The organism is Microbacterium sp. USTB-Y (assembly GCF_023703415.1).
Classification (GTDB): domain Bacteria; phylum Actinomycetota; class Actinomycetes; order Actinomycetales; family Microbacteriaceae; genus Microbacterium.
In genome coordinates, this window is record NZ_JAGMTU010000002.1 from 563,596 (window position 1) to 619,233 (window position 55,638).

The following is a 55,638-nucleotide window of genomic DNA, read 5'->3' on the forward strand; positions in this document are numbered from 1 at the left end:
GCGAGCGCGGGATCCAGTCCCACCTCGCGCAGCAGGTCGATCGTGCGCACCGCCCGTTGCGCACGCGGAACGCCGCCGGCGGCGAGCGCCTCCCCCAGCGAACGACCGATCGTCCAGCGCGGATCGAACGCCCCCAGCGGGTTCTGGTGCACCAGCTGGATCCGCGGTCGCACACCGCCCGCCCACGTGACGGCCCCGGTGTCGGCGCGCTCGACGCCGAGCAGGATGCGGGCCAGGGTCGTCTTCCCGGATCCCGACTCCCCCACCACGCCGAGGGTGCGACCGCGGTGCAGTGCGAACGACACCCCGTGCAGCACCGGGCGGTCGAAGCTCTTGCCGATCCCGACCACCTCGGCCAGCACCGGCGCATCGCCCGGGGGTGGGATCCGCGGTGTTCGCGACGAGGCGAGCACCAGTTCCCGCGTGTACTCCTCGTGCGGCGCTGCGAGCACGTCCGCCGCGGGCCCGTGCTCGACCACGCGCCCGTCGCGCAGCACCACGACGCGGTCGGCGATCCGGCGCACGGCGGCCATGTCGTGGCTGACGAAGACGACCGCGGTGCCGTCGTCCGCGATCCGGCGCAGCAGCGCCAGGACTCTGGCCTGCACGGTCGCGTCGAGGGCGGTGGTCGGCTCGTCCGCGATGAGCACCGTGGGATCGGCCGCGAGCGCGCTGGCGATGAGAGCGCGCTGACGCAGTCCGCCGGACAGCTCGTGCGGGCGCTGCCGGGCGCGCCGCTCCGGCTCCGGCATCGCGACGTCGACGAGCAGCTTCCGCACGCGGGCTTCCCGCGCGGCGCGCGGAAGGGACCTGTGGATCTCCAGCGGCTCCGCGACCTCCGCGCCGATGCGGCGCAGCGGATCCAGGGAGACCAGGGCATCCTGCGAGACCAGGGCGATCCGCGCCCCGCGGAGCGCGCGCCAGCCGCGTTCGGACAGCGCCGTGGTGTCGACACCGCCGACCTCGAGCCTCGTCGCCGAGACCGCGGCCCGCTCCGGCAGCAGGCCGAGCAGCGCGCGTACGGTGAGGGACTTCCCCGCCCCCGATTCGCCGACGAGCGCGACGCACTCCCCGGGGGCGACCGCGAAGGAGACGCCGTCGACGAGCGTCCGTCCCTCGATGCCGATCCGCAGTCCCTGCACCTGGAGTGCGGGCGGGGCGCCGGACACGGAACCCGCGCCGCTCATGCGCGCCTCCCCTCGGCCCGGGCGCGCAGCGTGCGGCCGAGGAACGTCGCCGACAGCACGGTCAGCGTGATCGCGAGCCCGGGGAACACCGCGATCCACCACGCCTGCCCCAGCACATTGCGCCCGCCCGCGAGCATGAGCCCCCACTCGGGCGAGGGCTCGGCGGGGCCGAGGCCGAGGAAGCTGAGACCGGCGGCGGCAAGGATGCTGGATCCGAGACCGATCGTGGCGAGCACGCTGAGCGCCCCGAGGACGCCGGGGGCGACGTGCCGGCGGAACGCCGTGAACGGCCCGACCCCGAGGATCCGAGCCGCCTCCACGTGCTCGGCCCGGCGCAGCACCTGCGTCTGGGCTCGAGCGAGCCGCATGTACACCGGGATCGCGGCCAGGGTCACCCCGATCGCGACGTTCGCGGCACCGGGGCCGAGGATCGCGACGACGACCAGTGCCAGCAGGAATTCCGGGAACGCCATCAGCACGTCGTTGGTGCGCATGAGCACCGCATCGACCGGGCGCGGCGAGACGCCGGCGAGCGCGCCGACGATCAGGCCGGCCAGGAGCGCCAGGCCGGTCGCGAGGACGCCGATGCCGAGCGAGCGTCCTGCGCCGTGCACGACCCGGGCGTACACGTCGCGCCCGCTCTGGTCGGTGCCGAACGGGTGCCCGGGTCCGGGCGGCAGCAGCGCATCACGGACGTGGGTCTGCAGCGGATCGACGGGGGCCAGCAGTGCGGGCACGACGGCGGCGATCACGACCGTCGTCAGCACGAGCACGGCGAGCGCGAGCAGGATCCGGCGCAGCAGCATCATCGTCCGGCCTCCGAAGGCGCGGAGACGTCGCCGACGGCGGAAGAGACGCGCAGCCGGGGGTCCAGGACGGGCGCCACCAGCTCCACCACCGTGTTCACGACGACGAACACGAGGGCGCTGAAGAGGATGATCCCCGTGACCACCGGCAGATCCCGCCCCGTGATCGCCGCCAGCGTCACCCGTCCGAGCCCCGGGCGCGCGAAGACCGTCTCCACGAGCACCGCACCGCCCAGCAGCGAGCCCACGAGGTACGCGCTCAGCGTCACTGCCCCGAGGGAGCCGTGCCGGAGGGTGTGCCGCAGCGTGAGCCGCGCGTGGTCGGCACCGCGGGCGCGCACGGTCAGCGCCCAGGGCTGTCGCTCGGCCGCCTCCACGCCGTCGCGCAGCACCTGGCCCAGCAACGCCGCGACGGGCAGCGCCAGGGTGACCGCGGGCAGCACGAGGCTCGCCCCGGTCCTCGAGCCCGCCACGGGGAACCAGCCCAGGCCGAACGCGAACACCGTGAGCAGCAGCAGGCCGATCCAGAACACGGGCGAGGACAGGACGATCAGCTCTCCCGCCGCGAGGAGGCCGCGGGCGAACGGCCGACGCGCGATCAGCACTCCGGCGAGCGCGAGAAGCACGGCGATCGCGAGGGCGGCGGCCGTGAGCTGCAGCGTCGCGCCGAGCTGCCGTCCGATCACCTCGCTCACCGGCATGCGCAGCTGATAGGACGTTCCGAGATCCCCGCGCAGCAGATCACCCAGCATCGACAGGTACTGCTGCCAGAGCGGGCGGTCGAGCCCGAGCTCCGCCCGGATCCGGTCCTTGACCGCCTCGCTCACCTGGGCCTGAGGGCCGAGCATGACGCTCACCGGATCGCCGGGCAGCACGCGGAACGCGAGGAACGACAGCGTCGCCGCCCCCCAGAGGACGAGCACGACCGACAGCGCCGCCCCGCCGATCCGGCGCAGGAGCGCGCCGGCACGCGGCGGGACAGCCGCTCTCGGCCGGGCAGGACGATCGGTCACGAGCGGACGATACCGCGAACCGCGCTCACTTCACGCCGGTGCCGAAGAACAGCGGCCGCCCGTAGATGTCGAAGCCGAGGCCCGTCACCGTGTCGCCCACCGCCGTGATGGCCGAGGTCACGTAGAGCGGCACGATCGCGTCGTCCTTCGCGTTCCACTGCTGGATCTGCACGTAGACCTTCGCGCGCGCCGCGGCGTCGGTCGTCGCGATGCCGTCCTTCAGGAGCTGGTCGAGCTTCGGGTCGCTCACCGAGGAGGCGTTCTGGAAGCCGTCGGTCGCCAGGTGGCTGCGCAGCAGATCCGGATCGACGCCGGAGAAGTCCCAATCCGTGATGTCGAAGGTCTTCGGGCCGTACTTCTCGTTGTACGCGCCCGGCTCGAGCGTCTCGCGGGTGACCTCGAAGCCGACCGACTTGAGGTCGGACTGGATCGCGTTCGCGAGCGCGGCGTGGTCGTCGGACACCGGGGTCCAGGCGATCCAGTTCGCCGTCAGCCGCTGGCCGTTCTTGGTGCGGATGCCGTCGGCGCCGCGCTGGGTCCAGCTCGCCTCGTCGAGCAGGCTGTTCGCCAGGTCCTTGTCGAAGGGCCAGCTCTTCTCGAGGCTCTTGTCGTAACCCGGGGTGGTCGGTCCGAGGATGCTCCATGCGCGGGGGAACTGCCCGAAGAAGATCTTGTCCACCGCAGTGTCGACGTCGATCGCGCGGGTGAAGGCCTCGCGCACCTTCTGGTCGGCGAACACGCCGTTGCGCTCATTGAGGAACAGCGAGTACGGAAGCCCGGGCACCTGCACCGACTTCACGGACGCGGAGCCCTTGACCTGGGAGACCAGGTTCGGGGGCAGCTGCGAGGCGAGGTCGATCTCGCCCGACGACACGGAGCCGCTGCGCACCGAGGCCTCGGGAAGGATCTGCACGCGCAGGGTCTTGAAGGCCGGCGCCTTCTCGCCCTCGGGCGCCCACGCGTACTTCGTGTTGCGGGTGTAGACGATCTCCTGATCCGGCGTGTAGGAGGTGAGCTCGAACGGCCCGGTGCCGACCGTGATGCCCTTGCCGCCCGCGGCGAGGTCCGCGGAGTGCTCGGCGAGCACCTTCGGCGCGTAGAAGCCGAGCTGCGCGGTGCTCGCCGCCTGCAGGAACGGCGCGTAGGGCTGCGAGAACGTCACCTTCACGGTGGTGGGGTCGACCACCTCGGTGCCCTGATACAGGTCGCCGCCGAGCATGCTCGCGGCCTGGGCGGATTTGGTCGCGGGATCGGCGATCCGATCGAAGTTCGCCTTCACGGCGGCCGCGTCGAACTTCTCGCCGTCGGTGAAGGTGACATCGTCACGCAGGTGGAACGTGTAGGCGGTTCCGTCCGCGGAGACCTCCCACTTCTTCGCGAGCCACGGCACGAAGGTGCCGTCCGCCTTCTGGAAGACGAGCGAGTCGAGCACGGCGCGCTGCACCATGGCGGTCACGTCGAGCTGGCTGGTCTGCGGATCCATCTTCCCGCTCGAGAGCAGGCTGCCGTCGACGCCCCAGACGATCTCGCCGTTCGCGTCGGACGAACCGGAGCCGGACGACCCCGAGCAGGCGGTGAGGGCGAGGGCGGCGACCGCGGCGAGAGCGGCGAGCGGCAGAAGTCGGCGCCGGAGCGGAGCAGGCATGGGTGTTCCTCGGGAGTGCTGTGGGCGGGGATCGGGAGACTCCAGGCTAGCGGTTTGTGGACGGGGTGGATCTATCGCGCGCCTCCGGATCCCGGTGGATTGTGGTCTTCTTCTTTGTTTGTGTTGTTTTCTGTCGCTTTGTGTGGGAAAGTGGCTCAACGCCTCGATCGAGGCGGTCGGAAGACGGCGAGGGAGCCCGATGTACGCAGCGGAGCGGCAGCAGCGCATCCACGAGCGCGCGCAGCAGGACGGGCGCGTCGACGTCGCAGGCCTCGCCGAGTTCCTGGACGTCACGACAGAGACCGTCCGGAGGGATCTCGCCGTGCTGGAGCAGCAGGGCCTCATCCGCCGCGTCCACGGCGGCGCGCTCCCGGCACAGCCGTCCCTCCCCGAGCTCACCCTCGCCGCCCGCATCGGCCAGCATTCGGAGGCGAAGCTGCGCATCGCGACGCGCGCACTGCAGGAGCTGCCCGATGGCGGCACGATCCTCCTCGACTCCGGATCCACCACCCTCGCCATCGCCGAGCTCATCCCCGCCGACACGCAGCTGACGGTCGTGACCAACAACACCCTCATCGCCGGCGCCCTCGCCGGTCAGCGCAACATCACGCTCCTGCTGATCGGCGGCCGGGTGCGCACCGTGACCGGCGCGGCAGTCGGCCCCTGGGCGATCGGCGCGCTCTCCGAGCTCGCCGTGGACGTCGCCTTCCTGGGCACCAACGGCTTCGACGCCGACCACGGTCTCTCGACGCCGGATCAGGACGAGGCGGCCGTGAAGCGCGCGATGCTCGAGGCCGCGCGCACCCGCATCCTCGTCGCCGACTCCAGCAAGCTCGGCGCCGTCCACCTCCAGCGCTTCGCGCGCGTCGACGAGCTCCATGCGATCCTCACCGACACCGGGGCGGACTCCGACGCCGTCGAGGCGCTGCGCGCCGCAGGACCGAAGGTCGTGCTCGCGTGATCGTCACCCTCACCCCCAATCCGAGCATCGACCGCGCGATCACGATCGACGCGCTCACCCGCGGCGAGGTGCTCCGGGCGACGTCCAGCCGGGTCGACCCCGGCGGCAAGGGACTCAACGTCTCCCGCGCCGTCGCCGCGATGGGCGGTGCGACCCGCGCGGTGCTCCCCTCGGGCGGGCTCGAGGGCGGACTGCTCGAAGCGCTCTGCCGCGCGGCTTCCGTGCCCGTCGTCGCCGTGCCGATCCACGGCAGCGTGCGCATGAACATCAGCGTGCTCGAGCCGGACGGCACCACCACCAAACTCAACGAGCCCGGACCGCTGCTGGATCCGGCCGAGGTCGACGCGCTCATCGAGAACGCGCTCGCGGACGTTCCCTCCGGCGGCTGGCTGTCCGGCGGCGGCAGCCTCCCCCTCGGGGCTCCGGAGGACTTCTACGGCCGCCTGGTCCGCGGCGCGCACGAGCGGGGCATCCGCGTCGCGATCGACACCTCCGGGTCTCCGCTCGCCGCCGCCGTCGACGCGCAGCCGACGCTCATCAAGCCGAATCGGGATGAGCTCGGAGAGCTGGTCGGCCGAGATCTGCTCACGCTCGGCGCCGTGCTCGACGCGGCGCAGGCGCTGCAGCGCGGCGGCGTCGACCTGGTCGCCGTGAGCCTCGGCCGGGACGGCGCCCTGCTCGTCGCCGAGACCGGAACGTGGCACGCGACCGCCGCCGCGGCCGAGGTCGTGTCCACGGTCGCCGCCGGCGACTGCATGCTCGCGGGATTCCTGTTCGCGCTCGGCGCGGGCCGGGCTCCCCAGGACGCCCTCGCCGAGGGCGTCCGCTGGGGCACCGCCGCCGTGGCCCTGCCCGGCAGCCAGGTTCCGGCCCCCGCCGATGTCCGCGACGTCCGCGTCACGGTGTCCTCCTCCCCCGACCGCGAACTCCCCCTCGCGGACTGACCTCCTCCACGGAAGGAATCCCTCATGGCACTGATCAACGAAGAACAGGTCGTGCTCGATCTCACCGGCGCCGACCGGCACGAGGCGACCGCCGCCCTCGCGTCGCGGCTCGTCGCCACGGGCCGCTGCACGGACCTCGACCGGTTCCTGGCCGACGTCCGCGAGCGCGAGTCGAAGATGGCCACCGGGCTCCCCGGCGGCATCGGCATCCCGCACGCCCGCAGCGCCGCGATCACGGAGCCCTCGCTCGTCTTCGGCCGCACCCGGGACGGGATCGACTGGGGCGCCAAGGACGGCCCTGCGCGCCTCGTGTTCCTCATCGCCGCGCCCGAGGCCGGCGGCGACGCCCACATGCAGATGCTGCCGAAGCTCGCCAGGGCGCTGATGCGCTCGGAGTTCCGGGAGGCGCTGCTGTCGGCGACGACCCCCGCCGAGGTGGTCGCGATCGTCGGCGAGCATGTGCAGCTCGACGAGGCGCCGGCGACCCCGCCTGCCTCGGCCACGACCCCCGCGCCCGCCGACGCCCCCGCAGCGGCGCCCGCCGCAGAGCCGGGTCCGTCCTCGAACGCCCCCGGTCGCTCGCTCACCCTCGTCGGCGTGACCTCGTGCCCGACCGGCATCGCGCACACGTACATGGCCGCCGAAGCCCTGGAACGGGCTGCCAAGGCCGCGGGGCACACGATCACCGTGGAGACCCAGGGCTCGGCAGGATCCACACCGCTCACCGCCGCCCAGATCGCCGCAGCCGACGCCGTCGTGTTCGCGCACGACCTGGCGGTGAAGGACGCGGGACGCTTCGCGGGCAAGCCCACCGTCGACGTCCCCGTCAAGAAGGCGATCTCCGACGGCCCCGAGCTCATCGAGCGTGCTGCGGCCCTCGCCGAGGAGTGGGCGGCCGACCCGAGCAAGGCCGCTGCGGCGGCCGCCGCCGGTCCCGCGGCCGGAGGCCTCACCACGAAGGTGGAGGCCGACGCCAGGATCGGAACGAAGATCCGGCAGTGGCTGATGACCGGCGTGTCGTACATGATCCCGTTCGTCGCGGCCGGAGGCATCCTCATCGCGCTCTCGTTCATGATCGCGCAGATCGCGGTCGGCGAGTCCGGGGCGCTCGAGGTCGTGAAGTTCAACCTCACGGCGGCCGACGCGACGAACATCGCCCAGCACTTCGACCCTCTGAGCCTGATGTCCTGGGGCGGGCTGCTGTTCGTGATGGGAGCCGCGTCGTTCGGCTTCCTGGTCCCGATCCTCTCGGGGTTCATCGCCTTCGCGATCGCGGACCGCCCCGGACTCGTCCCCGGCATCGTCGGCGGCGCGATCGCGGCCACCATGAACGCCGGATTCCTCGGCGGCCTCGTCACCGGTTTCCTCGCCGGATTCATCGCGCGCTGGATCTCGCGCTGGCCCGTGCACAAGGGCGTCCGCGGTGTCATGCCGGTCGTCGTGATCCCGCTGCTCTCGACGCTGATCACCGCCGGTCTGTTCATCACGATCCTCGGCCGTCCGATCGTCTGGCTCATGACCCAGCTCAACGGATGGCTGAACGGGATGACCGGCGCAGGGGCGCTCGTGCTCGGCATCGTGCTCGGCGCGATGATGGGATTCGACCTCGGCGGTCCGGTCAACAAGACCGCGTACGCGTTCGCGACCACCGGTCTCGCCGCCGCCGGAGCGGCCACCGATGCCCCACAGCTGAAGATCATGGCCGCGGTCATGGCGGCCGGCATGGTGGCGCCGCTGGCGATGGCCCTCGCCACCGTCGTGCGTCCGAAGCTCTTCACCGAGCCGGAGCGCGAGAACGGCAAGGCGGCCTGGCTGCTCGGGCTGTCGTTCATCTCCGAGGGCGCGATCCCGTTCGCGGCCGCGGACCCCATCCGGGTGATCGTGTCGTCGGTCATCGGATCGGCGGTCACGGGCGGCCTGTGCATGGTGTTCGGCGTCACCCTCCGCGCGCCGCACGGTGGGATCTGGGTCCTCCCCCTGATCGGCGCTCCCCTGCTCTTCCTGCTCGCGCTGGTCATCGGCGTCGTCGTGATGGCGCTCATCATCACCCTGCTGAAGACCCTGTCGCTGAAGAGGCGCGTCGAGCAGTCCGAAGCCGCTCCCGCCCAACCCGTCGCCGTCTGAACACCCACCCCTTCGAAGGAGAACATCATGGCCACCCGTACCGTCACCATCGCCTCGTCCGTCGGCCTCCACGCCCGTCCCGCCTCGCTCTTCGTCGAAGCGGCGGCGGACTCGGGGCTCGACGTCGAGATCGGCCGCCCCGGGGAGGACGCCGTCGACGCGACCAGCATCCTCGGCGTCATCGCCCTGGGCGCCAAGCACGGCGAAGAGGTCGTCCTGACCGCCGAGGGCGCCGACGCGGACGCCGTGCTCGACCGTCTCGTGGCGCTGCTGTCCACCGACCTGGATGCGCAGTGAGATGACCACGCAGCACGCCGGCGAGGTCCGGCAGGGAATCGGCGTCAGCCCGGGAACGGCGTACGGTCCGGTGGTGCAGGTCTCACCGCCGGTCCAGCCGCCGCAGGACGAGCCGGCCCCCGCCGATGCCGAGCAGGCCGCGGCGGACGTCGCCCGGGCCTTCGCCGACGTCGCCGCCGCACTGGACGCCAAGGCGGAGCACGTCGTGGACACCGCGCAGGCGATCCTGAAGGCCACGGCGATGATGGCGCGCGACAAGTCGCTGCTCAAGGCGGCCCAGGCGGGCGTGCGGGCCGGCGTCGGCCCCGCGACCGCGGTCTCGGCCGCAGTCGAGGAGTTCGTCGTCAAGTTCGAGGCCCTCGGCGGCTACTTCGCCGAACGGGTCGCGGACCTCCGCGACGTGGGATCCCGGGCCGTCGCCGCGGTGCTCGGCGTGCCGGCCCCCGGCGTCCCGGATTTCACCGTGCCGAGCATCGTCGTCGCCGAGGACCTGGCGCCGGCGGAGACCGCCACCCTCGATCGCGCGCTCGTCGCGGGGATCGTCACGCGGGCGGGCGGACGGACGAGCCACACCGCGATCCTGGCCGCGCAGATGGGCATCCCGGCCGTCGTGCAGCTGCCCGGAGCGACGCAGCTCCCCCCGGGCACCTTCATCGCCGTGGACGGCGACACCGGTGAGGTCGTCGTCGCCCCGGATCCGGCCCTCGTCGCCGAGCAGCAGACCCGCCGCGAACGGCGGGCTGCGGCTCTGGCCGGATCCTCCGGGCCCGGCCGGACCAAGGACGGTCTCGAGATCGCCCTGCTCGCCAACATCGGCGGTGTCGAGGACGCGGTCCTCGCCGGCGCGCAGGATCTCGAGGGCGTGGGGCTGTTCCGCACCGAGTTCGTCTTCCTCTCCGCCGAGACCGCGCCCACCGTCGCCGAGCAGACCGAGGTGTACCGGCGCGTGTTCGAGCCGTTCGGCGGGCGCCGCGTCGTCGTGCGCACGCTCGACGCGGGCGCGGACAAGCCGCTGAAGTTCGCCGACCTCGGCCCCGAGGAGAACCCGGCGCTGGGAAGGCGGGGCCTGCGCCTGTCGGCGGAGCGACCGGAACTGCTCGACGCCCAGTTGGAGGCGCTCGCCGCCGCCGCGAGACAGACCGGCGCCGACGTGCGCGTGATGGCGCCGATGGTCGCGACCGTCGAGGAGGCCGCCTGGTTCGCGCGGCGCGTCTACGAGAACGGCCTGCCCCGGGCCGGCGTGATGATCGAGGTCCCCGCGGCGGCCCTGCGCGCGTCGCACGTGCTGGGCGCCGTCGACTTCGGCAGCCTCGGCACGAACGACCTCGCGCAGTACACCATGGCGGCCGACCGGATGCAGGGCGAGCTCTCGGATCTCCTCGACCCCTGGCAGCCCGCGGTGCTCGACATGATCGCGGCGGCGGCCGACGGCGCCCGGACCGCGGGCAAGCCGCTCGGCGTGTGCGGCGAGTCGGCGGGCGACCCGCTCCTCGCGCTCGTGCTCGTGGGGCTGGGCGTCAGCAGCCTGTCGATGGCACCGGGCAAGGTGCCCGCGGTGCGCGTGGCGCTCACCCACCACACGCAGCTCGACTGCCAGCGGCTCGCGGCCGCGGCACGGGACGCCGCGACGGCGGTCGAGGCGCGCGACGCGGTGCGCGCGAGCGCGGCCCCGGAGCTGCTCGCGATCCTCTGAGGGGCGGGCGGGGCCGCGGCCGGATCGAGGGCGGCGGAGCGACCGGTAGACTGTCGGCACACCCCACACTCAGGCACGCTCACACGGTGCCGCACACATCGCACGAGGAGACACCCATGTCGACGAACCCGATTCCGGACAAGCCCGCGCTGGAAGGCCTCGAAGCGAAGTGGGGTGAGCGGTGGAGCACGTCCGGCACGTTCCTGTTCGACCGGATCCGCGCCGCCCAGACCGGTCGCGAGGGCGTCTACTCGATCGACACTCCCCCGCCGACCGCGAGCGGCAGCCTGCACATCGGGCATGTGTTCAGCTACACGCACACCGACATCAAGGCGCGCTTCGAGCGCATGCGCGGCAAGAACGTGTTCTACCCGATGGGGTGGGACGACAACGGCCTGCCCACCGAACGCCGCGTGCAGAACTACTACGGCGTGCGCTGCGATCCGTCCCTCCCCTATGACGCCGACTTCACGCCGCCGTTCGAGGGCGGTGACAACAAGTCGTCCCGCGCCGCGGACCAGCTCCCGATCAGCCGTCGCAACTTCATCGAGCTCTGCGAGAAGCTCACCGTCGAGGACGAGAAGCAGTTCGAGGCGCTGTTCCGCCAGCTCGGCCTCAGCGTCGACTGGACGCAGACCTATCGCACGATCTCGGACGACTCGATCCGGCAGAGCCAGCTGGCCTTCCTGCGCAACATCGAGCGCGGCGAGGCCTACCAGTCCCTCGCGCCGACCCTGTGGGACGTGGACTTCCGCTCCGCGATCGCCCAGGCCGAGCTCGAGGATCGCGATCAGCAGGCCTCGTACCACACCATCGACTTCCCGTTCGCGGACGGATCCGGCCACATCACGATCGAGACGACCCGTCCCGAGCTGCTCCCCGCGTGCGTCGCGATCGTGACCCACCCGGAGGGCCCGCACAAGCACCTCATCGGGACGAAGGTCCGGACCCCCTTCTTCGACGCGGACATCGAGATCCACGGCCACCACCTCGCCCAGCCCGACAAGGGCACGGGAGCGGCGATGGTCTGCACCTTCGGCGACGTGACCGACATCGTGTGGTGGCGCGAGCTGCGCACCACGGACGGCCGCGACCTGCCGAACATGACCACGATCGGCCTCGACGGGCGCTTCCTGCCCGACGCCCCGGGCTCGGTGCGCGACGCCGACGCCGCCGCCTGGTACGGGGAGAACATGGCGGGCAAGACCGTCTTCTCCGCCCGCAAGGCGCTCGTGGAGAAGCTGCAGGAGACCGGCGCGATGACGGCGGTCGGCAAGCCGTTCAACCACGCGGTGAAGTTCTTCGAGAAGGGCGACCGCCCGCTCGAGATCGTATCGACCCGCCAGTGGTACATCCGCAACGGCGCCCGCGACACCGAGCTCCGCGACCAGCTGCTCGCGCACGGCGCGGCGCTGAACTGGCACCCGGAGTTCATGCGGGTGCGCTACGAGAACTGGGTGGGCGGCCTCACCGGCGACTGGCTGGTCTCCCGGCAGCGCTTCTTCGGCGTGCCGATCCCGCTCTGGTACGCGCTCGACGAGAACGGCGAGCGCGACTACGACCGCGTGCTCCAGCCCGATCTCGCCGCACTCCCGATCGACCCGACCACCGACGTGCCGGACGGCTACACCGCCGAGCAGCGCGGCGTCCCGGGCGGCTTCGACGCCGAGGCCGACATCCTCGACACCTGGGCGACCTCTTCGCTCACCCCGCAGCTCGCGGGCGGCTGGGAACGGGACGCCGAGCTCTGGGAGCTCGTGGCGCCGATGGATCTGCGCCCGCAGGGGCAGGACATCATCCGCACCTGGCTGTTCTCGACGATGCTGCGCTCGACGCTCGAGGACGGCCGCTCCCCCTGGCGCAACGCCGCGATCAGCGGCTTCATCGTCGACCCCGACCGCAAGAAGATGTCCAAGTCCAAGGGCAACGTGGTCACTCCGGCCGACATCCTCGATGCACACGGATCCGACGCGGTCCGCTACTGGTCGGCCTCCAGCCGCCTCGGCGCGGACGCCGCGTTCGACCCGCAGAACCCGACGCAGGTGAAGATCGGCCGCCGCCTCGCGATCAAGATCCTCAACGCGGCGAAGTTCGTGCTGTCCTTCCCCGTTCCGGAGGGTGCGGAGATCACGCACGCGCTGGACGCGTCCATGCTCGCCACCCTGGACGGTGTGGTGCGCGACGCGACCACGGCGTTCGAGAACTACGATCAGGCCCGCGCGCTGGAGATCACCGAGGCGTTCTTCTGGACGTTCTGCGACGACTACCTCGAGCTGGTCAAGGAGCGCGCCTACGACCGCACGAACGTGGGTCAGGCCTCGGCGGCCCTCGCCCTGCGCCTCGCGCTGTCGACGCTGCTGCGCCTGCTCGCCCCGATCGTCTCGTTCGCGACCGAGGAGGCCTGGAGCTGGTTCGAGGACGGCTCGGTGCACACCGCGGCCTGGCCGGAGCCGCGGGGCGACGCGGGCGATCCCGCCGTCCTCGCGACGGCGAGCAAGGCGCTGATCGGCATCCGCCGTGCGAAGACGGAGGCGAAGGCCTCGCAGAAGACCCCGGTGTCGTCCGCGACCATTGCCGCTCCGGCCGCGGAGATCGCGGCGCTCGAGGCGGCCGCCGACGATCTGCGCGCCGTGGGGCGCATCGCGGAGCTCGGTTTCGTGGAGGCCGAGGAGCTCCTCGTCACCGCGATCGAGCTGGACTCCGCTGACTCCGTGGCGCAGACCGAGGGGGCGTGATGCAGCTCGGGACGCGCTGGGCCGCCGGATCCGAGCCGCCGGCTTCGGTACCCGCGGCCCTGCGTCCGGCGATCGCCGACGCCGAGGCCCGGAGCGTGGCCGGCGGAACGCTGAGCCTGCAGACCGGAGCGCTGAACCTGCTCCGCGGCACGTGGACGCTCACCTGGCTGGAGGGCCGGCCGATCGCCGAGCTCGACACCGGCTGGGAGGTCTCGCGCACCGCGTCCGGCGAGGTCGTGGTCCGTCCGTTCGACGACTGATTCTCGAACGGACGCCGGCGCGAGGCGGCCGGCGGCGCTCTCAGCGCGAGCGGGATCCGAGCATCTGCAGCGCGTGCTCGAGGACGAACGGATCCACCGCCTTGCGCGCCTGCTGCTCGCGGAGCAGGTCCAGAGCGAGCGCACGACGCTCGGCGCGGCGCTCCATGCGCTCGCGCACACGCGCGGTGATCGCATCGGCGATGCGAAGCCCCGCGCGCTCGACGAAGGTCGGGGCGGCGATGTGCAGCGTTGCGGCGGTCATGACAGCTCCTCGGTCTCGGTGGTGCGGTGCTGCGCCGCAGCCCGGGGGCGGGCGTCGGGCAGGTCGAACAGGTCGGCGCGGATGGTGACGCGGCGCACGTCGGGCCCGGACTGGTCGCGGTAGAGCTGCACGGCCTCGTCGATGACCACATCGATGCGCTCCCCGAGCTCCTGCAGTTGCGCCGCGGTCATGTCGAGCATCGTCGTCACGTGATGCGCGGCGTCGCGCCACTCCTGCGGCACCTGCGACTGCGGCCGGTGCAGATGGTCCATGAGCCGCTGATGACGGTTGCGGAAGAACTCGTCCTCCACGATCTGCGCCGCCGCGCGCCCGGACGGCGTCATCTCATCGGTGGGTCCGGAGAACGACATGCGTCCGCGGGGGCGCTCCCACCAGCGCTCGCGCGCGGTGCCGAGGTCGGCGACCTCGTGGATGAGGTCGCGGGCGGCGAGCGCCCGCAGGTGATAGCTGGTGACGCCCGAGCTCTCCCCGATCAGCGTCGCGAGCGAGCTCGCCGTCTGCGGGCCGCGCTCCGCGAGCAGATCCAGGATCCGCACGCGCAGCGGGTGCGCCAGCGCCTTCAGGGCGCCCGCGTCGAGCGTGCGCTCCTCGGACGTCTCGTCCGTTCGGGATGCTTCGTTCTCCGTCATGCTTGCAAAGATACCTTTGCAAGACACTCTTTGCAAGCACTTCTTTGCAGAGAGTTCTCTGCGGATGCTCGGCCCGCGAGCGGACACCTTCTCGTCGACGCCCCCGCTGCGCGTCGACGCCCCCGCTGCGCGTCGACGCCCCCTCGCAGGAGCGGCACCCCGAGGGGGCACCGGTGCTGCGAGGGGGCGTCGAGGGATCTGTCAGGCGGCGGCGCGCGCGGCCACGAACGCGGCGACGCAGCGCTCGACCTGCTCCGGGGTGTGCGCGGCGGAGAGCTGCACTCGGATGCGCGCGAGGCCGCGCGGCACCACCGGGAAGCTGAACGCGGTCACGTACACGCCCTGCTTCTGCATCTCGGCGGCGATCCGCGCGGTGAGCGCGGCATCGCCGAACATCACGGGCACGATGGGGTGCTCCCCCGGAAGCAGCTCGAAGCCCTCCTCCGTCATGCGGCGGCGGAACAGCGCGGCGTTGGACTGCAGCTGCGCGCGCAGGGATCCGGATCCCTCCACGAGGTCGAGCGCGCGCAGGGTGCCCGCGACGATCGACGGGGCGAGCGTGTTGGAGAACAGGTACGGCCGGGCCCGCTGGCGCAACAGGGCGACGATGTCGCGATGCCCCGCGACGTAGCCGCCGCTCGCGCCGCCGAGAGCCTTGCCGAAGGTGCCCGTGTAGATGTCCACGCGGCCTTCGACTCCGCACAGCTCGGGCGTGCCGCGCCCGTGCTCGCCGATGAACCCGACGGCGTGAGAGTCGTCCACGAAGACCAGGGCGTCGTAGCGCTCCGCGAGGTCGCAGATGTCCGCGAGGGGGGCGATGTAGCCGTCCATCGAGAACACGCCGTCCGTGACGATCACCCGGAAGCGGGCATCGGCCGCGGCCTTCAGCTGCTCCTCGAGGTCCGCCATGTCGCGGTTCCGGTAGCGCAGGCGACGGGCCTTGGACAGGCGGATCCCGTCGATGATCGACGCGTGGTTGAGCTCGTCCGAGATGATCGCGTCCTCGGCCGAGAACAGGGTCTCGAAGACGCCGCCGTTCGCGTCGAAGCACGAGGAGAACAGGATCGCGTCGTCCGTGCCCAGGAACGCCGACAGCCGCCGCTCGAGCTCGAGGTGCTGCTCCTGCGTTCCGCAGATGAACCGCACGCTCGCGAGGCCGTAGCCCCACTCGTCGAGCGCGCCCTTCGCCGCGTCCACGAGGCGCTCGTCGTCGGCGAGGCCCAGGTAGTTGTTGGCGCAGAAGTTCAGCACCTCGGCGCCGTCGGCGACGATCTCGGCGCGCTGCGGTCCGCGGATCCCGCGCTCGTGCTTGGTGAGGCCCGCCTCGTCGATCCCGGCGAGCTCGCTCGCGAGGTGCTGCTGGAATGCTCCGTACATGGTCGTCTCCTACAGTTCGGTCCAGTCGAGGATGATCTTGCCCGTGCCCGCGGAGGCCGCGGCCGCGAAGCCCTTCTCCCAGTCGCGCGCCGGGAGGACCTCGGCGATGATGCGGGTGATGGACTCGCGCAGCACGGGACTGGTCTGCAGCATCGCCCCCATCGCGTTCCAGGTCTCGAACATCTCGCGTCCGTAGATCCCCTTCACCGTGAGCATGTGCGTGACGATCTTGCCCCAGTCCACGCCGAACGGGCCGGTCGGCAGGCCGAGCATCGCGATCCGTCCGCCGTGGTTCATGTTGTCGATCATCGCGGGCAGCGCGCTCGGCGCCCCGCTCATCTCGAAGCCGATGTCGAAGCCCTCGCGCATGCCCAGTGCACGCTGCGCGTCGGCGATGTCCTCGCGGGACACGTCGACGACCGCATCGGCGCCCATCCGACTCGCCAGTGCGAGCCGCGGCGCGCTCACGTCCGTCGCGGCGATGAAGCGCGCGCCCACATGGCGGGCGATCGCGATGGCCATGAGACCGATCGGGCCGCAGCCGGTGACGAGCACGTCCTCGCCGACCAGGGGGAAGGCGAGCGCGGTGTGCACGGCGTTGCCGAGCGGGTCGAAGATCGCGCCCAGTTCGGACGTCACGTCGGCGTGGTGGACCCAGACGTTCGTCGCCGGCAGCGTGAGGTACTCGGCATAGGCCCCGTCGCGCTGCACGCCGAGGCCGATCGTGCGGATGCACATCTGGCGGCGGCCGGCACGGCAGTTGCGGCACATCCCACAGACGATGTGCCCCTCTCCGGAGACCCGATCGCCGACCGAGATGTCGTGCACGAGCGGACCGACCTCGACGACCTCGCCGTAGAACTCGTGGCCCGGGATCAGCGGCGCCTTCACCGCGGAGGCGGCCCAGTCGTCCCAGCGCTGGATGTGCAGATCCGTGCCGCAGATGCCGGTGCGCAGCACGCGGATGACCACTTCGTCGGGTCCGGCCACGGGGTCCGGCCGGTCGACGAGCTCGAGGCCCGCGTGCGGGCCGTCCTTGTAGAGAGCCTTCATGCTTCGATCACACCGCGAACGACGATGTAGATCAATCCCTACCGTCTGGAGTAATCCTTAAGCATCGCTACATGCTTGACTGGACATGTGCAACTCCAGCAGCTTCAGATCCTGCGCGAGCTCGGCGCGCTCGGCAGCGTGACCGCCGTGGCCGACGCCCTGCGGGTGACGCCGTCCGCCGTCTCGCAGCAGCTCGCCGCCCTGCAGCGCGGGGTGCGCGCGCCGCTGACCCGCAAGCAGGGCCGCACGCTCGTGCTCACTCCCGCGGGTGAGGCCCTCGCCGAGGCCGGCGCGGCCGCGCTCGACGCGATGGCGGCCGCGCGGTCGGCCGTCGACGAGTTCGAGGCGGCAGAGAACGGCATCGTCACGATCAGCGGCTTCCTCAGCGCCGCTCAGGCGCTGTTCGGTCCGCTCATCCGGGAGGTGGGATCCGGTCCCGGCGTCCCCGCCATCCGGTTCACGGATGAGGACGTCGCGCAGAGCGACTTCCCCGCCCTGACCGCCCGTTATGATCTCGTGCTCGCACACCGCATGGAGCACAGTGCCCCCTGGCCCAAGACCGGGATCCGGGTGCTCACCCTCGCCACCGAGCCCCTCGACGTCGCTCTCGCACCGGAGCACCCGCTCGCGCAGCGGGCGTCCCTGCGGCCGGCCGACGTCGTGGGAGAGCGCTGGGTCACGAGCCGCGCCGGCTACTCCCCCGATGACGTCCTGCGCACGATCTCCGCCGTCACCAATCGTCCCGCCGAGATCGTGCACCGCATCAACGACTACGGAGTGGCCGCGTCGGTGATCGCGACGGGCGATGCGATCGGCGTGCTCCCGCGCTACACCGCTCCCGGTACGGGGGCCGTCGTGCGGCGACCGCTGCAGTACGTCAGCACGAACAGGATGATCGACGTCCTGGCTCGTCCGGAGAACCTCCGGCGACGATCCGTGCGCCTCGTCGCCGACGCGCTCAGCCGGGTGATGGCACAGCTCGCCCGATGAGACGCCGTCGCGGCGCCATCGGCGGGATCCGTATCGCCGTCACGCCGCCGCCGTCTCCTAGGCTCGGAGCATGACGGTCGAGACGAATCCCCTCCTCAGCCCATCGACGCTCCCGTATGCCCTGCCCGACTTCGGCCGCATCCGTGAGGAGCACTACCTGCCCGCGTTCCGGCAGGGTTTCGACGAGCAGCTGGCCGAGATCCGCCGGATCACGATGGTGCGCTCGATGCCGACGTTCGAGAACACCCTGGAGGCGCTGGAGCGCAGCGGCGAACTGCTCGACCGGGTGGCGCACGCCTTCTACACCGTGAGCTCTGCCGACGCGACCGCGGAGATCCAGGCGATCGACGAGGAGCTCGCGCCCCTGATGGCGGCCCATCAGGACGCCGTCCTCCTGGACGCCGCCCTGTACTGGCGCGTCACGCAGCTGCACGAGCAGCTCGACGCGCTGCCCCTGGAACCCGAGCAGCGTCGCCTCGTCGAGCGCCGTCATCGCGAGATGACCCTCGCGGGCGCCGCGCTCGACGAGGACGCGAAGCGCCGCCTCACCGAGGTGAATCAGCTGATCTCCTCCCTCAGCGCCACCTTCGAGAAGAACCTGCTCGCCGACACCAACGAGCTGGCCGTGATCTTCGACGACCCGGCGGAGCTCGACGGGCTGAGCTCGGGCGAGCTCTCGGCGGCGGCGCGCGCCGCCGCCGATCGCGGCCTCGACGGCAAGCACCTGCTCGCGCTCCCCCTCTTCACCGGGCATCCCGCGCTCGCCGTGCTCACGAACCGCGAGAGCCGACGTCGGCTCATGGAGGCGTCGCGATCGCGCGGATCCCGTGGCGGCGCCTACGACAACCGTGCGATCCTCGCCGAGATCGTGTCGCTCCGCGCCGAGCGCGCTGCGCTCCTCGGCTACCCGAACCATGCCGCCGCGGTGACCGCCGACGAGACCGCCGGCGCCCCCGAAGCCGTGGAGCGGATGCTCCGCGACCTCGCGGTCCCCGCCGCACGCAATGCCGTCGCCGAGCGCGTCGCCTTGCAGCAGCTCATCGACGAGACCGAGAGCGCGCCGTTCCCCCTCGAGGCGCACGACTGGGCGTTCTACACGGAGAAGCTGCGCGCCGCACGCTACGACATCGACACGGCGGTGCTGCGCGCCTGGTTCGACGCCGAGCGCGTGCTGCAGGAGGGCGTGTTCGCCGCCGCCGGGCGCCTGTACGGTCTCTCCTTCTCGGAGCGCCCCGACCTTCCCGTCTACCACCCCGGCGCCCGCACGTTCGAGGTCTTCGAGGAGGACGGGTCCCCGCTGGGTCTGTACGTGCTCGACCTCTACACGCGCGACAGCAAGCGCGGCGGAGCCTGGATGAACGAGATCGTCAGCCAGTCGTCGCTGCGCGGCACGCTGCCCGTCGTCGCGAACAACCTCAATGTCGCGCAGCCGGCGGACGGCGAGCCCACCCTGCTCACCTTCGACGAGGTGAACACGCTGTTCCACGAGTTCGGTCACGCGCTGCACGGCCTGTTCTCGGACGTGACCTATCCCCACTTCTCCGGAACCGAGGTCTTCCGCGACTTCGTGGAGTTCCCCAGTCAGGTGAACGAGATGTGGATGCTCTGGCCCGACGTGCTCCCCGGCTACGCCCGCCACCACGAGACCGGCGAGCCTCTCCCGAGCGAGCTGATCGCGCGCCTGCAGGCGACCGAGACGTTCAACCAGGGTTTCGAGACGAGCGAGTACCTCGCAGCCGCGTGGCTGGACCAGGCGCTGCATCGGGTGCCCGCGGGCGGGACGATCGACGACGTCGCCGCGTTCGAGGCCGCTGCGCTCGCCGATATCGGCCTGGCCGACCCGGCCGTGCCCACGCGCTACTCCTCCCCCTACTTCGCGCATGTCTTCTCCGGCGGCTACAGCGCGGGCTACTACTCCTACATCTGGAGCGAGGTGCTCGACGCCGACACGGTCGAGTGGTTCCGCGAGAACGGCGGGCTCACGCGCGCCAACGGTGAGCGTTTCCGGCGGCGACTGCTCGGCGTCGGCGGATCGAAGGATCCGCTCGAGGCGTATCGGGACTTCCGCGGCAGGGACGCCGACATCGCGCCGCTGCTCACGCGGCGCGGGCTGGACGGCTGATCGGTCGGATCGAACCGCCCTCGCCCTTGCGCGCGGGCCGCACGCACCGCGAAGCTGGGCGGAGCACGCCGTTCGCCTCTGCACCCGCACGAAGGAGATCCATGTCCGTGTTTCCCGCCGAGCCGTTCGACGGCATCGAGCAGATCACCGTCGAGCCCACCCCGATCGCGGTGGTGCGGCACGTCGGGCTGCGGCTGAGCGACCTCGCCCGCGTGTTCGATCCTGCCTACACCGCGCTGGCCCGGGCCTTCGCCGAGGGGGCGCTGGTTCCGGCGGGTCCGGCGCTCGCCGTCTACCACGGAGACGCGATGGCCGAGTTCGACCTGGAGATCGGCTTCCCCGTGGAGGCTGCACCGGCCGCCCCGCTGACGGTGGACGGCATCGAGATCTCGGCATCGGCGCTTCCCGGCGGATCCGCCCTGGCCACCACCCACATCGGCGGATTCGAAGGCCTCGGCGCCGCGTGGGCGGGCCTGTACGGCGAGGCCGCGTCACGCGGACTCGAGCGCTCCGGCGACTGGATCGAGATCTACGTATCGGATCCCCGCACGACGGCGGAGACGGACCTGCGCACCGACCTCGTGCTGGGCACCGAGGCTCCCGCTTCCCCCGACGTCTGAGCCCGTCGGCTCGGCCCGCTGCGGGAAGGGTCCGCGTGCGAGAAGCGAGGGATTACGCGCTCTTGCGCTTGCGCGCGAGCACCAGCGTGGGCGCGGCGCCCTCCTCCACGGCGGCGCGGGTGACGACGACCTTCTGCACGTCTTCCGCCGAGGGGATCTCGAACATGATCGGCCCGAGCACGTCCTCCAGGATGGCGCGGAGTCCGCGTGCGCCGGTCTTGCGCAGCACGGCGAGGTCGGCGATCGACTTGAGCGCATCGTCGTCGAACTCCAGCTCCACGCCGTCGAGCTGGAACATGCGCTGGTACTGCTTGACCAGGGCGTTGCGCGGCCCGGTGAGGATGTCGATGAGGGCGGCCTGATCGAGCGGCGAGACCGAGGCGACCACCGGCAGCCGGCCGATGAACTCGGGGATCAGACCGAACTTGTGCAGATCCTCCGGCAGCACCTCGCTGAACAGATCCAGATCCTTGCCCTTGTCGTGCAGCGGGGCGCCGAATCCGACGCCGTGCTTGCCGACGCGGGAGGAGACGATGTCCTCGAGGCCTGCGAACGCGCCCGCGACGATGAACAGCACGTTCGTGGTGTCGATCTGCAGGAACTCCTGGTGCGGGTGCTTGCGACCGCCCTGAGGGGGCACCGACGCGACCGTGCCCTCGAGGATCTTCAGCAGCGCCTGCTGCACGCCCTCGCCGGACACGTCGCGGGTGATCGACGGGTTCTCCGCCTTGCGCGCGATCTTGTCGATCTCGTCGATGTAGATGATCCCCTGCTCGGCGCGCTTGACGTCGTAATCGGCGGCCTGGATCAGCTTGAGCAGGATGTTCTCGACGTCTTCGCCGACGTAGCCCGCCTCGGTGAGCGCGGTCGCATCGGCGACGGCGAACGGGACGTTCAGCCGCTTCGCGAGCGTCTGCGCCAGATAGGTCTTGCCGCACCCGGTCGGGCCGATCATCAGGATGTTGCTCTTGGCGATCTCGATGTCTTCGGCCTTCTGCTCGGCCGGCTGCAGGGTGCCGCGGGCGCGCACCCGCTTGTAGTGGTTGTAGACCGCGACGGCGAGGGCCTTCTTGGCCGGCTCCTGACCGACGACGTACTCCTCGAGGAAGGAGAAGATCTCTCGGGGCTTGGGCAGATCGAACTCGGCGACCTCGCCGTTCGCGGACTCCGCCATGCGCTCTTCGATGATCTCGTTGCAGAGCTCGACGCACTCGTCGCAGATGTACACGCCGGGCCCGGCGATGAGCTGCTGCACCTGCTTCTGACTCTTGCCGCAGAACGAGCACTTGAACAGGTCGGCGCTCTCACCGATGCGTGCCATGTGCGTCCTCCTTCGAGACGTGGTCCGCGGTCGCCTCGTGCGGACACGAGGGCGATCACGGCGTGGGATCACCGTGCGGCGATGCCGCTGTTCGAGCCTAACCGCTGCATCCGACATCCAGCCGCATCGCCACGGATCCCCCGCTGCACGTCGCTCCGCGCACGGCGAACACGCCCGGATCCGGCCTTTCATGACGAGGGCCCGCCCCGCGCAGCGCGGGACGGGCCCCTCGGCCGTTCGACAGGCTCAGAGCCCGAGCGCTCAGACCATGCTCTTCGGGTGCCAGACCGTCTTCACCTCGGTGAACGCGGCGATCCGCTGCGGGGAGGCGACGACCTCGCCCGGAGGAAGCACGCGCTTGAGCGTGTCGGCGGCGGCGATCTGCAGGTCGACCCAGTCGATCCCGCCGGCGCCGGCCAGGTCCAGGGCGTTCACGTCGGCGTGCGAGGCCAGCCAGGGCGCGAGCTGCGCCGGGGATCCGGTGAGCACGTTCACCACGCCGCCGGGGACGTCGCTCGTGGCGAGCACCTCGGCGAGACTGATCGCCGAGAGCGGGAACCGCTCGCTGCCCACGACGACCACCGCGTTGCCCGCGACGAGCGCCGGCGCGACGACCGAGACGAGGCCCCGCAGCGCGTCCTCCTGCGGGGCGATGATCGCGACCACACCGGTCGGCTCGGGAGCGGAGATGTTGAAGTAGGCACCGGCCACCGGGTTCAGGTTGCCCGCGACCTGTGCGTACTTGTCGCACCAGCCGGCGTACCAGACCCACAGGTCGATCGCCTCGTCGACCTGCGCGCCGGCGGCGGCCGCGGACACGCCCTGCTGCGCCATGATCTCGTCGACGAACTGGGCACGGCGTCCCTCGAGCACCTCGGCGACGCGGTACAGCACCTGACCGCGGTTGTACGCGGTCGCCTTCGCCCAGCCGGGCTGCGCGGTGCGCGCGGCCTTGACCGCATCGCGGGCGTCCTTGCGCGACGCCTGGGCCGCGTTCGCGAGGAAGGCCCCCTTCGGGGTGGTCACCTCGTAGGTGCGTCCCGACTCGCTGCGCGGGAACGCGCCGCCGATCGCGAGCTTGTAGGTCTTGGGGACGGTCAGACGCGCGCTCATGCCGCGGCTCCCTTCTTCGGCGCCTTGGCTTCGCTCTTCGCGTCGCTCCCCTCGTTCAGGGATCGCCGGGGAGCCGTGCCGGCCGGACGCAGGTACGCCGCGAGGCCCTGCTTGCCGCCCTCACGCCCGTAGCCGGACTCCTTGTAGCCGCCGAAGGGGCTGGAGGGGTCGAAACGGTTGAACGTGTTGGCCCAGACGACGCCTGCGCGAAGGCGGTCGGCGACGGCGAGGATCCGGGAGCCCTTGTCGCTCCAGATTCCGGCGGAGAGACCGTACGGGGTGTTGTTGGCCTTCGCGATCGCCTCGGCGGGGGTACGGAAGGTCAGCACCGACAGGACCGGGCCGAACACCTCCTCGCGGGCGATCCGGTGCGAGGCCTCGACACCGGTGAAGATCGTCGGCGCGAACCAGAACCCCTTCTCCGGGATGACGCAGTCGGCGGTCCAGCGCTCCGCGCCCTCGTCCTCGCCGACCTGGCTGAGCTCGCGGATGCGTGCCAGCTGCTCCGCGGAGTTGATCGCACCGATGTCGGTGTTCTTGTCGAGCGGATCGCCGAGGCGCAGCGTCGACAGGCGCGACTTCAGCCGGTCGATCACCTCGTCGTGGATGGACTCCTGCACGAGCAGGCGGCTGCCGGCGCAGCACACGTGCCCCTGGTTGAAGAAGATGCCGTTGACGATCCCCTCGATGGCCTGATCGATCGGAGCGTCGTCGAAGACGATGTTCGCCGCCTTGCCGCCGAGCTCGAGCGTCAGCGCCTTGCCCGATCCGGCGATCGAGCGCGCGATCTCGCGCCCCACGCCCGTGGATCCGGTGAAGGCGACCTTGTCGACGTCGGGATGCCGCACGACCGCGGCCCCGGTCGCACCGGCGCCCGTGACGATGTTCACGACACCCGCCGGCAGGTCGGCCTGCTGCAGGATCTCGGCGAAGATCAGCGCGGTGAGCGGCGTGGTCTCCGCGGGCTTCAGCACCACGGTGTTGCCCGCCGCCAGCGCCGGGGCCACCTTCCACGCCAGCATCAGCAGCGGGAAGTTCCAGGGGATGACCTGGCCCGCCACGCCGTGCGCCTTCGGGTCGGGGCCCGCACCCGCGTAGTCGAGCTTGTCCGCCCAGCCCGCGTAATAGAAGAACCACGAGGCCACGAGCGGCACATCGACGTCGCGGGACTCCTTGATCGGCTTGCCGTTGTCGAGACTCTCGGCCACGGCGAGCTCGCGGGCGCGCTCCTGCACGAGGCGGGCGATGCGGAACAGGTACTTGCCGCGATCCCGGCCGCTCATCTTCGACCACACCCTGGTGTAGGCGCGGCGCGCGGCGGCGACGGCGCGATCGACGTCCTCGTCCGAGGCGTGCGCGATCGTGGCGATGCGCGACTCGTCCGCCGGCGAGATGGTGGCGAACGAGGCGCCGTGTCCCTCGACGAACTCGCCGTCGATGAACAGCCCGTACTCGTCCTTCAGGTTGAGGATGCTCCGCGACTCGGGCGCGGGTGCGTATTCCAGGAATCCCATGAACAGTCCTTCGTCAGTCGATCGTGACGTAGTCGGGGCCGGAGTAGTGGCCGGTGGTCAGCTTCTGCCGCTGCAGCAGTACGTCGTTGAGCAGGCTGGAGGCGCCGAAGCGGAACAGGTGCGGCTGCAGCCAGTCCTCCCCCACGGTCTCGGCGACGTGCACGAGGTACTTCACCGCATCCTTCGAGGAGCGGATCCCGCCCGCGGGCTTCACGCCGATCTTCTCGCCGGTGAGCCGGTGCCAGTCGCGCACGGCTTCGAGCATGAGCAGCGTGACCGGCAGCGTGGCCGCCGGGGCGACCTTGCCGGTGGAGGTCTTGATGAAGTCGCCGCCGGCGAGCATGCCCAGCCAGGACGCGCGCTTGATGTTGTCGTAGGTGTTCAGCTCGCCGGTCTCCAGGATGATCTTCAGCGAGGCGGAGGATCCATCGGCCCGGCGGCATGCGTCCTTGACCGCGACGATCTGGTCGAAGACCTGTCCGTAGCGGCCGGCGAGGAAGGCGCCCCGGTCGATGACCATGTCGATCTCGTCGGCGCCGGCGTCGACCGCGTCCCGGGTGTCGGCGAGCTTGATCGCCAGCGCCGCCCGGCCGCTCGGGAACGCCGTGGCGACCGCGGCGACCGAGATGCCGCCCTCGTCGGGGTCGCCGTGCCGGGCGCCGAGAGCCTCGACGGCGTAGGGCACCATGTCGCCGTACACGCACACGGCCGCGACCGAGGGGCACGAGGGATCCGACGCGTCGGGGAGCTTGGCCTTGGAGACCAGCGAACGCACCTTGCCGGGCGTGTCCGCGCCCTCGAGCGTGGTGAGGTCGATCAGGCGGATGATCGTGTCCAGCGCCCAGGCCTTCGACGTCGTCTTGATGGATCGCGTGCCGAGCGCGGCGGAGCGCTGCTCGAGGCCCACCGCGTCCATACCGGGCAGTCCGTGCAGGAAGCGGCGCAGCGTGAGGTCGTCGGGTTCGCCCCCGAGCACCTCGAGCGCGGTGCGCCGCGCGAGTTCGGTCGTGGTCGCAGTTCCGGTCACTTTTCCAGCTCCAGCAGAGTCAGGGCGGTCTCCTCGTCGGTGACCACCATCGTGCACAGGTTCGCCGTCACGACGGTGCGGGCGATGTCGTGCTTCGCCTCTCCCGCCGTGACGAAGACGGCGGTGCGCGCTTCGCGCAGCCGTTCGAGGCTGAGCCCGACCGTTCGGGCGTCGAGCTCGGGGTCGACGATGTTGCCGTCCGCGTCGATGTAGCGGCCGAGCACGTCGCCGACCGCGCCCCGACGGGCGAGCTCGTCGATGTCGCGCGCGGTCAGGTAGCCGTTCTCGACATGCGCGGATCCTGCGTCGCACACGCCCGCCGTGAACAGGTAGGCATCGGCCAGAGCGGCCTGCTCGAGCACGCCCGCCACGGTGCGGTCGCGCTCGATCGCCTGCTTGGTCTCCAGCCGCTCCAGGATCGCAGGGCTCGGCAGCAGCGCCACATGGCCGGACGCGCGCTGCGCGATCGTGGCGGCGAGGGACGCGGCGCCACCGGGGCGCCGGTTCACGCTCACGCCGCCGTTCATCTGCACGACGGTCACGCCGCGCGCCCACCCCTCCGCCATGCGGTCGGCGATCGCGGTGAGCGTGCGTCCCCAGCTGACGGCGAGCGTCTTCGGCACGGGGCGGAGAGCGGCGAGATGGTCGGCGGCGCCCTGCGCGACCCGTCCGAGGGTCTCGGTGTCGCTCGGTCCGTTCGGCACCACGACGGCGTCGGCGAGGCCGAAGCGCTCGCGCAGCTCGCGCTCGATGCCGAGCTTCCGCGCGCGCGGATGCACGATCTCGATCCGCACGATCCCGTCGGTCCTGGCCTGCTGGAGGAGGCGCCCGACCTTCCACCGCGAGATGCCGAGCAGCCCGCCGATCTCGTCCTGCGTCTTGTCCTCGTCGTAATAGAGCTCCGCGACGCGGACGGCGAGCAGTTCGTCGTCGTCGATGGCGGAGCGGGGCATGCTCCGAGAGTACCCTTCACCACGCGCACGCGCACGGATCTGCTCATATGAGCATTGGAGTTCGCTCACCCGCGCAACGGGAGCGGGTACGCGCGAGGGCGGCCCGGAATCGGATCCGGACCGCCCTCGACGAGTGCGTCAGCGCGTCAGCTCAGCGACTGGCGCTTGCGGCTCGTCAGCACCTGGTCGACGATGCCGTACTCCCGCGACTCCTCGGCCGAAAGGATCTTGTCCCGGTCGATGTCGCGGTGCACCTGCTCGACGGGCTTGCCGGTGTGCCTGGCCATGGTCTCCTCGAGCCAGGTGCGCATGCGGAGGATCTCCGCCGCCTGGATCTCGATGTCGGAGGCCTGGCCGTGACCGGCCTCGCCCATCGCCGGCTGGTGCATCAGCACGCGGGCGTTGGGAAGCGCCAGCCGCTTGCCGGGGGCGCCGGCCGCGAGCAGCACGGACGCCGCAGAGGCCGCCTGGCCGAGGACGACCGTCTGGATCTGGGGCGCGACGTACTGCATCGTGTCGTAGATCGCCGTCATCGCGGTGAAGGATCCACCGGGCGAGTTGATGTACATCGTGATGTCGCGCTCGGAGTCCTGGCTCTCCAGGACCAGCAGCTGCGCCATCACGTCGTCGGCGGATGCGTCGTCGACCTGCACGCCGAGGAAGATCACGCGATCCTCGAACAGCTTGTTGTACGGGTCCTGGCGCTTGAAGCCGTAGGCGGTGCGCTCCTCGAACTGAGGAAGGACGTAGCGGCTCGAGGGCAGGGTGCCGGCGGAGCGGAACGTGGGTGTGTACATGGGTGTCCTCTCCAGCCTTACTTGTCCGCGCCCGTGCCGCCGCCGCCGTGCACGTCACTGGCGTGCTCGCGCATGTGGTCGACGAAGCCGTATTCGAGCGCCTCCTGCGCCGAGAACCAGCGGTCCCGGTCGCCGTCCTCGTTGATCTGCTCGACCGACTTGCCGGTCTGCGATGCGGTGATCTCGGCGAGACGCCGCTTCATGTCGAGGATGAGCTGCGCCTGGGTCTGGATGTCGCTCGAGGTGCCGCCGAAACCGCCGTGCGGCTGGTGCAGCAGCACGCGCGCATTCGGCGTGATGTAGCGCTTGCCCTTGGTGCCGCTGGTCAGCAGCAGCTGGCCCATCGAGGCCGCCATCCCGATGCCGACGGTGACGATGTCGTTCGGCACGAACTGCATCGTGTCGTAGATCGCCATGCCGGCCGTGATGGATCCGCCGGGTGAGTTGATGTAGAGGTAGATGTCCTTCTCGGGGTCCTCGGCGGCGAGAAGGAGGATCTTGGCGCAGATCTCGTTGGCGTTCTCGTCCCGCACCTCGGATCCCAGCCAGATGATGCGATCCTTGAGCAGCCTGTCGAAGACGCTCGTCGCGACCAGGGGTTCAGCCATTTCCGCTCCTGTTTCCGTGTTCGGTGTTTCGAATCTACCGGCGACAACGCACGCGCCCGGCCGTGTTCGCCGTCGGCATATCAGGCGTCGTCGCCCGCGATCTCGTGGGCGTAGGCGGTCATCGAGCGGTGGTAGCGGGGCATGTGCGGCACGAGGGCGAGGACGGCCACGCTCAGCCCGCGTTCCGGCTGGCCGGCACTGGCGAGGGCGAGGGCGTGCAGGGCGGCGATCGCCTCGCGGTAGACCGATTCGGGATGCGCCGCACGCTCAGCCTCGATCAGCTCGAGCGCCCCGTCCACGTCGCCGAGATTGCGCAGCGAGCTCGCCAGCTGGATCGTCGCCTGAGCGCGCCGATCGTCGTCCAGGCCGATCTCCAGAGCCCGGCGGTAGAGCGGCACGGCCTCGTCGGGCCGTCCCGCGGAATCGCGCGCACCCGCGCGCTCGAACGCGGCCTCGGCATCGTCCGGCCCGCGCTCCGCCGCGATCGCGTCGATCCGTGCGATCACCTCTTCGTCGACGAGCCCGCCGGCCGCGGCGTCCCAGACCGCGTCGATGCGCTCCTGCCAGTCGTCCATGTCCTACCTCGTCCCGTGCGGATGCGAGGAGGGCGGGTGCATGATGCACCCGCCCTCCTCCGGATCGTGGATCCGATGCTTACTCGGCGTCGGCGGCCTTGTCGGCGGCCTTCTTGGCCGGAGCCTTGCGTGCGGCCGGCTTCTTGGCCGCGGGCTTCTCCTCGGCCGGAGCCTCGGCGGGCTCCTCGTCCTTCGCGGCAGCCTTCTTGGCCGGCGCCTTCTTCGCGGGAGCCTTCTTCGCCGGGGCCTTCTTGGCAGGAGCCTCGGCGGCCTCCTCCGCCTCGTCCTCCGTGGCGACGAAGCCCGTCAGGTCGACGGCCTTGCCCTCGGAGTCCACGACGGTGACCTTGCCCAGCGCGACGGCCAGGGCCTTGTTGCGGGCGACCTCGCCGACGAGCACGGGGAGCTGGCCCGACGACTGCAGCGCCTCGACGAACTCCTGCGGAGCCATGCCGTACTGCGCGGCGGACTGGATCAGGTACTGGCTGAGCTCGTCCTGCGAGACCTGGACGTTCGCGTTCTCGGCGATCGTGTCGAGCAGCACCTGGGTCTTGAACTGCTTGGTGCTGGCCTCGGTGACCTCGGCGCGGTGCTCGTCGTCCTCGAGACGGCCTTCGCCCTCGAGGTGGTTGTGCACCTCGTCCTCGATGAGCTGCGGCGGGACGGGGATGTCGATCTGCTCGAGCAGCGTCTCGACGAGCTTGTCGCGGGCCGCGGAGGCCTGCGTGAACACGCCCTGCTGCGAGACGGACTCGCGCAGGCTGTCGCGCAGCTCGCCGATGGTGTCGAACTCGCTCGCGATCTGCGCGAAGTCGTCGTCCGCCTCGGGCAGCTCGCGCTCCTTGACGGCCTTGACGGTCACGGAGACCTCGGCCTCCTCGCCGGCGTGGTCACCGCCGACCAGCTTCGAGCGGAACGTGGTGTCCTCGCCCGCGGTGAGCGAGTCGATCGCGTCGTCGATGCCCTCGAGCAGCTCGCCCGAGCCCACCTCGTAGGAGACGCCCTCGGCGCGGTCGATCTCGGCGCCGTCGATCGCGGCGACCAGGTCGAGCTCGACGAAGTCGCCGGCCTTGGCCGGACGGTCGACGGGCACGAGCGTCCCGAAGCGCGCGCGCAGGCGGTCGAGCTCGGCGTCCAGTGCGGCGTCATCCGCCTCGACGGCGTCGACCGTCAGCGTGATGCCGTCGAGCGACGGGACCTCGATCTCGGGACGCACGTCGACCTCGACCTCGACCTTGAGGTCGCCGGAGAAGTCCTTCTCGTTCGGCCACTCCACGACCTCGGCCGACGGGCGGCCGACGATGCGGAGGTTGTGCTCGAGCGACGCCTCGCGGAAGAAGGTGTCGAGCCCCTCGTTGACGGCGTGCTCGATGACGGCGCCGCGGCCGACGCGCTGGTCGATGATCGGCGCGGGCACCTTGCCCTTGCGGAAGCCGGGGATCTGCACGTCCTGCGCGATGTGCTCGTAGGCGTGCGCGATGCTGGGCTTGAGGTCCTCGGGGGTGACCGTGATGTGCAGCTTGACCCGGGTCGGGGCCAGCTTCTCGACGGTGCTGTTCGCCATGCTGGTGTGTTCTCCTTGTGAATGTCCCGCGCGGAGATCCACGCGAGTGCGACGTGTATGAACGTCGGGGCGACAGGATTTGAACCTGCGACCTCCCGCTCCCAAAGCGGGCGCTCTACCAAGCTGAGCTACGCCCCGGGTAGGACCCGCGCGCGCGGGAACGGCCTTCACGAGTCTAACGGAACGGAGCACGTCCGTCTGTCAGGTATGCTCGTGGAGTCCCGGTGTTCCACCGGGCCCGCCCCGGCGCCTCGTGCTCCGGGTCCGGGGGTGTAGCTCAATGGTAGAGTCTCAGTCTTCCAAACTGATTGCGCGGGTTCGATTCCCGTCACCCCCTCCCCTTCCTCCCCGCTCCGCGGCGTAGAGTTCGCTGCGTTGAGAGGGGATCCATGGACATCACGCCGGAGCACGTCGCCGCTCTCGCGCCGAACGAGGTGTTCGTCTTCGGCTCCAACGCCGAAGGCAGGCACGGCGGCGGAGCCGCTCTCGTCGCCTACCGCGAGTTCGGCGCGATCTGGGGCGAGGGCCACGGGCACCACGGCAGCACCTACGCCATCGACACGATGAGCGGGCTCGATGTCCTCGCCGCCGAGGCCGAGACCTTCATCGGGTACGCCGTCGCCCACCCCGGACTGCGGTTCCTTCTCACGCCGGTCGGCTGCGGGATCGCCGGATACCGGCCGGAGCAGGTGGCGCCCCTGTTCGCCGGCGTCCCGCCCCACGTGACGGTCCCGAGGAGCTTCGTCCCGTTCATCTGATCGCGCACCTCGCGGACGAGAAGAGCCCCTGCGATGCAGGGGCTCTTCTCGTCGGAGGCGTCAGGCGATCACGCCTGGCCGCGACGTTCGCGCAGCTGAGTGAGCGCGTCGCCGAGCAGCTGTTCGGCCTCTTCGTCGGTGCGACGCTCCTTCACGTACGCGAGGTGCGTCTTGTAGGGCTCCGCCTTCGCGATCTCCGGCGGGTTCTCCTTGTCGCGCCCGGCCGGCAGACCGGAGTGCGGGTGATCGATGATGTCCGGGATCTCCTCTTCGGGCAGGCCCGCCGCGAAGTACCGCACTGTCTCGTTGCCGAGCCCGTCCCAGTACGAGATCGCGATGCGATCGGCGTGGTAGCCGTGGTCCTGCTCCCCCATGGGGCCGGATCCGACCCGCGTGCCGCGGATCGCGTTGCCGCCGGTCGCCATCAGATGGCCTCGAACTTCGTGATGAGGCCGAGACCCACGACCGCGACGAACCAGACCAGCGCCAGCACGACGGTGAACCGGTTGAGGTTCCGCTCGGCGAGACCGCTGGACCCGACGGCAGAGGACATACCGCCGCCGAACATGTCGGAGAGGCCTCCGCCGCGCCCCTTGTGGAGCAGGATCAGAAGGGTCAGCAGGACGCTGGTGATGCCCAGCAGCACCTGCAGGATGAACTGGAGAATATCCACGGATCGGCCTTTCGCTCGGGCCCGCACGGGCGTGCGGGATCCCGGGTAACGGTCAATTATACGTCGGGACGTCCCCGCCCCTCGGGGCGGGGACGCGTGTCACACTCCGACGTGCTTCTGATAGCGCACGATCGCGGCGAACTCGTCGACGACCAGGCTCGCGCCGCCCACCAGCGCGCCGTCGACATCGGGCTCGCGCATGAAGCCGGCGATGTTCGCGGACTTCACCGATCCGCCGTACAGGATCCTGGTGCGCGCGGCCGCCTCGTCGCCGAGGACCTTCGCGATCACCCCGCGCAGCACGGCGCACACGTCCTGCGCCTGCTGCGGGGTCGCGGCCTGGCCCGAGCCGATGGCCCAGACCGGCTCGTACGCGACGACGATGTCCGCCTTCGCGTCCAGCCCCTGCAGCGCCGCCTCGAGCTGACCGGCGGGAACCGCGCTCGCGCCGAACTTCTCCAGATCCTCCGCGGTCTCGCCGACGCAGATCACGGGCACCAGGCCGTGCTTGAGCGCCGCCCGGGTCTTCGCCGCCACGACCTCATCGCTCTCCGCGTGGTACTCGCGCCGCTCGGAGTGGCCGATGATGACGTAGCTCGCGTCGAGCTTGGCGAGGAACGCGCCCGAGATCTCGCCGGTGTACGCCCCGGAGTCGTGCTCGGACAGATCCTGGGCGCCGAACGCGAACGGGATCTTGTCCGCGTCGATCAGCGTCTGGACGCTGCGCAGATCGGTGAAGGGCGGGAAGACCGCCACCTCGACCGTGCCGTCCTCGTGCTTGGCGTCCTTGAGCGTCCAGTGCAGCTTCTGCACGAACGCGACCGCCTGCAGGTGGTCGAGGTTCATCTTCCAGTTGCCCGCGATCAGCGGGGTTCTGCTGTTCACACCCATCCGAGGACCTCCAGTCCGGGAAGCTTCTTGCCCTCGAGGAACTCGAGGCTCGCGCCCCCGCCCGTCGAGATGTGACCGAACTGGTCGTCCGCGAAGCCGAGCTGGCGCACGGCCGCGGCGGAATCGCCGCCGCCGACGACGCTCAACCCGTCGGTCTCCGTCAGCGCCTGCGCGACGGCCTTGGTGCCTGCCGCGAAGGCCGGGAACTCGAACACGCCCATCGGGCCGTTCCAGAACACCGTCTTGGATCCGCGGATCGCCTCCGCGAAGCGCGCCGCGGTGTCCGGCCCGATGTCGAGTCCGATGCCCGAGGCGCCAAAGGACGTCGCCTCGATCTCGTCGGCCGCCGCGATCTCATGAGCCGCGTCAGCGGAGAACGAGGCCGCGACCACCACGTCGGTCGGGAGCACGAGCTCCACGCCGCGCTCGGCTGCCTCGGCGATGTAGCCGCGGACGGTGTCGAGCTGGTCCTTCTCCAGCAGGCTGGAGGCGACGGCGTGCCCCTGAGCCGCGAGGAACGTGAACAGCATCCCGCCGCCGACGAGGAGGCGATCCACCCGCGGGAGCAGGTGAGAGATCACGCCGAGCTTGTCGGAGACCTTCGATCCGCCGAGCACCACGGTGTAGGGGCGCTCGGGGTTCTCGGTGAGGCGGTCCAGCACCGTCAGCTCGGCCTCGATGAGCAGGCCGGCCGCGGACGGCAGGATCTGCGCGAGGTCGTAGACACTGGCCTGCTTGCGGTGCACGACACCGAAGCCGTCCGAGACGAGCGCGTCGCCGAGGGCGGCCAGCTGCTCAGCGAAGGAGCGGCGCTCGGCGTCGTCCTTCGAGGTCTCCCCCGGGTTGAACCGCAGGTTCTCCAGCACGACGACACCACCGGCCGGCAGCGCGGCGACGGCGTCCTGCGCCGCAGCTCCGACGGTGTCGGCCGCGAACGCGACGGGGCGGCCGAGCAGCTCACCCAGACGCACCGCGACGGGTGCCAGGCTGTACTGCGGGTCCGGAGCGCCGTCCGGGCGACCGAGGTGGGAGACCACGATCACGCGGGCCCCCTGGTCGATGAGGGCCTTGAGGGTCGGCACCGACGCTCGAACACGGCCATCGTCCGTGATGACCCCGTCCCGCAGGGGGACATTGAGGTCACAACGGACGATGACGCGTGCTCCGTCGAGCGACCCGACCGATTCCTTCAGGGATTCGAGGGTGCGCAGAGTCATGGATATGAGCTTAGAGCCGCTCGGCGACGTACTCGGTGAGGTCGACGAGACGGTTCGAGTAGCCCCACTCGTTGTCGTACCAGCTGGAGACCTTGACCAGGTTGCCGGAGACGTTCGTGAGGGTCGAGTCGAAGATCGACGAGAACGGGTTGCCCTGGATGTCGCTGGAGACGATCTGGTCCTCGTTGTACTGCAGGTAGCCGTTGAGACGCCCCTCGGCGGCGGCCTTCGCGTATGCGGCGTTGACCTCGTCGGCCGTCAGGTCCTCACGCTCGGTGATGAGGGTCAGGTCGACGATGGAGCCGGTGGGAACGGGCACGCGGTACGAGGAACCGCTGAGCTTGCCGTTCAGCTCCGGCAGCACGAGGCCGATCGCCTTGGCGGCGCCGGTCGAGGCCGGGACGATGTTGATCGCGGCGGCGCGGGCGCGGCGCAGGTCGCTGTGCGGGCCGTCCTGCAGGTTCTGGTCCGCGGTGTAGGCGTGCGCGGTCATCATGAAGCCGCGGACGATGCCGAACTCGTCGTTGAACACCTTGGCCAGCGGCGCGAGGCAGTTGGTCGTGCAGGAGGCGTTGGAGATGATGTGGTCGGTCTCCGGGTTGTACGTCTCCTCGTTGACGCCCATGACGATGGTCGCGTCGTCTCCGGTCGCGGGAGCGGAGATCAGCACCTTCTTGGCGCCGGCCTCGATGTGCTTCTTCGCGAGCTCGGCCTTGGTGAAGAACCCGGTGGACTCGATGACGATGTCGACGCCCAGCTCGCCCCACGGCAGGTTCGCGGGGTCGCGCTCCGCGAACGCCTTGATGTGGTGGCCGTCGACGGTGATGCTCTCGTCGTCGTAGCTCACGTCCGCCTTGAGCACGCCGCCGACGGAGTCGTACTTCAGCAGGTGCGCGAGGGTCTTGTTGTCGGTGAGGTCGTTGACCGCGACGATCTCGAGGTCGGCACCCTGCTCGAGGGCTGCGCGGAAGTAGTTGCGTCCGATTCGGCCGAAGCCGTTGATACCGATCTTGACAGACACGAAAGTCTCCTGGTTCTTACTCAAGGAAAAGCGTGATTCTTGCAGATTGCGCGGACAACGGCGTCCTGATGGGTTTTTCGCCCATCAGGACGCCCATCTTTTACGACAGTACCAGCAGTCCGTTGGTCTTCTCACGCGCGGCCGCGAAGCGCTGGGCGACGTTCTCCCAGTTCGCGATGTTCCACGCCGCCTTGACGTAATCCGCCTTCACGTTCAGGTAGTCCAGGTAGAACGCGTGCTCCCACATGTCCAGCTGGAACAGCGGCACCGTGCCCTGCGCGGTGTTGCCCTGCTGGTCGAACAGCTGCTGGATGATGAGGCGGGCGCCGATCGGGTCCCAACTGAGGACGGACCAGCCGGAGCCCTGGATGCCCATGGCCGCAGCGGTGAAGTGCGCCTGGAACTTCTCGAAAGAGCCGAAGAACTCGTCGATCGCCGCCTTCAGCTCGCCCTCGGGCTCGCCCCCGCCGTTCGGCGACAGGTTGGTCCAGAAGATCGAGTGGTTGACGTGACCGCCGAGGTTGAACGCGAGGTCCTTCTCGAGCTTGTTCACGTTCGCGAGGTTGCCGCTCTCGCGGGCCTCGGCGAGGGACTCGAGCGCCGCGTTCGCTCCGGCGACGTAGGCGGCGTGGTGCTTGTCATGGTGCAGCTCCATGATCTTGCCGCTGATGTGCGGCTCGAGTGCCGCGAAGTCGTAGGGAAGGTCGGGCAGCGTGTAGATCGCCATGTCGATGTCATCCAATCCGCGCCGCGCTCGCGGCGCTTGCCGGTCCCCCGAAGCGCGGTGGTGCGCACGGGGCGGACGTCTCTCATCCTACTGACGGCAACGCGCGGACAGCCCGGAACCTTCCGGATGTGACACGACGAGGGCCCGCGTCCCGGCGTGTTTCCACAGACCGGAACGCAGGCCCCCGATGAGGTGTCTCAGACGTCGAGACCGACGGGAACGGCCGATTCGGTTCCGGGGATCCCCTCGGTCTGCGCCCGCTTGTCGGCCATCGCGAGCAGACGCCGGATGCGGCCCGCGACGGCGTCCTTGGTGAGCGGCGGGTCGGCGTGGTGGCCGAGCTCGTCGAGGCTCGCATCCCGGTGCGCGAGGCGCAGTGCGCCGGCCGTGCGCAGGTGCTCGGGGACGTCATCGCCGAGGATCTCGAGCGCGCGCTCGACCCGGGCGCAGGCGGCGACGGCGGCCTGCGCGGAACGGCGCAGGTTCGCGTCGTCGAAGTTGACGAGACGGTTGACGCCGGCGCGCACCTCGCGGCGCTGGCGCATCTCCTCCCACGCGGCGGCGGTCTTGGCGGCTCCCATCAGGGCGAGCACGGCACGGATGCCCTCGGGCTCGCGGATGACCACCCGCGGCATCCCGCGCACCTCGCGCGCCTTCGCGGCGATGCCGATGCGATGCGCGGCGCCGACGAGCGCCATCGCCGCCTCGGATGAGGGGCACGCGACCTCGAGGACGGCGGAGCGCCCCGGCTCGCTGAGGGATCCGGCGGCGAGGAAGGCGCCGCGCCAGAGGCCGGCGAGCTCTTCCCGGGATCCGGTGGTGAGGCGATTGGGCAGGCCGCGCACGGGACGGCGGCGCTGGTCGAGCAGGCCCGTCTGGCGGGCGAGAGTCTCACCGGCGGCGATCACGCGCACGGCGTACTTGGCACCGTCGTGGCTGGAGGCGCCCTGGATCGGGGCGATCTCCGGCCGCACCCCGAAGAGCTCGGCGAGGTCGCGCGCCACCCGTCGAGCCAGCAGTTCCGCGTCCACCTCCGCCTCGACCGCGATGCGGTTGGCGATCTGGTGCAGCCCCCCGGCGAACCTCAGCACCGCTGTCACCTCCGCGACGCGCACCGACGGCGGTGCGTTCCGGATGCTGACGAGCTCGGCCTTGACGTCGGTGGTGAGTGCCACGGGTCTCCTTCTCACGGGCGGCGCCGGATCTCGGCGCAAGGGATCAGCTTACCCGGCCGAAGCGCTCCGCACCCGCCGGGGGCGCCTCACTCGCGCCCGAGGTCTCGGTGCCGGACCGTCACGGCGACGCCGGGGATCTGACCCAGGCGCGCCGCGAGCTCCTCCACCATCGCCACCGAGCGGTGCTTGCCGCCCGTGCAGCCGATCGCGACCGTGGAGTGGCTCTTGTTCTCGCGCTGGTAGCCCTCCAGGATCGGACGGAGCGCGGCGGTGTACGCGTCCAGGAACTCCTGGGCGCCCTCCCGGCTCAGTACGTAGTCCCGCACCTCGGCATCGAGCCCGGTCGACCCGCGCAGGTCGTCGATCCAGAACGGATTCGGCAGGAACCGCATGTCCGCGACCAGATCGGCGTCCGACGGCAGCCCGTACTTGAAGCCGAAGCTCATGACGGTGACCTTGTGCCGCGCCGCGCCTTCCTCGGCGAACACCTCGTTGACCTTGGTGGCGAGCTGGTGCACGTTGAAGCTCGACGTGTCGATGACGATGTCGGCGGCCTCGCGCAGCGGTGCCACCCTGGTGCGCTCCGTGCGGATGCCGTCGAGCAGGGTGCCGCCGCCCTGCAGCGGGTGCGGGCGCCGGACCGACTCGAAGCGGCGCACGAGGACATCGTCCGAGGCGTCGAGGAACACGACCTGCACGGATCCGTGCTCACGCAGGGCCCGGGCGACGCCGGGGAAGCCGTCGAACAGATCGCGACCGCGCACGTCGACCACGGCGGCGACCTTGGGAAGCGCGGCCCCGCCGAGATTGGCGAGATCGAGGAGCGGGCGGAGCATCTGCGGAGGCAGGTTGTCGACGACGTACCAGCCGAGATCCTCGAGCGCGTTCGCGACGGTCGAGCGGCCCGCGCCCGACATTCCGGTGACGATCAGGAACTCCCCCTGGTCGGCGCTCATCTGCTCTCCTCCTCGCTCTTCTCCAGCCTAGCCAGAAGCCGGGGTCGACGACGCACCGGAAGCGGATCCGACGCCGTCTCCCGCCGTCACCGGCACGGGTTCTCCGGCGGAGCCCGCGAGATGCGCGCGGATGGCGTCGGCGAGAGCGGGCCCGATGCCCTGCACCTCCTGGATCTCCGCCGTCGTCGCGCGTCGCAGCGCCGCCACGGAGCCGAAGTGCCGCAGCAGGGCCTTGATCCGCGCCGCTCCGAGACCGGGGACCTCACCGAGGATCGAGGCGATGTCGCGCCTGCGCCGCTTGCGCTGGTGCGTGATCGCGAACCGGTGGGCCTCGTCGCGCAGGCGCTGCACGAGGTAGAGCGCTTCGCTGGTCCGCGGCAGGATCACGGGGTAGTCCTCGCCGGGGAGCCAGAGCTCCTCGAGCCGCTTGGCGATGCCGCAGAGGGCGATGTCGGCTCGTCCGGCATCCCGGAGGGCACGCGCGGCCGCTTCGACCTGGGGCTTGCCTCCGTCGACGATGAGCAGCTGGGGCGGATACGCGAACCGTGGCCGACGTCGCTCGGAGACCACCAGCTCCTCGCCGTCTTCGCCGATCAGGGGAGCCTCCTCGGCCTCCTCGGGAGCGTCGATGTGCGCGAGCCTGCGGCGCAGCACCTGGTACATCGAGTCGGTGTCGTCGGTGGTCTCCGCGATGTTGAACGAGCGGTACTGGTCCTTGCGCGGCAGGCCGTCCTCGAACACGACCATGGAGGCCACGACGTTCGTTCCGCCCAGGTGCGAGATGTCGTAGCACTCGATGCGCAGCGGTGCCTCGTCGAGCCCCAGCGCCTCTTGCAGATCGGTGAGCGCCTGGGTGCGCGTCGTGTAGTCGCTCGATCGGCGCGTCTTGTGGCGGATCAGGGCCTGCTGGGCGTTGAGGGTTGCATTCCGCATCAGCTCGGCACGCCGTCCGCGCTGGGCGACAGCGATCTCGACCTTCTTCCCGCGGCGCTCCCGCAGCCACTCCTCCAGCTCCGCCGAGTCGTCGGGCAGCGCCGGCACGAGCACCCTTCGCGGGACCTGCTCGCCGTTCGCCTCCCCGTAGACCCGCTGCAGGATCTGGTCGACCAGATCGGCGCCTGCGATGTCGATCTCCTTGTCGAGCGTCGAGGCGCGCACACCGCGGACGCGTCCGCCGCGGATCACGAAGTGCTGGATCGCAGCCGACAGCTCGTCCTCGGCGATGCCGAACAGATCCGCATCCTCGTCCTGCGGCAGCACGAGGGCGCTACGCCCCAGCACCGCGTCGATCGACGCGAGCCGATCCCGGTACTTCGCCGCGCTCTCGTAGTCCATCGCCGCCGACGCCTCCTGCATCCGCCGCGTGAGGTCCCGCGTGAAGCGCTCGTCGCCGCCCTCCATGAACGCGATGAAGTCGTCGACCATCGCACGGTGCTCCGCGATCGTCACGGTCATCGAGCAGGGGCCGCCGCATTTGCCGATCTGACCGGGGAAGCACGGCCGGCCGGTCGCCATCGCCTTGCGATAGCTGGCGTCGCTGCAGGTGCGGATCGGGAAGACCTTGATCATCTGGTCGATCGTGTCGTGGACGGTCCACACCTTCGGATAGGGGCCGAAGTACTTCGCGCCCGGGATCCGCCGATTGCGCGTCACGATGACGCGCGGAGCCTCGTCGGCGAGCGTGATCGCCATGAACGGATAGGACTTGTCGTCCTTGTAGCGCACATTGAAAGGCGGATCGAACTCCTTGATCCACATGTACTCGAGCTGCAGCGAGTCCACATCGGTGGGCACGACCGTCCACTCCACGGACGCCGCCGTGGTGACCATCCGCCGCGTGCGCTCGTGCAGAGTGCGCAGCGGAGCGAAGTAGTTGGACAGCCGCTGACGGAGGTTCTTCGCCTTCCCGACGTAGAGCACCCTCCCCTGCGCGTCGCGGAACCGGTACACGCCGGGATCGGTCGGGATCTCTCCGGGCCTCGGCTTGTACGGAAGCTCTGCGGCCATCAGCCCGCCTTGCGCTCGAGCGCCCGCCGCGCACCGGGCCGCCCGGCGGCGACGGAGGCGTCGAGGATCTCCGCGAGGAACGCGCCGGTGTGGCTGTCGGCGTTGCGCGCGACCTGCTCCGGCGTGCCCGTCGCGATGACCTGGCCTCCGCCGGACCCGCCCTCGGGACCGAGATCGATCACCCAGTCCGCCGACTTGATCACGTCGAGGTTGTGCTCGATCACGATGACCGTGTTGCCCTTGTCCACGAGTCCGTTCAGCACCTCGAGCAGCTTGCGCACGTCTTCGAAGTGCAGACCGGTCGTCGGCTCGTCGAGCACGTAGATCGAGCGGCCGTTGCTGCGGCGCTGGAGCTCGGTGGCGAGCTTGACGCGCTGCGCCTCGCCGCCGGACAGCGTGGTCGCCGACTGGCCGAGCCGCACGTAGCCCAGACCCACGTCGACGAGGGTCTTCATGTAGCGGTGGATCGCCTGGATCGGCTCGAAGAACTCCGCAGCCTCCTCGATCGGCATCTCCAGCACCTCGGCGATGTTCTTGCCCTTGTAGTGCACCGCCAGCGTGTCGCGGTTGTACCGCTTGCCGTGGCATACCTCGCAGTCCACGTAGACGTCGGGCAGGAAGTTCATCTCGATCTTGATCGTGCCGTCACCGGAGCACGCCTCGCAGCGGCCGCCCTTGACGTTGAAGCTGAACCGCCCCGGCTGATAGCCGCGGACCTTGGCCTCCGGCGTCTCGCTGAACAGCGTGCGGATCCGGTCGAACACGCCCGTGTAGGTCGCGGGGTTGGACCGCGGGGTGCGGCCGATCGGGGCCTGGTCGACGTGCACGACCTTGTCGAGGTTGTCCAGCCCCGTGACCCTGGTGTGCTTGCCCGGCACGGTGCGCGCACCGTTCAGCCGCGAGGCGAGCACCCGGTAGAGGATGTCGTTCACGAGCGACGACTTGCCCGATCCGCTCACGCCCGTGACGGCCGTCAGCACGCCGAGCGGGAAGTCCGCCGTGACGTTGCGGAGGTTGTTCTCCTTCGCACCGACCACGCTGAGCATGCGCTTGCGGTCGATGCGGCGCCGCTTCTTCGGCGTGAGGATCTCGCGGCGCCCCGCCAGGTAGTCGCCCGTCATCGAGGACTTCTCGCGCAGCAGAGCCTCATAGGGACCGGAGTGCACGACGAGTCCGCCGTTCACGCCCGCGCCGGGGCCGATGTCGACCACCCAGTCCGCGGCCTCGATCGTCTCCTCATCGTGCTCGACGACGATCAGCGTGTTCCCCAGATCGCGCAGCGTGAGAAGGGTCTCGATGAGACGACGGTTGTCGCGCTGGTGCAGGCCGATCGACGGCTCGTCGAGCACGTACAGCACGCCCGTGAGTCCCGATCCGATCTGGGTCGCGAGACGGATGCGCTGGGCCTCGCCGCCGGAGAGCGATCCGGCGGAGCGGCTGAGATTCAGGTAGGACAGGCCGACCTGCAGCAGGAAGTCGAGACGGAGGCGGATCTCGCGCAGCACCTGCGCGGCGATCTTGGCCTCGCGCGGGCTGAGCTCGAGACGCTGCATGAAGTCCTGCGCCTCGGCGAGGCTCTTGTGGGACACCTCGGCGATCGAGTGCCCGTGCACCTGCACGGCGAGCACCTCGGGCTTAAGCCGGTCGCCGTCGCACACCGGGCAGGGCACCTCGCGCAGGTACTCGCCCCAGCGGCTGCGCTGGGTGTCGCTCTCGGCCTGCTGGTACTGGCGCTCGATGTACGGCACCACACCCTCGAAGCCGGACGAGTACCGCATCTCGCGGCCATACCGGTTCTTCCACTTGACGGTGACCTTGTAGTTCTCGCCGTGCAGCACCGCCTCCTTCACATCGGAGTGCAGGTCCTGCCAGGGCGTGTCGAGCGAGAAGTCGAGATCGACGGCGAGCCCCTCGAGCAGGCGCTCGTAGTACTGGAACAGTCCCTTGCCCTGCGTCGTCCAGGGGATGATCGCGCCCTCGCGGATCGACAGCGACTCGTCGCCGAGCATGAGGTCGGGGTCGACCGACATCCGGGTGCCGAGTCCGGAGCAGGCGGGGCAGGCGCCGAACGGCGCGTTGAACGAGAAGGTGCGCGGCTCGATCTCGGTGAGGGTGATCGCGTGCCCGTTGGGACAGGCCAGCTTCTCGGAGAACGACTGCCAGGCGTCGTCGCCCTCCTCGTCCACGAAGTTGACCTGGATGACGCCCCCGGCCAGTCCGAGCGCGGTCTCCACAGAGTCCGTGACCCGGCCCAGGAGGTCGGGAGCGGCGACGAGCCGGTCGACCACCACGCCGATGTCGTGCTTGTAGCTCTTCTTGAGCACGGGCGGCTCGGCGAGCTGGATGAGCTCGCCGTCGACGATCGCCCGCGCGTAGCCCTTGGCTCCGAGCTCGCGGAACAGGTCGACGAACTCGCCCTTCTTCTGGCTCACGACGGGCGCGACGATCTGATACCGGGTGCGCTCGGGCAGCTCCATGAGCTGATCCGCGATCTGCTGCACGGTCTGACGCTGGATGCGCTCGCCGCACTGCGGGCAGTGCGGCACGCCGATGCGCGCCCAGAGCAGGCGCATGTAGTCGTAGATCTCGGTGATCGTGCCCACCGTCGAGCGCGGGTTGCGGTTGGTCGACTTCTGATCGATCGACACCGCAGGGCTGAGTCCCTCGATGAAGTCGACGTCGGGCCGGTCGACCTGGCCGAGGAACTGCCGGGCGTAGGCGCTGAGCGACTCGACGTATCGGCGCTGCCCCTCGGCGAAGATCGTGTCGAAGGCGAGGCTCGACTTCCCGGACCCGGAGAGGCCGGTGAAGACCACGAGGGAATCGCGCGGGATCTCGAGGTCGACGTTGCGGAGGTTGTGGACACGAGCGCCACGGACGCTGAGTCTTCCGGGGCTGGTTACGGGTACGATCGGCACCCGTCAAGTCTAGGAGCGGCCACCGACATTGGCTCCGGGAGCCCCGGGTACCGGCGGCTCGTCGAGGCCTGCGGGGGTGCCGGACGAGGTCAGCCGCTCCGGAGCCCTCCCCCACGACAGATGCAGGGCGAGGGCGCTGGCCGCCGTCAGCACGGCCGCTCCGAGCGGTGCGAGCCAGGCGAAGCCCGGGCCGTGCAGGGGCGGGACGGCGAGGACCACGAGCAGCGCGGCCGACTGCGCGATCACCTGGATCACCAGTAGGCGACGGATGCCCGGGATCAGCACGACGAGCCGGATCCGCGAGCGCCAGGGCACGGCCCAGGCCCAGGCGGACAGCACGTGCGCGAGATGGATGAGCAGCACGGCGATCGCGGTCCGCCCCGGCGACGGCTCGACCAGGATCACCCCCAGGGCCAGGCACGCGATCCCGGCCCAGGACGCCAGGGACCGCGGGAGCAGCACCGCCACCACCACGGCGATGGTCGCGATCGCGCGCCACATCGGATAGGGGTTCAGCAGCAGCACGCCGCCCAGGACGACCGCGGCGGCCCCGAGGCGCAGCACCGCGCCGGGCACGGCTCCCGGCACCCGCATCCCGTGCCGTCGCATCATTGCCGCGCCCCTCGTCCGTGCGTCCGACGCGCGCGGCGCGCCGCGACCCGCAGTTCGGTCACGGCATCGTCGGCCGCCCAGGAGACGACCTCGACCCCGGCGCCGCGCAGATCCTGCAGCACTCCCGCCCGCTCGAGCAGGAGGGTCCGCATCGCGAGGTTCTGAGCGGGGGTCAAGCGGTCCGTCTGCGGCTGCGGCAGCACGTCGACCGCGACCACCGACTGGCCTCCGGCGCTCCACCGCAGCGCGAGATCCGCCGCCGCCCCGTCGAAGAACGTGGACAGCACGAACACGATGGATCCCGGCGGCACCGGCGGCGTGCGCCGAAAGCGCGTGCCGTCGCCGTCCGGCCCGGTGCCGGCGATCACGCCGCGCAGCCGCTCGAGATGGCGCGCGCCGGAACCGCTGCGCAGCGAGCGTCCGCCCGGCGTCAGGGCATGGAACGCCACCCGGTCGCCGTCGCCGATGGCCGAAGTCGCGACGGACAGCGCCGCCTCCCGCCCGAGATCCATCGAGGTCGGTCCGCTGCGCGCGGTGGCGCCGCTCCCCCAGGTCGCCACGACGGCGCCCAGGTCGTCGGCCGCGTCCAGGGCGATCACGACCGCGCTGTCGCTGAGGGCGTTCGTCCTCCGCACCAGGAGGTCGCCTGGACGCCTCGCCATGCGTGCCGTGGCGCGCCAGTCCACGCGGCGCAGCTCATCGCCCGGCGCGAACGGATGGATGTCGCGGAAGTCCCCGCCGGTGCCGCCGCGACGCCCCTCGTGCCCGCCGTGCAGGCCGAGCAGACGCGGCGAGAGCGGGAGCTCCGCCGCCGGACGCACGCGAGGAGCGGCGTTCCAGATCGCGTCCGCCCGAAGGGCCGCCGCGCTCGCCCAGCAGGCGTCCGCGTGCAGGGTGCGAGCCGTCACCGCGAGTGCCTCCGCCGGACCCGAGTGCAGGAGCCGGGTGCGGGTCGTCGCCGCCGTGCCCGCCGTCGTCTCGACCGCCCCGGTGCGCTCGCCGCCCTGATCGATCACGAGCTGGAACCACTCCGCCGCACCGGACACGTCGACCCGCCCCGCCACGGTGCCGGGGTCGGCCTCGGCATCCACGCTCAGCGCCACTCCCACCGATCCGGCCCTCGGCGGCCGCAGCAGGGCCCACACGCCGGCGAGGGCGAGCGGCAGGCCGGTCGCGATCACATCCGGCCGGCCCAGCACGAGCCCGGCACCGGCGAGGAGCACGCCCCCGGCGAGCGCGCAGGCGAGCACCGGCGTCCTGTACCAGCGCAGCGGAGCGCTCTGCACGCGGCGGTCCTCGGTCATGCGCGGATCGCGCTCTCCCCCGCGACCGTGGGCGGGACCGGGGTCGCGCCGACGACGGCGGCGACGACCGCCGCCGGATCCACTCCCTGCGCCCAGGCCTGGGGCGTGAGAGTGAGCCGGTGCGCGAGCACCGGGACAGCGATGCGCTTCAGATCGTCGGGGCGCACGTAGCCGCGCCCCTCGACGGCGGCGACGGCCCGCGCGAGCAGGATCAGCGCCTGGGATCCGCGCGGCGAGGCCCCGACGGCGACGTTCGGAGCCGTGCGGGTGCCGCGGGTGAGCGCGACGGCGTAGCGGATGAGATCCGGCTCGACGTGGATCCGCTCGACCTCGGCCTGGATCCGGGTCAGCTCGGCCGCATCGATGACCGCCGCCACTTCGGCGAGCTCGCGCTGCCGTCGGACCCGTTGAGCGACGATGCCGGCCTCGTCATCCTGGTCCGGATACCCCACCGCGAGACGCACCATGAACCGGTCGAGCTGAGCTTCGGGCAGCGCATATGTGCCCTCGTACTCGATCGGGTTCGAGGTCGCGATCACGTGGAAGGGCTCCGGCAGCGGATAGCGCCGCCCCTCGACGGTCACCTGGCGCTCCGCCATGGCCTCGAGCATCGCCGACTGCGTCTTGGGAGTGGTCCGGTTGATCTCGTCCGCCAGCAGCAGTCCGGTGAAGATCGGCCCCGGACGGAACCGGAACTCGCCGGTGTCCGGGGCGTAGACGAAGGAGCCGGTGACGTCCCCCGGAAGCATGTCCGGGGTGCACTGCAGCCGGCGGAACTCCAGCCCGAGCGCGGAGGCGAGGCTGCGGGCGGCGAGCGTCTTCCCGAGGCCCGGGACGTCTTCGAACAGCACGTGCCCGCCGGCGAGGATCGTAGCGAGGGCGAGCGTGAGCGGCTCGTCCATGCCGACCACCGCGGCGCGCACGCCCTCGAGGACGCGTGCGGCCGTCTGCGTGATCGAGGCGACGTCGCCGTTCGTCTGCTCCGGGATCATGGTCTCTCCAGGGTCGAGGGGACGGGGTCGTGCTCCAGCGCCTGCAGGAGCCGTTCGAGTTCTGCGCGCCGCAGGACCGGCCCGGTGAGCGCCGCGTGCACCCCCGGGCCGAGGACGGCGTCGACGGCGCTCGCCTCCGCCGTGTCGAGTCGCACGCCGTGCGCACGGAGGCGCCGGTCGGCGATCGCGGTGATCCGCTGTCGCAGCGAGGGTCCCACCGCGCCGGTGCGGGAGTCGATCGACCAGGCGAGGCGGGACACGTCCGAACCCCGGCGAGGGACGTCCGGAGGCGCGGGCGGCCACGGGCCGGACTCGTCGAGGAAGTTCTGCCGGGCGATGAGGAGCGCCGCGGCGAAGACGAGGATCCAGGCGACCGCGAACTCGAGCGGGACGCCGAGGAACGCGAGCAGCAGGGCGACGGGGATGCCGAGCGCGATCCAGACGACGACGATCAGGACCCGGCCTCTCATCGCCACCCCTCCTCGATCGCGGCGAGGCAGCGTCGCGCCGCCCCCCGTGCGTCCTCGTCCGCCGACCAGCCGCCGAAGCGCACGGATTCGTAGAGTCCGAGCAACGTGCGCAGCTCGGCGTCGAGACCGGGCCTGCCACTCAGGATCCTCACGGTGAACTCTCCGGGCGTCTCCGAGTGCGCCCTTCGGCGGCCCGAGCGCGCGGAGGCCTCCTCCAGCCTCACCCAGGCCGCGATGATCGCATCGCCAGGATCGCGGTGGGCCTCGATCACCCCCTGCGCGTCCGCCGCCGCATCGCGGATCTTCTCCGCATCGACCGCCTCCTCCGCGGCCGCCGTGCTCCGGCCGAGGCCGACGTCGCCGCCGGCTCGACGGTTCAGCGGGCGTGCCGACCAGAGCGCCCGGATCGCACGCCAGAGCAACCAGCCGAGGGTCGCCAGCCCGGCCAGCGCGACGAGGACCGCGATCACCGAGGCGATGGTCGCCCACACCGGGTTTCCGGGCAGCTCCTGCGGGATCGGTGCCCCCGAAGCCTGCGGACCCGCGGTGTGCGCAGGCTGTGGGATCGGCCCGCCGAGTCCGATCTCGCCGAACCTCGGCACGCCCTGCAGCGATGCGACGGCCATGAGCAGCACCGCCACCAGCACCACGATCGCCAGCGCTCCCGGTAGCGGGAGCGTACGATGACGCGGGTCGGCGCGGACCATGCCCTCACCCTATGCGGTGCCGCACCGGCGTCCGCGGTGCCGCCGTCCCGCGGCGCGTCAGAGCTCCACGGCCCCCGCGAACCGGGTGAGCGCATCGCGGACGGCTTCGACCTCGGCCACCGTCATGCCCAGTCGCGCCATCACCTGCTGCGGCACGTCCAGCGCCTTCCGGCGCAGGCCCGCCCCCTTCTCCGTGAGGGCGATATCGAGCCGACGCTCGTCCGAGGTGCTGCGACGCCGTTCGATCAGGCCGTCCGCCTCCAGCCGTTTCACCAGGGGCGAGGCGGTGGCGGGGTCCATGGCCAGCGCCGTGGCGAGATCGCCGAGCGACCGGGGAGACTGCTCCCACAGCGCCAGCATGGCGAGGTACTGCGGGTGGGTGAGCCCGAGCGGCTCGAGGATCGGCCGGTAGACCGCGACGACGTTGCGCGCCGCCGTCACCAGCGCGAAGCAGAGCTGACTGTCCAGCCGGAGCAGATCGTCGGTCGTCGTCTCGGTCACGACCCGATGGTACCAAATGCCCTAATCATTAGTACACTAAGGGTTATGGTGAACTCTCCGACCGAGCATCCGTCGCTCCGCCAGCGCATCCGCAAGGCGGGCGGCCTGTACGCCTGGATCAACACGAACCTCATCCGGTTCGCCGGCCCCGCCTCCGTGGGCCCGTACGAGGCGACCCCGCCGCCCTCTGCCGCGGAGCGCGCGCAACGCGGCTGCCCGCTGTGCGGCGCGCCGATGACGGAGCACGAGATCGACCGCAGCGGACCGAAGCCGCTGATGCACTGCCCCTGACGAGCACACAGCCCGTCAGCCGCGCCGCATCACCCGTTGCGCCCGTCGTCGTCCGCGTCCTCCCGGGCGATGTCGATCCACTCCATGAGCGCCGCATCGTCCGCGACGACCTCGGCGGCGACGTCGAGCCAGTTGTCGCTCATCGTGCGCGCCCCCATCACCGCCCGGGACACGCCGTGCTCGGTGAGCAGCACAGCCGCCCGTTCCGACGCCACGCGCACCAGCAGGGTCCCGCCTGCACGTGCGCCGACCAGGATCCGCCCGCCGCTCAGGAACGCGCGGCTGCCGAACATCGCCCGCTCCTCGATCTCGCCGTCGCCGCCGAGGAGCGCGCGGATCCGGTCCGCCAGCTCGATCACCGCCGCATCCGCCATCCGCCGGCCCCCGCCTCTTCGCGCCGCGGCTCAGGCGTGCCCTGCCCGCTCCATCGCCCGCAGCTCCTTCTTCAGGTCCTGCACCTCGTCGCGCAGTCGGGCCGCGAGCTCGAACTTGAGCTCCCCTGCCGCGGCGAGCATCTGCGACGACAGGTCCGCGATCGTCTCCTCGAGCTGCACCGCCCCTTCCGCAGCGATGCCCTCGCGGCGCAGGTTCGGCGTGGGCGACTTGCCCCGCCCCGACTTCGTGCGCTTGGACAGCAGCTCCGCGGTGTCGGCGCCTTCGCGCGCCAGCACGTCGGTGATGTCCGCGATGCGCTTGCGCAGAGGCTGCGGGTCGATGCCGTTCGCCGTGTTGTAGGCGATCTGCTTCTCACGGCGCCGCTCGGTCTCCTCGATCGCCTTCGCCATCGAATCGGTGACCGTGTCGGCGTACATGTGCACCTGCCCCGAGACGTTGCGCGCCGCGCGCCCGATGGTCTGGATGAGCGACGTGCCGCTGCGCAGGAACCCTTCCTTGTCGGCGTCGAGGATCGCGACCAGCGAGACCTCGGGAAGGTCGAGTCCCTCCCGGAGCAGGTTGATGCCGACGAGCACGTCGTAGACACCGGCCCGCAATTCGGTGAGCAGCTCGACGCGGCGCAGAGTGTCGACGTCGGAGTGCAGGTAGCGCACCCTGACACCGTGCTCGCCGAGGAAGTCGGTGAGCTCCTCCGCCATCTTCTTGGTGAGCGTGGTGACGAGGACGCGCTCGTCGCGGGCGACGCGGATCCGGATCTCCTCGAGCAGATCGTCGATCTGCCCCTTCGACGGCTTCACGACGATCTCCGGATCGACGAGTCCCGTCGGCCGGATGATCTGCTCGACCACGCCGTCGGCGATGCCCATCTCGTACTTGCCGGGGGTCGCGGACAGGTAGACGGTCTGCCCGATGCGCTTCGTGAACTCGTCCCACCGCAGCGGGCGGTTGTCCAGCGCGCTCGGCAGCCGGAACCCGTGATCGACGAGGGTGCGCTTGCGCGAGGCGTCGCCCTCGTACATCGCGCCGATCTGCGGCACGGTGACGTGGGACTCGTCGATGACGAGCAGGAAGTCATCGGGGAAGAAGTCGAGGAGGGTGTGCGGCGGTTCTCCGGCCTCTCGGCCGTCCATGTGCCGCGAGTAGTTCTCGATGCCCGAGCAGAACCCGAGCTGCTGCAGCATCTCGAGATCGAACGTCGTGCGCATGCGCAGGCGCTGCGCCTCCAGAAGCTTGCCCTGGCGCTCGAGCTCGGTGAGGCGCTCGGTCAGCTCGTCCTCGATCTGCCCGATGGCGCGCTGCACCACGTCGGTTCCCGCCACGTAATGCGAGGCCGGGAAGATCGGCACCGAATCGAGCCGCGCGATCACCTCTCCCGTCAGGGGATGCAGCGAGTACAGCGCCTCGATCTCGTCCCCGAAGAGCTCGATGCGGATCGCATGCTCTTCGTAGACCGGGATGATCTCGATCGTGTCGCCGCGCACACGGAAGTTCCCCCGGGAGAAGTCGACGTCGTTGCGGTTGTACTGCATGGCGATGAACTGCCGGATGAGCGCATCGCGGTCGTAGCGCTCCCCGACCTGCAGAGCGACCATCGCGCGCAGGTACTCCTCCGGCGCGCCGAGGCCGTAGATGCAGGAGACGGTCGAGACGACGACGACGTCTCGCCTGCTGAGCAGGGAGTTCGTCGTGGAGTGCCGCAGGCGCTCGACCTCCGCGTTGACCGACGAGTCCTTCTCGATGAAGGTGTCCGTCTGCGGCACGTAGGCCTCGGGCTGGTAGTAGTCGTAGTACGAGACGAAGTACTCGACGGCGTTGTTCGGCATGAGATCGCGGAACTCGTTCGCGAGCTGGGCCGCGAGGGTCTTGTTGTGCGCGAGCACGAGCGTGGGGCGCTGCACCTGCTCGATGAGCCACGCCGTGGTCGCCGACTTGCCCGTACCGGTGGCGCCGAGCAGGACGACGTCGGTCTCGCCCGCGTTGATGCGTGCCGCGAGCTCGGCGATCGCCTGCGGCTGATCACCGGCGGGCACGTACTCCGAGACGACTTCGAACGGCCGGACCGAACGTGTGGGTTGCATGCTTCCAGGGTAGGCGGCCCCTCCGACATCGGGGCCGGGATCCGCGTCCAGCGGAATCCCCGCTGAGGAGAGGCGCGCCCGGATTCCCGGAGCGGACGCGGAGGACGACCAGGGGCCTCCCGCACCGGGCGGGAGGCCCCTGGTCGAAGCGAAGGCTCAGACGGGCCAGGACCCCGCCGTCGGACCGCTCAGCGAGCCGGTGCCGCCGTTCGGATCCACGATGAGGTTCGGGATCACGCCTCCGTCCGGGTAGTCCCCGCCGCGCGCGATCGAGGCGACACCGGAGAAGGTGATGGATCCGTCCTCGGGGCGCACGGAAGGATCGAGCACCCACGAGAACGAGGTACCGGTCGGCTCCGTCGAGTCGGCGCTCGTCACGTACGACAGCACGAGCTTGGTCGAGCTGATCGTCGTGAAGGTCCAGCCCTGGCTCTGCTGCTTGTTCCAGTCGACCCCGTAGGGCGTCTTCAGGAAGTCGAACGCCGGGTTCGTCCCGTGGTATTCGATGGTGATCTCGAAGACGGTCCCCGCCGCGACCACCTTGGGCGCGCTCGGGTCAGCCGGAGAGATGCGCACGCCGTTCGAGCGGATCTGACCGGTGGAGGCGCCCTGCCCGATCACCTCCCCTGCCGTGAGGAAGAAGCGCAGCTCGGCCTGGGGGCTGGCGCTGGCTGCCGCCATCGGCGCGGCGAACGCGGCGGCGACGACGGGCACGGACCAGGCGGCGCCCTTGATCATGGTGCGGCGGGAGAAGCCGCTCTTGACGTCGGTCATGGTGCACTCCAGAGATCGGTCGAGCCGAAGGGCTCGGGAACCGAGATCGCGCACCTCGCGGGTTCGATGCGCGACGGAGACGCGGCGCAGCGGATGGCCGGATTCCCGGGCTCTCCCCGGCGTCCCCCAGCGCTTCCCCGCACTGCCCGAACCTTCAGAATATACCGGTCGACAACATAGTGCAAAGCAGGTGAACAAACCGACGGCGCAGAATCGCCCCGTGATGCGCCGATTCAGCCGTCCGCCCTGGCCCACACATACGGCGTCGTCGTGGTGACCTTGCGCATCCCGGCGCGTTCCAGGATGGGCCGGGAGAACTCCGTCGAATCGGAGTGCAGGAGACGCAGGCCGCGAGCGAGGGCCGCCTGAGCCCGCTTCGCGGTCAGCGCCCGATAGACACCGAGTCCGCGCCACTCCCCGACCGTCGCTCCGCCCCAGATCCCCGCGAAGTCGGTGCCCGGCACCGGCTCCAGCCTTCCGGCGCTGATCACCTGTCCCTCTGCCTCCGCGATCCAGAGCACGACGTCGTCGCCCGCCGCGATGCGTGCGATCATGTGCGCAGCCCGCGCGTCGCCGTCGCCCTGCCCGAAGACCTCCGCCTGCATCCGCTCCATCGCCCGGATGCCGTCCGCGTCGCGGACCTCCCGGAGCACGATGCCGTCGGGAATCGGCACGTCGACGGAGAGCGCGACCGCCTCGCCGAGCATCACCGACTCCGCCTCCTCCGGCACGAAGCCGGCATCCCGCAGGGCGGCGTCGAGCCCGGGGGCGATGTCATGACCGCGGGTCTTCCACTCGGCGGTCCCGACCTCCGGCGATCCGGCGAAGTGCGCGCGCACCTCGCCGACGAGAGACCGGATCCGCCGCTCTCCGAGACCGGCGAGATCGCGATAGCTCGCGAACCCGGTTCCTCCGGGGAACACCCCGACGACGACCGGCCCGATCGTGCGCACGTCGGCCGCGCCGCGCAGCTCAGCCTTTCCGCGCAGCTGCTCGTCGTAGGCGGACAGGAGACCGGTCATCGGGGCGCGGCCCCGGTCAGCGTCCGCCAGAGCGCATCCGTCTGCCGGATCGTGTCGGCGAGGTCGCCCGAGGTGTCGATCAGCACATCGGCGATCTCGCGCCGTCGCTCGTCCGGCACCTGCGAGGCGATGCGCTTGGCCGCCTCGGCGCGGTCCAGCCCCCGCTGCCGCACGAGCCGGTCCTCGCGCAGCGCGGCGGGCGCATCGGCGACGACGATGAGGTCCCAGGGGTCGTCCGCGCGCGCCTCGACGAGCAGCGGCACGTCGTACACGACGACCGCCTCCGGATCCGCCTCCTTCGCGGCCGCGAAGCGACGCTGGGACTCCGCCTTCACCGCGGGGTGCACGATGGCGTTCAGCCGGCCGAGCGCCTCCGCGTCGCCGAACACCCGGGCGCCGAGGGCGGCACGGTCCAGCTGACCGTCGGGGGCGATCATCTCGTCGCCGAACTCCGCTGCGATGCGCGCGAGCACCGGGGATCCCGGCGTCTGCACCTCGCGCACGATCCGATCCGCGTCGACGATGACCGCGCCGTGCTCCGCGAGCCGGGCCGCGATCGTGGACTTGCCCGACGCGATGCCGCCGGTGAGTGCGATGAGGGGCATGAGGCCAGTCTGGCACGCGGGCGATCGCCGCCGGCGCGGCGACGGCTGCGGCTCAGCGGGCGGAGGGATCGGCACCGCGCAGCGCGGTCCCCGCCGCGGCTGCGGCGAGACCGCACATCGCGATCACGATCGCCGCGAACCAGCTCCACCCCCAGGCTCCGAACGCGATGCCGAGTGCCCACCCGAACAGGCTCGAGCCGGCGTAGTACGCGAAGTAGTACAACGACGACGCCTGAGCGCGGCTCTCGGGCTCGGCGGCGGCCGAGGTCCACCCCGACGCCACGGCATGCGCCCCGAAGAATCCCGCGGTGAAGAGCAGAAGACCGGCGATCACGACGACCGTGCTCGCGGTCAGCATGAGCAGCGCACCGCCCGCCATCACCGCGATCGAGCCCAGCAGTACCGGATACCTCCCGCCGCGCGACGCGAGCACACCCGCCCAGGGCGAGGCGATCGTTCCCGCGAGGTAGGCGACGAACAGCAGGGTCACTAGCCATGCGGGAAGCGCGAACGGGGGCGCCGCGAGGTGGAAGCCCAGATAGTTGTAGACCGCCACGAAGGCGCCCATGAGCAGAAACCCCTGAGCGTACAGCGCGAGCTGGCGAGGCGAGGCCAGCAGCCGCCGCAGGCGCGTGGCGACGCCCGCCCGCCGTCCAGTCCGGGCACGGACGGGCACGAAGCCCTGCGAGCGCGGCGCGAGCCAGAGGAACAGCGCTGTCGCCACCGCGCAGAGGCCCGTCGCCGTCCACACGCCGGCCCGCCACCCCGCCCCCTCGGCCACCAGCCCGGACACGATCCGCCCGGCGAGCCCGCCGACGGTCGTCCCCGCGATGTAGCTTCCCGCCGCGGCTGCCGCATACCGCGGCCCCACCTCCTCGGCGAGATACGCCAGGGCGACGGCGGGGACCGCGCCGAGCGCGACGCCCTCGGCGCATCGGAGCGCGAGGAGCAGGACGATGCTCCCGCCGAAGGGGGCGGCCAGACCGAGCGCCGTCGCCGCGATCACCCCGATCGCCATCGCGGGCACCCGCCCGATGCGATCGGCGACCACCGACCAGCCGATCACGGAGGCGGCGAGCCCCAGCGTCGCCGCGGAGACGCTCAGCGCGGCCGTCGCCGGGGAGACCCCCAGATCGGCGGCCAGCTGCGGCAGCACCGCCTGCGGCGCGTACAGCTGCGCGAAGGTCGCGATCCCGGCGAAGAAGAGGCCGAGGATGAGTCTCCGGTACTGCGGGGAACCGGGGGCGTGGCCGGGGAAGCTCACGGGATCCGGATCCGCGCTCCTGCGCCGGCGCGCGGGTGTGATGCGAGAGGATCCATGTCCTTCATCCTCACACGCCCCACGCGTCCGAGCCGACCGCACCCGACGGGCCGGACTCGGACGCGGAACGGGCCGCCACCCGCCCGAAGGCGAGGTGACGGCCCGTTCCGTGGATCGGCTGCTTACGCGTTGCCGCCAGAGAGCTTCTCGCGGAGAGCCGCGAGAGCCTCGTCGTCGGCCAGCGTGCCGGCACCGGCGGAGTCGCTCGAGAACGACTGCGCGCCCCCGAAGTCGTCGCCCGCGGCGGCCTCGGCCTCGGCGGCCTTGAGCACCTGGGCCTTGTGCGCCTCCCAGCGAGCCTGGGCAGCCGCGTACTCCTGCTCCCAAGCCTCGCGCTGAGCGTCGAAGCCTTCCTTCCAGGCGCCGGTCTCGGCGTCGAAGCCCTCCGGGTACTTGTACTCGCCGTTCTCGTCGTACTCGGCGAGCATGCCGTACAGGGCCGGGTCGAACTCGGTGCCGTAGGGGTCGACCGACTCGTTGGCCTGCTTCAGCGACAGCGAGATGCGGCGACGCTCGAGGTCGATGTCGATGACCTTGACGAAGACCTCTTCGCCCACCGAGACGACCTGCTCGGCCAGCTCGACGTGCTTGCTGGACAGCTCCGAGATGTGCACGAGGCCCTCGATGCCGTCCGCGACGCGCACGAACGCACCGAACGGAACGAGCTTGGTGACCTTGCCCGGGGTGACCTGGCCGATGGCGTGGGTGCGGGCGAAGACCTGCCACGGGTCCTCCTGCGTCGCCTTCAGCGACAGGGAGACGCGCTCGCGGTCGAGGTCGACCTCGAGGATCTCGACGGTGACCTCCTGGCCCACCTCGACGACCTCGGAGGCGTGCTCGATGTGCTTCCAGGACAGCTCGGAGACGTGCACGAGGCCGTCCACGCCGCCGAGGTCGACGAACGCACCGAAGTTCACGATCGACGACACGACGCCCTTGCGGACCTGGCCCTTGTGCAGGTTGTTGAGGAACGTGGTGCGCGACTCGGACTGCGTCTGCTCGAGCAGGGCGCGGCGCGACAGGACCACGTTGTTGCGGTTCTTGTCGAGCTCGAGGATCTTGGCCTCGAGCTCCTGGCCGAGGTACGGCGTGAGGTCGCGGACGCGGCGCAGCTCGATGAGCGACGCCGGCAGGAAGCCGCGGAGGCCGATGTCGACGATGAGTCCACCCTTGACGACCTCGATGACCTGACCGGTGACGACGCCGTCGTTCTCCTTGATCTTCTCCACGTCGCCCCAGGCGCGCTCGTACTGGGCGCGCTTCTTGGACAGGATCAGACGGCCTTCCTTGTCCTCCTTCTGGAGGACGAGGGCCTCGACCTGGTCGCCGACGGAGACGACCTCGTTGGGGTCGACGTCGTGCTTGATGCTCAGCTCGCGCGAGGGGATGACGCCCTCGGTCTTGTAGCCGACGTCCAGCAGCACCTCGTCGCGGTCGATCTTGACGATCGTGCCCTCGATGATGTCGCCGTCGTTGAAGAACTTCAGGGTCTTCTCGACCGCAGCCAGGAAGTCCTCGGCAGATCCGATGTCGTTGATCGCGACCTGCTTGGTGGCCGGAGCGGCCGTTGCGGTAGTCATGTAGTGGGTTGTCCTTGTTGATGGATACTCGGGCCGCGATGCACGCCCTCGAAGGGGCACAGGATCGCATCGCAGCGGAATGGATGTGTGTTGTTCGTCACGCACGCGCGAGGAAGCCCCCGCGGGTGACACTTCATGCTATCAGGTCGCCCGGGCTCGGGAAACCGCATTCGCAGCCGGCGCACGGACGCAGGACCGCCTCCCCGCACCCGGGGAACAACGCCGCTGACCGGCGCCGTGTTCCCGCACGCCCGCTCCCCCGCAGGACCGGCCGAGCACTGGCAGACTGTGGGGATGACCGACGCCGCGCCGAAGCTGCTCCTCCTCGACACCGCCAGCCTGTACTTCCGCGCGTTCTACGGCGTGCCGGACACGGTCAAGGCGCCGGACGGTACCTCGGTCAACGCGGCCCGCGGCCTCCTCGACATGAT

53 protein-coding genes and 2 tRNA genes (2 of these 55 cut by a window edge) are annotated in these 55,638 nt (G+C 70.8%); 14 read left to right on the plus strand and 41 right to left on the minus strand.

Annotated elements, in window-relative coordinates; all coding sequences use genetic code 11:
• The 4 genes in view from J8G10_RS06350 to J8G10_RS06365 are tightly spaced (at most 25 nt apart) and all read right to left on the minus strand, a layout consistent with a single transcriptional unit that may run on beyond the window.
• Window positions 1-1,187, minus strand: partial view of an ABC transporter ATP-binding protein gene (locus J8G10_RS06350; protein WP_251441729.1) — the 5' portion only. Its footprint begins 340 nt before the window's first position; only the first 1,187 of its 1,527 coding nucleotides appear in the window; the start codon lies at window positions 1,185-1,187; its stop codon lies beyond the left edge, outside the window.
• Window positions 1,184-1,996, minus strand: a complete 813-nt coding sequence (locus J8G10_RS06355) for an ABC transporter permease (protein WP_251441730.1) — start codon at window positions 1,994-1,996, stop codon at window positions 1,184-1,186. The genes J8G10_RS06350 and J8G10_RS06355 overlap by 4 nt, the downstream gene beginning before the upstream one ends.
• On the minus strand, window positions 1,993-3,006 hold the full coding sequence (locus J8G10_RS06360) for an ABC transporter permease (protein ID WP_251441731.1): 1,014 nt from the start codon (window positions 3,004-3,006) through the stop codon (window positions 1,993-1,995). The genes J8G10_RS06355 and J8G10_RS06360 overlap by 4 nt, the downstream gene beginning before the upstream one ends.
• Before the next feature lie 25 nt (window positions 3,007-3,031).
• A complete protein-coding gene (locus J8G10_RS06365; protein ID WP_251441732.1) occupies window positions 3,032-4,651 on the minus strand; it encodes an ABC transporter substrate-binding protein in 1,620 nt (539 codons plus the stop codon).
• A 199-nt stretch (window positions 4,652-4,850) separates the two neighbouring features.
• On the opposite strand from J8G10_RS06365, the gene J8G10_RS06370 reads away from it, so the two are divergent.
• The 7 genes from J8G10_RS06370 to J8G10_RS06400 all read left to right on the plus strand — a co-directional run bounded on the left by J8G10_RS06370 (window position 4,851) and on the right by J8G10_RS06400 (window position 13,665).
• Entirely contained in the window at window positions 4,851-5,612 is a 762-nt protein-coding gene (locus J8G10_RS06370; RefSeq protein WP_251441734.1) for a DeoR/GlpR family DNA-binding transcription regulator, read from the plus strand.
• On the plus strand, window positions 5,609-6,556 hold the full coding sequence (gene pfkB, locus J8G10_RS06375; protein WP_251441736.1) for a 1-phosphofructokinase: 948 nt from the start codon (window positions 5,609-5,611) through the stop codon (window positions 6,554-6,556). The genes J8G10_RS06370 and pfkB overlap by 4 nt, the downstream gene beginning before the upstream one ends.
• 24 nt (window positions 6,557-6,580) lie before the next feature.
• A complete protein-coding gene (locus J8G10_RS06380; RefSeq protein ID WP_251441738.1) occupies window positions 6,581-8,680 on the plus strand; it encodes a fructose-specific PTS transporter subunit EIIC in 2,100 nt (699 codons plus the stop codon).
• 27 nt (window positions 8,681-8,707) lie between these two features.
• Window positions 8,708-8,977, plus strand: a complete 270-nt coding sequence (locus tag J8G10_RS06385) for an HPr family phosphocarrier protein (RefSeq protein WP_251441740.1) — start codon at window positions 8,708-8,710, stop codon at window positions 8,975-8,977.
• Window position 8,978: 1 nt separating this feature from the next.
• Window positions 8,979-10,670 carry a phosphoenolpyruvate--protein phosphotransferase gene (gene ptsP, locus J8G10_RS06390; protein ID WP_251441749.1) on the plus strand — a complete coding sequence of 564 codons (1,692 nt, stop codon included), beginning with the start codon at window positions 8,979-8,981 and terminating at the stop codon, window positions 10,668-10,670.
• A gap of 116 nt (window positions 10,671-10,786) precedes the next feature.
• A complete protein-coding gene (gene valS / locus J8G10_RS06395) occupies window positions 10,787-13,405 on the plus strand; it encodes a valine--tRNA ligase (protein ID WP_251441750.1) in 2,619 nt (872 codons plus the stop codon).
• Entirely contained in the window at window positions 13,405-13,665 is a 261-nt protein-coding gene (locus J8G10_RS06400) for a hypothetical protein (RefSeq protein ID WP_251442396.1), read from the plus strand. Before valS ends, J8G10_RS06400 begins: the two co-directional genes overlap by 1 nt.
• A gap of 40 nt (window positions 13,666-13,705) precedes the next feature.
• Here the strand turns inward: J8G10_RS06400 and J8G10_RS06405 are convergent, their stop codons facing one another.
• The 4 genes from J8G10_RS06405 to tdh all read right to left on the minus strand — a co-directional run bounded on the left by J8G10_RS06405 (window position 13,706) and on the right by tdh (window position 17,007).
• Window positions 13,706-13,927 carry a hypothetical protein gene (locus tag J8G10_RS06405; RefSeq protein ID WP_251441751.1) on the minus strand — a complete coding sequence of 74 codons (222 nt, stop codon included), beginning with the start codon at window positions 13,925-13,927 and terminating at the stop codon, window positions 13,706-13,708.
• Window positions 13,924-14,577, minus strand: a complete 654-nt coding sequence (locus tag J8G10_RS06410; protein WP_251441752.1) for a helix-turn-helix domain-containing protein — start codon at window positions 14,575-14,577, stop codon at window positions 13,924-13,926. The genes J8G10_RS06405 and J8G10_RS06410 overlap by 4 nt, the downstream gene beginning before the upstream one ends.
• Window positions 14,578-14,778: 201 nt before the next feature.
• Window positions 14,779-15,954 carry a glycine C-acetyltransferase gene (locus tag J8G10_RS06415; RefSeq protein WP_251441753.1) on the minus strand — a complete coding sequence of 392 codons (1,176 nt, stop codon included), beginning with the start codon at window positions 15,952-15,954 and terminating at the stop codon, window positions 14,779-14,781.
• 9 nt (window positions 15,955-15,963) lie between these two features.
• Complete coding sequence (tdh, locus tag J8G10_RS06420; RefSeq protein ID WP_251441755.1) at window positions 15,964-17,007, minus strand: L-threonine 3-dehydrogenase; 1,044 nt, start codon at window positions 17,005-17,007, stop codon at window positions 15,964-15,966.
• Window positions 17,008-17,094: 87 nt separating this feature from the next.
• Here tdh and J8G10_RS06425 point away from each other — a divergent pair, with 87 nt between their 5' ends.
• The 3 genes from J8G10_RS06425 (at window position 17,095) to J8G10_RS06435 (ending at window position 20,739) form a co-directional block, all read left to right on the plus strand.
• A complete protein-coding gene (locus tag J8G10_RS06425) occupies window positions 17,095-17,997 on the plus strand; it encodes a LysR family transcriptional regulator (protein WP_251441756.1) in 903 nt (300 codons plus the stop codon).
• 70 nt (window positions 17,998-18,067) lie between these two features.
• Window positions 18,068-20,119: a M3 family metallopeptidase gene (locus J8G10_RS06430; RefSeq protein ID WP_251441762.1), complete on the plus strand. Its 2,052-nt coding sequence runs from the start codon at window positions 18,068-18,070 to the stop codon at window positions 20,117-20,119.
• 101 nt (window positions 20,120-20,220) lie between these two features.
• Complete coding sequence (locus tag J8G10_RS06435; RefSeq protein WP_251441765.1) at window positions 20,221-20,739, plus strand: GyrI-like domain-containing protein; 519 nt, start codon at window positions 20,221-20,223, stop codon at window positions 20,737-20,739.
• 52 nt (window positions 20,740-20,791) lie between these two features.
• Here J8G10_RS06435 and clpX read toward each other — a convergent pair whose 3' ends face one another.
• From clpX to J8G10_RS06485, 10 genes are all read right to left on the minus strand, one after another.
• The gene (clpX, locus tag J8G10_RS06440) at window positions 20,792-22,060 is read right to left on the minus strand and encodes an ATP-dependent Clp protease ATP-binding subunit ClpX (protein WP_251441767.1); all 1,269 of its coding nucleotides are present in this window, start codon (window positions 22,058-22,060) and stop codon (window positions 20,792-20,794) included.
• A 261-nt stretch (window positions 22,061-22,321) separates the two neighbouring features.
• Window positions 22,322-23,173: an aldehyde dehydrogenase family protein gene (locus tag J8G10_RS06445; RefSeq protein WP_251441769.1), complete on the minus strand. Its 852-nt coding sequence runs from the start codon at window positions 23,171-23,173 to the stop codon at window positions 22,322-22,324.
• A complete protein-coding gene (locus tag J8G10_RS06450) occupies window positions 23,170-24,687 on the minus strand; it encodes an aldehyde dehydrogenase family protein (protein WP_251441779.1) in 1,518 nt (505 codons plus the stop codon). Before J8G10_RS06450 ends, J8G10_RS06445 begins: the two co-directional genes overlap by 4 nt.
• A 13-nt stretch (window positions 24,688-24,700) precedes the next feature.
• A complete protein-coding gene (deoC, locus tag J8G10_RS06455) occupies window positions 24,701-25,714 on the minus strand; it encodes a deoxyribose-phosphate aldolase (RefSeq protein WP_251441782.1) in 1,014 nt (337 codons plus the stop codon).
• A complete protein-coding gene (locus J8G10_RS06460) occupies window positions 25,711-26,667 on the minus strand; it encodes a sugar-binding transcriptional regulator (protein WP_251441785.1) in 957 nt (318 codons plus the stop codon). The genes deoC and J8G10_RS06460 overlap by 4 nt, the downstream gene beginning before the upstream one ends.
• 146 nt (window positions 26,668-26,813) lie before the next feature.
• The gene (locus J8G10_RS06465; RefSeq protein WP_251441788.1) at window positions 26,814-27,464 is read right to left on the minus strand and encodes an ATP-dependent Clp protease proteolytic subunit; all 651 of its coding nucleotides are present in this window, start codon (window positions 27,462-27,464) and stop codon (window positions 26,814-26,816) included.
• A gap of 17 nt (window positions 27,465-27,481) precedes the next feature.
• Window positions 27,482-28,072, minus strand: a complete 591-nt coding sequence (locus J8G10_RS06470; protein ID WP_251441790.1) for an ATP-dependent Clp protease proteolytic subunit — start codon at window positions 28,070-28,072, stop codon at window positions 27,482-27,484.
• 80 nt (window positions 28,073-28,152) lie between these two features.
• On the minus strand, window positions 28,153-28,647 hold the full coding sequence (locus J8G10_RS06475) for a tetratricopeptide repeat protein (protein WP_251441793.1): 495 nt from the start codon (window positions 28,645-28,647) through the stop codon (window positions 28,153-28,155).
• Window positions 28,648-28,726: 79 nt separating this feature from the next.
• Entirely contained in the window at window positions 28,727-30,211 is a 1,485-nt protein-coding gene (gene tig / locus J8G10_RS06480; protein WP_251441798.1) for a trigger factor, read from the minus strand.
• Between the two features lie 64 nt (window positions 30,212-30,275).
• Window positions 30,276-30,349: transfer RNA gene (locus J8G10_RS06485), tRNA-Pro, on the minus strand.
• Window positions 30,350-30,477: 128 nt separating this feature from the next.
• Here J8G10_RS06485 and J8G10_RS06490 point away from each other — a divergent pair.
• Together J8G10_RS06490 and J8G10_RS06495 are read left to right on the plus strand one after the other, a co-directional pair.
• A tRNA-Gly gene (locus tag J8G10_RS06490) sits at window positions 30,478-30,548 on the plus strand.
• 52 nt (window positions 30,549-30,600) lie between these two features.
• Window positions 30,601-30,969 (plus strand): hypothetical protein, encoded by a 369-nt coding sequence (locus J8G10_RS06495; RefSeq protein WP_251441801.1) that lies wholly within the window; start codon window positions 30,601-30,603, stop codon window positions 30,967-30,969.
• 68 nt (window positions 30,970-31,037) lie between these two features.
• Here the strand turns inward: J8G10_RS06495 and J8G10_RS06500 are convergent, their stop codons facing one another.
• The 16 genes from J8G10_RS06500 to J8G10_RS06575 form a co-directional block, all read right to left on the minus strand.
• Window positions 31,038-31,394 (minus strand): RNA polymerase-binding protein RbpA, encoded by a 357-nt coding sequence (locus J8G10_RS06500; RefSeq protein WP_251441805.1) that lies wholly within the window; start codon window positions 31,392-31,394, stop codon window positions 31,038-31,040.
• Entirely contained in the window at window positions 31,394-31,642 is a 249-nt protein-coding gene (secG, locus tag J8G10_RS06505) for a preprotein translocase subunit SecG (protein WP_251441808.1), read from the minus strand. The genes J8G10_RS06500 and secG overlap by 1 nt, the downstream gene beginning before the upstream one ends.
• A gap of 99 nt (window positions 31,643-31,741) precedes the next feature.
• On the minus strand, window positions 31,742-32,533 hold the full coding sequence (gene tpiA / locus J8G10_RS06510) for a triose-phosphate isomerase (RefSeq protein WP_251441810.1): 792 nt from the start codon (window positions 32,531-32,533) through the stop codon (window positions 31,742-31,744).
• A complete protein-coding gene (gene pgk, locus J8G10_RS06515; RefSeq protein WP_251441813.1) occupies window positions 32,524-33,750 on the minus strand; it encodes a phosphoglycerate kinase in 1,227 nt (408 codons plus the stop codon). The genes tpiA and pgk overlap by 10 nt, the downstream gene beginning before the upstream one ends.
• A 10-nt stretch (window positions 33,751-33,760) precedes the next feature.
• Window positions 33,761-34,771 carry a type I glyceraldehyde-3-phosphate dehydrogenase gene (gap, locus tag J8G10_RS06520; RefSeq protein WP_045252312.1) on the minus strand — a complete coding sequence of 337 codons (1,011 nt, stop codon included), beginning with the start codon at window positions 34,769-34,771 and terminating at the stop codon, window positions 33,761-33,763.
• A gap of 100 nt (window positions 34,772-34,871) precedes the next feature.
• Window positions 34,872-35,498, minus strand: coding sequence for a superoxide dismutase (locus J8G10_RS06525; RefSeq protein ID WP_251441816.1), 627 nt, complete (start codon window positions 35,496-35,498; stop codon window positions 34,872-34,874).
• Window positions 35,499-35,695: 197 nt separating this feature from the next.
• Window positions 35,696-36,673, minus strand: a complete 978-nt coding sequence (whiA, locus tag J8G10_RS06530; protein ID WP_251441818.1) for a DNA-binding protein WhiA — start codon at window positions 36,671-36,673, stop codon at window positions 35,696-35,698.
• Between the two features lie 86 nt (window positions 36,674-36,759).
• The gene (gene rapZ / locus J8G10_RS06535) at window positions 36,760-37,629 is read right to left on the minus strand and encodes an RNase adapter RapZ (RefSeq protein ID WP_251441819.1); all 870 of its coding nucleotides are present in this window, start codon (window positions 37,627-37,629) and stop codon (window positions 36,760-36,762) included.
• Window positions 37,630-37,656: 27 nt separating this feature from the next.
• Complete coding sequence (gene uvrC, locus J8G10_RS06540) at window positions 37,657-39,636, minus strand: excinuclease ABC subunit UvrC (protein ID WP_251441821.1); 1,980 nt, start codon at window positions 39,634-39,636, stop codon at window positions 37,657-37,659.
• Window positions 39,636-42,554, minus strand: a complete 2,919-nt coding sequence (uvrA, locus tag J8G10_RS06545; RefSeq protein ID WP_251441823.1) for an excinuclease ABC subunit UvrA — start codon at window positions 42,552-42,554, stop codon at window positions 39,636-39,638. Before uvrA ends, uvrC begins: the two co-directional genes overlap by 1 nt.
• Before the next feature lie 9 nt (window positions 42,555-42,563).
• The gene (locus J8G10_RS06550) at window positions 42,564-43,166 is read right to left on the minus strand and encodes a hypothetical protein (RefSeq protein WP_251441836.1); all 603 of its coding nucleotides are present in this window, start codon (window positions 43,164-43,166) and stop codon (window positions 42,564-42,566) included.
• Window positions 43,163-44,470, minus strand: a complete 1,308-nt coding sequence (locus J8G10_RS06555; protein ID WP_251441838.1) for a DUF58 domain-containing protein — start codon at window positions 44,468-44,470, stop codon at window positions 43,163-43,165. Before J8G10_RS06555 ends, J8G10_RS06550 begins: the two co-directional genes overlap by 4 nt.
• Window positions 44,467-45,462: a MoxR family ATPase gene (locus tag J8G10_RS06560; RefSeq protein ID WP_251441840.1), complete on the minus strand. Its 996-nt coding sequence runs from the start codon at window positions 45,460-45,462 to the stop codon at window positions 44,467-44,469. Before J8G10_RS06560 ends, J8G10_RS06555 begins: the two co-directional genes overlap by 4 nt.
• Entirely contained in the window at window positions 45,459-45,932 is a 474-nt protein-coding gene (locus tag J8G10_RS06565) for a hypothetical protein (protein WP_251441851.1), read from the minus strand. The genes J8G10_RS06560 and J8G10_RS06565 overlap by 4 nt, the downstream gene beginning before the upstream one ends.
• Window positions 45,929-46,639: a DUF4129 domain-containing protein gene (locus J8G10_RS06570; RefSeq protein ID WP_251441854.1), complete on the minus strand. Its 711-nt coding sequence runs from the start codon at window positions 46,637-46,639 to the stop codon at window positions 45,929-45,931. The genes J8G10_RS06565 and J8G10_RS06570 overlap by 4 nt, the downstream gene beginning before the upstream one ends.
• Window positions 46,640-46,696: 57 nt before the next feature.
• Window positions 46,697-47,140: a MarR family transcriptional regulator gene (locus J8G10_RS06575; RefSeq protein ID WP_251441857.1), complete on the minus strand. Its 444-nt coding sequence runs from the start codon at window positions 47,138-47,140 to the stop codon at window positions 46,697-46,699.
• Between the two features lie 45 nt (window positions 47,141-47,185).
• Between J8G10_RS06575 and J8G10_RS06580 the strand changes: the two genes are divergently transcribed.
• Window positions 47,186-47,431: a hypothetical protein gene (locus tag J8G10_RS06580; protein WP_251441859.1), complete on the plus strand. Its 246-nt coding sequence runs from the start codon at window positions 47,186-47,188 to the stop codon at window positions 47,429-47,431.
• Between the two features lie 29 nt (window positions 47,432-47,460).
• On the opposite strand, the gene J8G10_RS06585 is transcribed toward J8G10_RS06580, so the two are convergent.
• The 7 genes from J8G10_RS06585 to rpsA all read right to left on the minus strand — a co-directional run bounded on the left by J8G10_RS06585 (window position 47,461) and on the right by rpsA (window position 55,207).
• Window positions 47,461-47,805, minus strand: a complete 345-nt coding sequence (locus J8G10_RS06585; protein WP_251441862.1) for a TfoX/Sxy family protein — start codon at window positions 47,803-47,805, stop codon at window positions 47,461-47,463.
• A gap of 30 nt (window positions 47,806-47,835) precedes the next feature.
• Window positions 47,836-49,905: an excinuclease ABC subunit UvrB gene (gene uvrB / locus J8G10_RS06590; protein WP_251441864.1), complete on the minus strand. Its 2,070-nt coding sequence runs from the start codon at window positions 49,903-49,905 to the stop codon at window positions 47,836-47,838.
• Window positions 49,906-50,061: 156 nt separating this feature from the next.
• Complete coding sequence (locus J8G10_RS06595; protein ID WP_251441867.1) at window positions 50,062-50,679, minus strand: hypothetical protein; 618 nt, start codon at window positions 50,677-50,679, stop codon at window positions 50,062-50,064.
• Window positions 50,680-50,912: 233 nt separating this feature from the next.
• Window positions 50,913-51,701, minus strand: a complete 789-nt coding sequence (locus J8G10_RS06600; RefSeq protein WP_251441869.1) for a GNAT family N-acetyltransferase — start codon at window positions 51,699-51,701, stop codon at window positions 50,913-50,915.
• Complete coding sequence (gene coaE / locus J8G10_RS06605) at window positions 51,698-52,306, minus strand: dephospho-CoA kinase (RefSeq protein ID WP_251441872.1); 609 nt, start codon at window positions 52,304-52,306, stop codon at window positions 51,698-51,700. The genes J8G10_RS06600 and coaE overlap by 4 nt, the downstream gene beginning before the upstream one ends.
• A gap of 52 nt (window positions 52,307-52,358) precedes the next feature.
• Window positions 52,359-53,570, minus strand: coding sequence for an MFS transporter (locus J8G10_RS06610; protein ID WP_251441875.1), 1,212 nt, complete (start codon window positions 53,568-53,570; stop codon window positions 52,359-52,361).
• A gap of 179 nt (window positions 53,571-53,749) precedes the next feature.
• The gene (gene rpsA / locus J8G10_RS06615; RefSeq protein ID WP_251441879.1) at window positions 53,750-55,207 is read right to left on the minus strand and encodes a 30S ribosomal protein S1; all 1,458 of its coding nucleotides are present in this window, start codon (window positions 55,205-55,207) and stop codon (window positions 53,750-53,752) included.
• A gap of 294 nt (window positions 55,208-55,501) precedes the next feature.
• On the opposite strand from rpsA, the gene J8G10_RS06620 reads away from it, so the two are divergent.
• Window positions 55,502-55,638: the 5' end (the start) of a 5'-3' exonuclease gene (locus J8G10_RS06620; RefSeq protein WP_251441882.1), read on the plus strand. It continues 799 nt past the right edge of the window; the window shows 137 of its 936 coding nt (coding positions 1-137); its start codon is at window positions 55,502-55,504; its stop codon lies beyond the right edge, outside the window.

What these genes read in the sequence shown, in the direction of transcription:
- J8G10_RS06355 (WP_251441730.1), bottom strand. Translation starts at nt 1,996, where the DNA reads ATGATGCTGCTGCGCCGGATCCTGCTCGCGCTCGCCGTGCTCGTGCTG.
- J8G10_RS06365 (WP_251441732.1), bottom strand. Translation starts at nt 4,651, where the DNA reads ATGCCTGCTCCGCTCCGGCGCCGACTTCTGCCGCTCGCCGCTCTCGCC.
- J8G10_RS06370 (WP_251441734.1), top strand. Translation starts at nt 4,851, where the DNA reads ATGTACGCAGCGGAGCGGCAGCAGCGCATCCACGAGCGCGCGCAGCAG.
- J8G10_RS06380 (WP_251441738.1), top strand. Translation starts at nt 6,581, where the DNA reads ATGGCACTGATCAACGAAGAACAGGTCGTGCTCGATCTCACCGGCGCC.
- J8G10_RS06385 (WP_251441740.1), top strand. Translation starts at nt 8,708, where the DNA reads ATGGCCACCCGTACCGTCACCATCGCCTCGTCCGTCGGCCTCCACGCC.
- ptsP (WP_251441749.1), top strand. Translation starts at nt 8,979, where the DNA reads ATGACCACGCAGCACGCCGGCGAGGTCCGGCAGGGAATCGGCGTCAGC.
- valS (WP_251441750.1), top strand. Translation starts at nt 10,787, where the DNA reads ATGTCGACGAACCCGATTCCGGACAAGCCCGCGCTGGAAGGCCTCGAA.
- J8G10_RS06400 (WP_251442396.1), top strand. Translation starts at nt 13,405, where the DNA reads ATGCAGCTCGGGACGCGCTGGGCCGCCGGATCCGAGCCGCCGGCTTCG.
- J8G10_RS06405 (WP_251441751.1), bottom strand. Translation starts at nt 13,927, where the DNA reads ATGACCGCCGCAACGCTGCACATCGCCGCCCCGACCTTCGTCGAGCGC.
- J8G10_RS06410 (WP_251441752.1), bottom strand. Translation starts at nt 14,577, where the DNA reads ATGACGGAGAACGAAGCATCCCGAACGGACGAGACGTCCGAGGAGCGC.
- J8G10_RS06415 (WP_251441753.1), bottom strand. Translation starts at nt 15,954, where the DNA reads ATGTACGGAGCATTCCAGCAGCACCTCGCGAGCGAGCTCGCCGGGATC.
- tdh (WP_251441755.1), bottom strand. Translation starts at nt 17,007, where the DNA reads ATGAAGGCTCTCTACAAGGACGGCCCGCACGCGGGCCTCGAGCTCGTC.
- J8G10_RS06430 (WP_251441762.1), top strand. Translation starts at nt 18,068, where the DNA reads ATGACGGTCGAGACGAATCCCCTCCTCAGCCCATCGACGCTCCCGTAT.
- J8G10_RS06435 (WP_251441765.1), top strand. Translation starts at nt 20,221, where the DNA reads ATGTCCGTGTTTCCCGCCGAGCCGTTCGACGGCATCGAGCAGATCACC.
- clpX (WP_251441767.1), bottom strand. Translation starts at nt 22,060, where the DNA reads ATGGCACGCATCGGTGAGAGCGCCGACCTGTTCAAGTGCTCGTTCTGC.
- J8G10_RS06445 (WP_251441769.1), bottom strand. Translation starts at nt 23,173, where the DNA reads ATGAGCGCGCGTCTGACCGTCCCCAAGACCTACAAGCTCGCGATCGGC.
- J8G10_RS06450 (WP_251441779.1), bottom strand. Translation starts at nt 24,687, where the DNA reads ATGGGATTCCTGGAATACGCACCCGCGCCCGAGTCGCGGAGCATCCTC.
- J8G10_RS06460 (WP_251441785.1), bottom strand. Translation starts at nt 26,667, where the DNA reads ATGCCCCGCTCCGCCATCGACGACGACGAACTGCTCGCCGTCCGCGTC.
- J8G10_RS06465 (WP_251441788.1), bottom strand. Translation starts at nt 27,464, where the DNA reads ATGTACACACCCACGTTCCGCTCCGCCGGCACCCTGCCCTCGAGCCGC.
- J8G10_RS06470 (WP_251441790.1), bottom strand. Translation starts at nt 28,072, where the DNA reads ATGGCTGAACCCCTGGTCGCGACGAGCGTCTTCGACAGGCTGCTCAAG.
- J8G10_RS06475 (WP_251441793.1), bottom strand. Translation starts at nt 28,647, where the DNA reads ATGGACGACTGGCAGGAGCGCATCGACGCGGTCTGGGACGCCGCGGCC.
- tig (WP_251441798.1), bottom strand. Translation starts at nt 30,211, where the DNA reads ATGGCGAACAGCACCGTCGAGAAGCTGGCCCCGACCCGGGTCAAGCTG.
- J8G10_RS06495 (WP_251441801.1), top strand. Translation starts at nt 30,601, where the DNA reads ATGGACATCACGCCGGAGCACGTCGCCGCTCTCGCGCCGAACGAGGTG.
- J8G10_RS06500 (WP_251441805.1), bottom strand. Translation starts at nt 31,394, where the DNA reads ATGGCGACCGGCGGCAACGCGATCCGCGGCACGCGGGTCGGATCCGGC.
- tpiA (WP_251441810.1), bottom strand. Translation starts at nt 32,533, where the DNA reads ATGGGTGTGAACAGCAGAACCCCGCTGATCGCGGGCAACTGGAAGATG.
- pgk (WP_251441813.1), bottom strand. Translation starts at nt 33,750, where the DNA reads ATGACTCTGCGCACCCTCGAATCCCTGAAGGAATCGGTCGGGTCGCTC.
- J8G10_RS06525 (WP_251441816.1), bottom strand. Translation starts at nt 35,498, where the DNA reads ATGGCGATCTACACGCTGCCCGACCTTCCCTACGACTTCGCGGCACTC.
- rapZ (WP_251441819.1), bottom strand. Translation starts at nt 37,629, where the DNA reads ATGAGCGCCGACCAGGGGGAGTTCCTGATCGTCACCGGAATGTCGGGC.
- uvrC (WP_251441821.1), bottom strand. Translation starts at nt 39,636, where the DNA reads ATGGCCGCAGAGCTTCCGTACAAGCCGAGGCCCGGAGAGATCCCGACC.
- J8G10_RS06550 (WP_251441836.1), bottom strand. Translation starts at nt 43,166, where the DNA reads ATGATGCGACGGCACGGGATGCGGGTGCCGGGAGCCGTGCCCGGCGCG.
- J8G10_RS06555 (WP_251441838.1), bottom strand. Translation starts at nt 44,470, where the DNA reads ATGACCGAGGACCGCCGCGTGCAGAGCGCTCCGCTGCGCTGGTACAGG.
- J8G10_RS06560 (WP_251441840.1), bottom strand. Translation starts at nt 45,462, where the DNA reads ATGATCCCGGAGCAGACGAACGGCGACGTCGCCTCGATCACGCAGACG.
- J8G10_RS06565 (WP_251441851.1), bottom strand. Translation starts at nt 45,932, where the DNA reads ATGAGAGGCCGGGTCCTGATCGTCGTCGTCTGGATCGCGCTCGGCATC.
- J8G10_RS06570 (WP_251441854.1), bottom strand. Translation starts at nt 46,639, where the DNA reads ATGGTCCGCGCCGACCCGCGTCATCGTACGCTCCCGCTACCGGGAGCG.
- J8G10_RS06580 (WP_251441859.1), top strand. Translation starts at nt 47,186, where the DNA reads ATGGTGAACTCTCCGACCGAGCATCCGTCGCTCCGCCAGCGCATCCGC.
- J8G10_RS06585 (WP_251441862.1), bottom strand. Translation starts at nt 47,805, where the DNA reads ATGGCGGATGCGGCGGTGATCGAGCTGGCGGACCGGATCCGCGCGCTC.
- uvrB (WP_251441864.1), bottom strand. Translation starts at nt 49,905, where the DNA reads ATGCAACCCACACGTTCGGTCCGGCCGTTCGAAGTCGTCTCGGAGTAC.
- J8G10_RS06595 (WP_251441867.1), bottom strand. Translation starts at nt 50,679, where the DNA reads ATGACCGACGTCAAGAGCGGCTTCTCCCGCCGCACCATGATCAAGGGC.
- J8G10_RS06600 (WP_251441869.1), bottom strand. Translation starts at nt 51,701, where the DNA reads ATGACCGGTCTCCTGTCCGCCTACGACGAGCAGCTGCGCGGAAAGGCT.
- coaE (WP_251441872.1), bottom strand. Translation starts at nt 52,306, where the DNA reads ATGCCCCTCATCGCACTCACCGGCGGCATCGCGTCGGGCAAGTCCACG.
- rpsA (WP_251441879.1), bottom strand. Translation starts at nt 55,207, where the DNA reads ATGACTACCGCAACGGCCGCTCCGGCCACCAAGCAGGTCGCGATCAAC.